At 50.7% G+C, this 53,157-nt stretch carries 55 protein-coding genes and 2 pseudogenes; 20 read left to right on the forward strand and 37 right to left on the reverse strand.

The features are described 5' to 3' along the window. Window positions 1–495, reverse strand: a pseudogene (locus B4N58_RS03315) (UDP-glucose 6-dehydrogenase); the annotation flags it as partial. A gap of 84 nt (window positions 496–579) precedes the next feature. Between B4N58_RS03315 and B4N58_RS03320 the strand changes: the two are divergent. Then, the gene (locus tag B4N58_RS03320; protein ID WP_291745753.1) at window positions 580–1,515 is read left to right on the forward strand and encodes a UDP-glucuronic acid decarboxylase family protein; all 936 of its coding nucleotides are present in this window, start codon (window positions 580–582) and stop codon (window positions 1,513–1,515) included. Here B4N58_RS03320 and B4N58_RS03325 read toward each other — a convergent pair. Genes B4N58_RS03325 through rfbF form a run of 7 tightly spaced genes read right to left on the reverse strand, consistent with a single transcriptional unit; the run spans window position 1,512 to window position 8,433 of the window. Continuing rightward, complete coding sequence (locus B4N58_RS03325; RefSeq protein ID WP_291745755.1) at window positions 1,512–2,687, reverse strand: glycosyltransferase family 2 protein; 1,176 nt, start codon at window positions 2,685–2,687, stop codon at window positions 1,512–1,514. The two genes, B4N58_RS03320 and B4N58_RS03325, sit on opposite strands and share 4 nt — an antisense overlap. 6 nt (window positions 2,688–2,693) lie before the next feature. Then, complete coding sequence (locus tag B4N58_RS03330) at window positions 2,694–3,926, reverse strand: flippase (RefSeq protein WP_291745757.1); 1,233 nt, start codon at window positions 3,924–3,926, stop codon at window positions 2,694–2,696. A 1-nt stretch (window position 3,927) separates the two neighbouring features. After that, window positions 3,928–4,809 (reverse strand): NAD-dependent epimerase/dehydratase family protein, encoded by an 882-nt coding sequence (locus tag B4N58_RS03335; protein WP_291745758.1) that lies wholly within the window; start codon window positions 4,807–4,809, stop codon window positions 3,928–3,930. Between the two features lie 2 nt (window positions 4,810–4,811). Beyond that, window positions 4,812–6,038 carry a class I SAM-dependent methyltransferase gene (locus B4N58_RS03340; RefSeq protein ID WP_291745760.1) on the reverse strand — a complete coding sequence of 409 codons (1,227 nt, stop codon included), beginning with the start codon at window positions 6,036–6,038 and terminating at the stop codon, window positions 4,812–4,814. Continuing rightward, window positions 6,035–6,598: a dTDP-4-dehydrorhamnose 3,5-epimerase family protein gene (locus B4N58_RS03345; RefSeq protein WP_291745763.1), complete on the reverse strand. Its 564-nt coding sequence runs from the start codon at window positions 6,596–6,598 to the stop codon at window positions 6,035–6,037. The genes B4N58_RS03340 and B4N58_RS03345 overlap by 4 nt, the downstream gene beginning before the upstream one ends. Before the next feature lie 6 nt (window positions 6,599–6,604). Further along, on the reverse strand, window positions 6,605–7,660 hold the full coding sequence (rfbG, locus tag B4N58_RS03350) for a CDP-glucose 4,6-dehydratase (RefSeq protein ID WP_291745765.1): 1,056 nt from the start codon (window positions 7,658–7,660) through the stop codon (window positions 6,605–6,607). Further along, window positions 7,657–8,433: a glucose-1-phosphate cytidylyltransferase gene (gene rfbF, locus B4N58_RS03355; protein WP_291745767.1), complete on the reverse strand. Its 777-nt coding sequence runs from the start codon at window positions 8,431–8,433 to the stop codon at window positions 7,657–7,659. Before rfbF ends, rfbG begins: the two co-directional genes overlap by 4 nt. A gap of 160 nt (window positions 8,434–8,593) precedes the next feature. Between rfbF and B4N58_RS03360 the strand changes: the two genes are divergently transcribed. Beyond that, entirely contained in the window at window positions 8,594–9,322 is a 729-nt protein-coding gene (locus tag B4N58_RS03360) for a hypothetical protein (RefSeq protein ID WP_291745769.1), read from the forward strand. Here the strand turns inward: B4N58_RS03360 and B4N58_RS03365 are convergent. Beyond that, window positions 9,287–10,219 carry a glycosyltransferase family 2 protein gene (locus B4N58_RS03365; protein WP_291745772.1) on the reverse strand — a complete coding sequence of 311 codons (933 nt, stop codon included), beginning with the start codon at window positions 10,217–10,219 and terminating at the stop codon, window positions 9,287–9,289. The two genes, B4N58_RS03360 and B4N58_RS03365, sit on opposite strands and share 36 nt — an antisense overlap. Window positions 10,220–10,462: 243 nt before the next feature. On the opposite strand from B4N58_RS03365, the gene B4N58_RS03370 reads away from it, so the two are divergent. Next, complete coding sequence (locus B4N58_RS03370; RefSeq protein WP_291745774.1) at window positions 10,463–12,310, forward strand: polysaccharide biosynthesis protein; 1,848 nt, start codon at window positions 10,463–10,465, stop codon at window positions 12,308–12,310. Between the two features lie 3 nt (window positions 12,311–12,313). On the opposite strand, the gene B4N58_RS03375 is transcribed toward B4N58_RS03370, so the two are convergent. The 8 genes from B4N58_RS03375 to B4N58_RS03410 all read right to left on the reverse strand — a co-directional run bounded on the left by B4N58_RS03375 (window position 12,314) and on the right by B4N58_RS03410 (window position 22,706). Beyond that, window positions 12,314–12,907 carry a sugar transferase gene (locus B4N58_RS03375; RefSeq protein WP_291745775.1) on the reverse strand — a complete coding sequence of 198 codons (594 nt, stop codon included), beginning with the start codon at window positions 12,905–12,907 and terminating at the stop codon, window positions 12,314–12,316. An 8-nt stretch (window positions 12,908–12,915) separates the two neighbouring features. Continuing rightward, window positions 12,916–14,103: a DegT/DnrJ/EryC1/StrS family aminotransferase gene (locus tag B4N58_RS03380; RefSeq protein ID WP_291745777.1), complete on the reverse strand. Its 1,188-nt coding sequence runs from the start codon at window positions 14,101–14,103 to the stop codon at window positions 12,916–12,918. After that, window positions 14,100–14,732 (reverse strand): GNAT family N-acetyltransferase, encoded by a 633-nt coding sequence (locus B4N58_RS03385; RefSeq protein ID WP_291745779.1) that lies wholly within the window; start codon window positions 14,730–14,732, stop codon window positions 14,100–14,102. The genes B4N58_RS03380 and B4N58_RS03385 overlap by 4 nt, the downstream gene beginning before the upstream one ends. Next, window positions 14,729–15,979: a glycosyltransferase family 4 protein gene (locus B4N58_RS03390; RefSeq protein ID WP_291745781.1), complete on the reverse strand. Its 1,251-nt coding sequence runs from the start codon at window positions 15,977–15,979 to the stop codon at window positions 14,729–14,731. Before B4N58_RS03390 ends, B4N58_RS03385 begins: the two co-directional genes overlap by 4 nt. Further along, complete coding sequence (locus tag B4N58_RS03395) at window positions 15,976–17,160, reverse strand: O-antigen ligase family protein (RefSeq protein WP_291745783.1); 1,185 nt, start codon at window positions 17,158–17,160, stop codon at window positions 15,976–15,978. Before B4N58_RS03395 ends, B4N58_RS03390 begins: the two co-directional genes overlap by 4 nt. Further along, complete coding sequence (locus B4N58_RS03400; protein ID WP_291745785.1) at window positions 17,157–18,239, reverse strand: AI-2E family transporter; 1,083 nt, start codon at window positions 18,237–18,239, stop codon at window positions 17,157–17,159. Before B4N58_RS03400 ends, B4N58_RS03395 begins: the two co-directional genes overlap by 4 nt. Before the next feature lie 65 nt (window positions 18,240–18,304). Then, complete coding sequence (locus tag B4N58_RS03405) at window positions 18,305–20,320, reverse strand: S8 family peptidase (protein ID WP_291745787.1); 2,016 nt, start codon at window positions 20,318–20,320, stop codon at window positions 18,305–18,307. A gap of 139 nt (window positions 20,321–20,459) precedes the next feature. After that, window positions 20,460–22,706, reverse strand: coding sequence for a PhoX family protein (locus B4N58_RS03410; RefSeq protein WP_291745789.1), 2,247 nt, complete (start codon window positions 22,704–22,706; stop codon window positions 20,460–20,462). 208 nt (window positions 22,707–22,914) lie between these two features. Here B4N58_RS03410 and B4N58_RS03415 point away from each other — a divergent pair, with 208 nt between their 5' ends. Both B4N58_RS03415 and B4N58_RS03420 read left to right on the forward strand, forming a co-directional pair. Continuing rightward, the gene (locus B4N58_RS03415) at window positions 22,915–23,415 is read left to right on the forward strand and encodes a DUF4864 domain-containing protein (RefSeq protein ID WP_291745791.1); all 501 of its coding nucleotides are present in this window, start codon (window positions 22,915–22,917) and stop codon (window positions 23,413–23,415) included. A gap of 1 nt (window position 23,416) precedes the next feature. Continuing rightward, window positions 23,417–23,773: a HesB/IscA family protein gene (locus B4N58_RS03420; RefSeq protein WP_008247649.1), complete on the forward strand. Its 357-nt coding sequence runs from the start codon at window positions 23,417–23,419 to the stop codon at window positions 23,771–23,773. A gap of 60 nt (window positions 23,774–23,833) precedes the next feature. On the opposite strand, the gene B4N58_RS03425 is transcribed toward B4N58_RS03420, so the two are convergent. Next, a complete protein-coding gene (locus B4N58_RS03425) occupies window positions 23,834–24,133 on the reverse strand; it encodes a hypothetical protein (protein ID WP_171100957.1) in 300 nt (99 codons plus the stop codon). 116 nt (window positions 24,134–24,249) lie between these two features. Between B4N58_RS03425 and B4N58_RS03430 the strand changes: the two genes are divergently transcribed. Then, a complete protein-coding gene (locus B4N58_RS03430; RefSeq protein WP_171100959.1) occupies window positions 24,250–24,465 on the forward strand; it encodes a hypothetical protein in 216 nt (71 codons plus the stop codon). 107 nt (window positions 24,466–24,572) lie between these two features. Here B4N58_RS03430 and B4N58_RS03435 read toward each other — a convergent pair whose 3' ends face one another. From B4N58_RS03435 to B4N58_RS03485, 11 genes are all read right to left on the reverse strand, one after another. Then, a complete protein-coding gene (locus tag B4N58_RS03435) occupies window positions 24,573–24,980 on the reverse strand; it encodes a hypothetical protein (protein ID WP_291745793.1) in 408 nt (135 codons plus the stop codon). A 7-nt stretch (window positions 24,981–24,987) separates the two neighbouring features. Further along, entirely contained in the window at window positions 24,988–25,737 is a 750-nt protein-coding gene (locus B4N58_RS03440; protein WP_291745795.1) for an RHS repeat domain-containing protein, read from the reverse strand. Between the two features lie 171 nt (window positions 25,738–25,908). Then, the gene (locus B4N58_RS03445; protein ID WP_291745797.1) at window positions 25,909–26,184 is read right to left on the reverse strand and encodes a DUF6966 domain-containing protein; all 276 of its coding nucleotides are present in this window, start codon (window positions 26,182–26,184) and stop codon (window positions 25,909–25,911) included. 176 nt (window positions 26,185–26,360) lie between these two features. Further along, window positions 26,361–26,801, reverse strand: coding sequence for a KAP family P-loop NTPase fold protein (locus tag B4N58_RS03450; protein ID WP_291745799.1), 441 nt, complete (start codon window positions 26,799–26,801; stop codon window positions 26,361–26,363). A gap of 263 nt (window positions 26,802–27,064) precedes the next feature. Next, window positions 27,065–28,105, reverse strand: coding sequence for an RHS repeat-associated core domain-containing protein (locus B4N58_RS03455; RefSeq protein WP_291745801.1), 1,041 nt, complete (start codon window positions 28,103–28,105; stop codon window positions 27,065–27,067). A 139-nt stretch (window positions 28,106–28,244) separates the two neighbouring features. Continuing rightward, on the reverse strand, window positions 28,245–28,463 hold the full coding sequence (locus B4N58_RS03460; protein WP_291745803.1) for a hypothetical protein: 219 nt from the start codon (window positions 28,461–28,463) through the stop codon (window positions 28,245–28,247). Window positions 28,464–28,652: 189 nt separating this feature from the next. Beyond that, window positions 28,653–30,800, reverse strand: coding sequence for an RHS repeat domain-containing protein (locus tag B4N58_RS03465; RefSeq protein ID WP_291745805.1), 2,148 nt, complete (start codon window positions 30,798–30,800; stop codon window positions 28,653–28,655). A 123-nt stretch (window positions 30,801–30,923) separates the two neighbouring features. Then, complete coding sequence (locus B4N58_RS03470; protein WP_008247601.1) at window positions 30,924–31,205, reverse strand: helix-turn-helix domain-containing protein; 282 nt, start codon at window positions 31,203–31,205, stop codon at window positions 30,924–30,926. Between the two features lie 23 nt (window positions 31,206–31,228). Beyond that, window positions 31,229–32,629 carry an aldehyde dehydrogenase family protein gene (locus tag B4N58_RS03475; RefSeq protein WP_291745807.1) on the reverse strand — a complete coding sequence of 467 codons (1,401 nt, stop codon included), beginning with the start codon at window positions 32,627–32,629 and terminating at the stop codon, window positions 31,229–31,231. Beyond that, window positions 32,626–34,281, reverse strand: coding sequence for an acetolactate synthase large subunit (locus tag B4N58_RS03480; RefSeq protein WP_291745810.1), 1,656 nt, complete (start codon window positions 34,279–34,281; stop codon window positions 32,626–32,628). The genes B4N58_RS03475 and B4N58_RS03480 overlap by 4 nt, the downstream gene beginning before the upstream one ends. Window positions 34,282–34,379: 98 nt before the next feature. After that, window positions 34,380–35,933 (reverse strand): flavin-containing monooxygenase, encoded by a 1,554-nt coding sequence (locus B4N58_RS03485; protein ID WP_291745812.1) that lies wholly within the window; start codon window positions 35,931–35,933, stop codon window positions 34,380–34,382. A gap of 196 nt (window positions 35,934–36,129) precedes the next feature. Between B4N58_RS03485 and B4N58_RS03490 the strand changes: the two genes are divergently transcribed. The 4 genes from B4N58_RS03490 to B4N58_RS03505 are packed head-to-tail and all read left to right on the forward strand — an operon-like array spanning window position 36,130 to window position 38,258. Next, entirely contained in the window at window positions 36,130–36,423 is a 294-nt protein-coding gene (locus B4N58_RS03490) for a type II toxin-antitoxin system RelE/ParE family toxin (RefSeq protein ID WP_291745856.1), read from the forward strand. Between the two features lie 12 nt (window positions 36,424–36,435). Continuing rightward, window positions 36,436–36,741: an addiction module antidote protein gene (locus tag B4N58_RS03495; RefSeq protein ID WP_040512202.1), complete on the forward strand. Its 306-nt coding sequence runs from the start codon at window positions 36,436–36,438 to the stop codon at window positions 36,739–36,741. 33 nt (window positions 36,742–36,774) lie between these two features. Further along, a complete protein-coding gene (locus tag B4N58_RS03500; protein ID WP_291745815.1) occupies window positions 36,775–37,203 on the forward strand; it encodes a DUF4149 domain-containing protein in 429 nt (142 codons plus the stop codon). Then, window positions 37,194–38,258 carry an AraC family transcriptional regulator gene (locus tag B4N58_RS03505; protein WP_291745817.1) on the forward strand — a complete coding sequence of 355 codons (1,065 nt, stop codon included), beginning with the start codon at window positions 37,194–37,196 and terminating at the stop codon, window positions 38,256–38,258. The genes B4N58_RS03500 and B4N58_RS03505 overlap by 10 nt, the downstream gene beginning before the upstream one ends. On the opposite strand, the gene B4N58_RS03510 is transcribed toward B4N58_RS03505, so the two are convergent. Continuing rightward, complete coding sequence (locus tag B4N58_RS03510; RefSeq protein ID WP_291745819.1) at window positions 38,240–39,094, reverse strand: alpha/beta hydrolase; 855 nt, start codon at window positions 39,092–39,094, stop codon at window positions 38,240–38,242. The genes B4N58_RS03505 and B4N58_RS03510 overlap by 19 nt on opposite strands. A gap of 226 nt (window positions 39,095–39,320) precedes the next feature. Here B4N58_RS03510 and B4N58_RS03515 point away from each other — a divergent pair, with 226 nt between their 5' ends. The 3 genes from B4N58_RS03515 (at window position 39,321) to B4N58_RS03525 (ending at window position 41,493) form a co-directional block, all read left to right on the forward strand. Then, window positions 39,321–40,430 carry a cytochrome D1 domain-containing protein gene (locus B4N58_RS03515; RefSeq protein ID WP_291745821.1) on the forward strand — a complete coding sequence of 370 codons (1,110 nt, stop codon included), beginning with the start codon at window positions 39,321–39,323 and terminating at the stop codon, window positions 40,428–40,430. Window positions 40,431–40,433: 3 nt separating this feature from the next. Beyond that, window positions 40,434–40,901 carry a hypothetical protein gene (locus tag B4N58_RS03520; protein ID WP_291715817.1) on the forward strand — a complete coding sequence of 156 codons (468 nt, stop codon included), beginning with the start codon at window positions 40,434–40,436 and terminating at the stop codon, window positions 40,899–40,901. A 112-nt stretch (window positions 40,902–41,013) separates the two neighbouring features. Further along, window positions 41,014–41,493, forward strand: a complete 480-nt coding sequence (locus B4N58_RS03525; protein ID WP_008247589.1) for a hypothetical protein — start codon at window positions 41,014–41,016, stop codon at window positions 41,491–41,493. Between the two features lie 61 nt (window positions 41,494–41,554). Here the strand turns inward: B4N58_RS03525 and pqqA are convergent, their stop codons facing one another. The 4 genes from pqqA to B4N58_RS03545 form a co-directional block, all read right to left on the reverse strand. Further along, window positions 41,555–41,629 carry a pyrroloquinoline quinone precursor peptide PqqA gene (gene pqqA / locus B4N58_RS03530; RefSeq protein WP_008247588.1) on the reverse strand — a complete coding sequence of 25 codons (75 nt, stop codon included), beginning with the start codon at window positions 41,627–41,629 and terminating at the stop codon, window positions 41,555–41,557. Window positions 41,630–41,717: 88 nt separating this feature from the next. Further along, window positions 41,718–42,374 (reverse strand): response regulator, encoded by a 657-nt coding sequence (locus tag B4N58_RS03535; RefSeq protein ID WP_291745824.1) that lies wholly within the window; start codon window positions 42,372–42,374, stop codon window positions 41,718–41,720. Beyond that, a complete protein-coding gene (locus tag B4N58_RS03540) occupies window positions 42,371–43,714 on the reverse strand; it encodes a sensor histidine kinase (RefSeq protein WP_291745825.1) in 1,344 nt (447 codons plus the stop codon). The genes B4N58_RS03535 and B4N58_RS03540 overlap by 4 nt, the downstream gene beginning before the upstream one ends. A 9-nt stretch (window positions 43,715–43,723) precedes the next feature. Beyond that, window positions 43,724–44,398, reverse strand: a complete 675-nt coding sequence (locus B4N58_RS03545) for a response regulator transcription factor (RefSeq protein WP_291745827.1) — start codon at window positions 44,396–44,398, stop codon at window positions 43,724–43,726. 203 nt (window positions 44,399–44,601) lie between these two features. On the opposite strand from B4N58_RS03545, the gene B4N58_RS03550 reads away from it, so the two are divergent. Both B4N58_RS03550 and B4N58_RS03555 read left to right on the forward strand, forming a co-directional pair. Then, window positions 44,602–44,889, forward strand: a complete 288-nt coding sequence (locus B4N58_RS03550) for a hypothetical protein (protein WP_291745829.1) — start codon at window positions 44,602–44,604, stop codon at window positions 44,887–44,889. A gap of 3 nt (window positions 44,890–44,892) precedes the next feature. Beyond that, window positions 44,893–46,125 (forward strand): PqqD family peptide modification chaperone, encoded by a 1,233-nt coding sequence (locus tag B4N58_RS03555; protein WP_291745831.1) that lies wholly within the window; start codon window positions 44,893–44,895, stop codon window positions 46,123–46,125. Here the strand turns inward: B4N58_RS03555 and B4N58_RS03560 are convergent. Both B4N58_RS03560 and B4N58_RS03565 read right to left on the reverse strand, forming a co-directional pair. Beyond that, complete coding sequence (locus tag B4N58_RS03560) at window positions 46,122–46,400, reverse strand: hypothetical protein (RefSeq protein WP_291745833.1); 279 nt, start codon at window positions 46,398–46,400, stop codon at window positions 46,122–46,124. The two genes, B4N58_RS03555 and B4N58_RS03560, sit on opposite strands and share 4 nt — an antisense overlap. Before the next feature lie 429 nt (window positions 46,401–46,829). Further along, window positions 46,830–47,714, reverse strand: a complete 885-nt coding sequence (locus B4N58_RS03565) for a fatty acid desaturase family protein (RefSeq protein WP_291745835.1) — start codon at window positions 47,712–47,714, stop codon at window positions 46,830–46,832. A gap of 118 nt (window positions 47,715–47,832) precedes the next feature. Here B4N58_RS03565 and B4N58_RS03570 point away from each other — a divergent pair, with 118 nt between their 5' ends. From B4N58_RS03570 to B4N58_RS03590, 5 genes and pseudogenes are all read left to right on the forward strand, one after another. Then, complete coding sequence (locus tag B4N58_RS03570; protein WP_156799474.1) at window positions 47,833–48,840, forward strand: AraC family transcriptional regulator; 1,008 nt, start codon at window positions 47,833–47,835, stop codon at window positions 48,838–48,840. A 257-nt stretch (window positions 48,841–49,097) separates the two neighbouring features. Continuing rightward, window positions 49,098–49,283 (forward strand): hypothetical protein, encoded by a 186-nt coding sequence (locus B4N58_RS03575; RefSeq protein WP_291745838.1) that lies wholly within the window; start codon window positions 49,098–49,100, stop codon window positions 49,281–49,283. Window positions 49,284–49,396: 113 nt separating this feature from the next. Next, window positions 49,397–49,561 (forward strand): hypothetical protein, encoded by a 165-nt coding sequence (locus B4N58_RS03580; protein WP_291745841.1) that lies wholly within the window; start codon window positions 49,397–49,399, stop codon window positions 49,559–49,561. A 267-nt stretch (window positions 49,562–49,828) separates the two neighbouring features. Further along, window positions 49,829–50,047, forward strand: a pseudogene (locus B4N58_RS03585) (transposase); the annotation flags it as partial. Window positions 50,048–50,694: 647 nt separating this feature from the next. Beyond that, window positions 50,695–52,362 (forward strand): anti-phage dCTP deaminase, encoded by a 1,668-nt coding sequence (locus B4N58_RS03590; protein ID WP_291745844.1) that lies wholly within the window; start codon window positions 50,695–50,697, stop codon window positions 52,360–52,362. Between the two features lie 339 nt (window positions 52,363–52,701). Here the strand turns inward: B4N58_RS03590 and B4N58_RS03595 are convergent. After that, a partial coding sequence (locus B4N58_RS03595) for a hypothetical protein (RefSeq protein WP_291745847.1) occupies window positions 52,702–53,157 on the reverse strand: 456 nt, incomplete at its 5' end.

Below are 53,157 nucleotides of genomic sequence, written 5' to 3' on the forward strand. Positions count from 1 at the left end.
CTCGCTTTGCTCACCCACTACTATGCGGCTGGGGTAGAGGTTGTCGTACAGTGCTTTGCCTTCTCGCAAAAACTCCGGGCTGAATATGATTTGGTTGGTGTTCAGCTTCTTGCGCAACTGTTCGGTGTAGCCCACCGGGATGGTGCTTTTGATGACCATAGTTGCGTGGGGGTTAATGGCCAATACGTCCCCCGCCACTGCTTCAATCGATTGGGTATTGAAGTGGTTGGTTTCAGGGTCGTAATCGGTGGGGGTGGCAATAATCACAAAGCTTGCGCCCACATAAGCTTCTTCTTTATTCGTGGTGGCTTTGAAGTTAAGCGGTTTGTTGGCCAGGAAATCTTCTATTTCCGCATCGTGAATGGGCGACTTTTTCTGGTTCAACAAATCAACCTTGGTTTGAACAATGTCCAAGGCCACCACCTCATTGTGCTGGGCCAGCAGCATGGCGTTGCTTAAGCCCACGTAACCCGTACCGGCAATTGCTATTTTCATAAGTAACCGGGCCTTGCGCCCTTCAAATGTTGAATGGCTTTAGAATACCGGATTGCACCAACGGCTAGAGCGGAATACAAGCGAATGAAAAACAGAATATTGGTAACTGGCGGTGCCGGCTTCTTGGGTTCGCACCTATGCGAACGTTTGCTGGCCGAAGGCAACGAAGTAATTTGCGCGGACAATTATTTTACGGGCAGCAAAGAGAATGTGGCGCACCTGTTAAGCAACCCTTATTTTGAGCTGATTCGGCACGATGTAACCTTTCCGCTTTACATTGAAGTAGACCAAATTTACAACCTGGCCTGCCCTGCAAGCCCGGTGCATTACCAGCACGACCCAGTACAAACCACCAAAACCAGTGTGCACGGCGCAATTAATATGCTGGGCCTGGCCAAGCGCGTGAAGGCCAGAATTTTTCAGGCCAGCACAAGCGAGGTTTACGGCGACCCAGAGGTACACCCACAGCCCGAGGAATACTGGGGCCGTGTAAACCCGATTGGCATTCGTAGCTGCTACGACGAGGGTAAGCGCTGTGCCGAAACCCTGTTTTTTGATTACCACCGCCAACACAACCTGGACATTAAAGTAGCCCGAATTTTTAATACGTACGGCCCACGCATGCACCCCAATGATGGCCGCGTGGTAAGCAACTTTATTGTGCAAGCATTGAAAGGCCAAGACATTACGATTTTTGGCGATGGCAGCCAAACCCGTAGCTTTTGCTATGTGGACGATTTGATTGAAGGCTTTATTCGCTTGATGAACACAGAGCCTGGTTTTACAGGGCCCGTGAACCTGGGCAACCCGGGTGAATTCACCATGCTGGAATTAGCTGAGAAAGTAATTGAATTAACGGGTTCAAAGAGCAAGCTGACTTTTATGCCTTTGCCGCAAGACGACCCCAAGCAACGCCAGCCCAACATTGAGTTGGCCAAAGCGAAGTTGGGTTGGGAGCCCAAGGTGAATTTGGAAAATGGTCTGATAAAGACAATTGAGTATTTCAAGAGCATGTTTTAAGTAGGCAAGAACTTCGACGCCAGGCTATGCGCTCTGCGATTGACAAGTGCATGCATGACTAGAGTTGCATCATATATATTGCGAACCCCATGTCGACTGGCATTTTTGATTCCATAGGGATAATTGTTCAATAGAGCAAATATCAAATAAGGGAACCTTCGGAGTTGCATTTGAAACAATGGAAATTTCCTCGGCTTTAACCCTTCATAGCTAACGTTAAAGTTTTTACACATTTGCATCACTGCAGACTCAACCTGAACTCTTGTTTTTGAATTCACTTCTCCGAGTGATATCTCGAGCATTCGCCTGAGTGGGATTTTGACTTTTAATTTGTTTTCAGGAAACAACTCCAGATACTTGTACAGCGCCTCGTAAAGAATACTTTCAAAACCAGGGCAGTAAACGAAGCCTTGAGCCAGTTTCAAATCCACCTTAGACACGTAATCGTCAGCCTCACTGGAATTTACTTTCTCCCGCATTTGGGATGCTCCGTTACTTCGTGCGGAGGAACCTGCAATAACGAGAGGTTGATGTGAATAGGCGTAAGTTGGGACAGAAAATGCAGTAGCAAACGCAGAGTATGCATCTGGCGTTATAGAGTTAAAGTAACGACCGTCGACTGTTCGAGACTTGTTCAAAACACTAAGGTGTACAAATCCACAGTACACGCTGGGCAAATCAAAACAATACTTGTACTTAAAATCAATCGTTTTTTGTATCCAACTTAAGGAGCGTCTTAGTTCAACACCCTTTCGATACATACCAATCCAAGCAGCATCACGAATTGATTCATCTGGAAAATCTGGCCAGATGTATGTGGAAGTCTTTCCTGCAATAACCTTGACATTGAATTTTGAGGAAATCGCTGCCGCCCGCGCCACTGCGTCTGGATACAGACCATCGTCATCACCAATAAAAATCACGAAACCCTCATTCACGTGCCCAAGAGCAAACTCAAAGTTTTCTGACATCGACAATGGACGCGGAGTGCGAACATACCTAAGCTTTGGATTTGATAGTTCAGAAACCACTTGGGAGGTTTCGTCCTGACTACAGTTGTCACTCACCAGCACCTCAAAGTTTTCGTAGGTTTGGTTTAGGCACGTTCGGAGGGTGTGCCTCAAAGTGGCGCAACGGTCCTTGGTCGGCACGATGATCGTGAATTTTTCCATAATCTTCTATTTTTTCAGTAAAACGTATAACGACGAAAAAGACACCCCGAGGATCGCCGCGATTGAGGTAGAAACTGCCCCACCCACGATACCCATGGATGGGATCAATGTCATATTCAAAATAAAATTACAGCACAGCGACAATAGGGAACTTAAATAAATAATCTTTGTTAAACCTTTGACCTGAATTATTTGGGTGACTACAAAGAAAGCAATGTAGGGAACGCCAGACCAAATCAGAATTTGCAAAACCGAGGTAGCTCCGCTGAATTTTTCACCGTACAAAACTTGAATAATAAGATCTGCCAGAAAGGATATTAGGGTTGCGGCTACAATCGCAAACAGAGAGGCCATTAGCAATACTCTCTTTGTAAATTTTCTGTACTGAATGCGTGACGAACTATAAAGACGAATTACCTTTGGATAGATCAATGGTCCAATAATTGAAGGTATGACTAACCACGCCTCGGACACTTTAGATGCAGAGGCATACAGCCCAGCCTGATCAACACCCAAAATTTTTCCCACCATAATTTGGTCCATACGCATGTTTAATAATGAGGTGGCCATACCGAACAATAACGGCAAACCCTCTGTGAACATGTGTCGAACACGAGTCGCAATAACTTGCAATTTTGATAACTGCAAATAATGTCGCCCGACCAATGCAACTGCGAAAATGGATGAGCACACTGCCTCAATTACGCTAACCAAGATCACCGCGATAACAGGCTGAATATGATGGGCAGCAACCATTTTTGCGCCGATAAAAACAAGAAGAAGTAAAAGCTCAAACTTTGCGTAGAGCTGAAGATTTTCATTGACTTCAAAAACGCAACGACTTGTTTCAGATAACCTGAAGAACAAGGTTGACGAGAGGATAGCTACGTAAAGAGCGACGCCCTTTTCAAAGTCGATTACTTGGAACAACAAGATTGCGACTAGCGATGCAAGTAACGCTCCGCACAATTGAATGAAAAACGCGGAACCTAATGTTTGCTCTTGGTTGGATGGGCTGTTTATCAAATCTCGCGTGAGAATGCCCGTCACGCCAGGATTGGTAAAGCAGTAAAGAATAGAAACTATCGCGATTGCCATGGAGTACTTACCCAATTCATTAAGAGGCAGAACTCTAGCCAGGTAAGCCCACAGTAAAAAGCCAAGTAATATCCGAGCTAACTTTTCGGTGGTTAACCAAGATAGATTTTTGAACCAACCGGAATTGACGGCTTGGTTCATCTTAATCTTTACTCAAGAAAGTGGCTAAGCGCTCAATTACAGACATGGCCGGGGACCAACCAGTACTTTTAAGTTGCTGTACGCAGGCACTTATAATCATCGGCTGACCAAATGCACCAGCGCGATTGTCAACAACCAAGTCGGGCGATTTTCCTAAATGGGTTGCGACTAAATCGCCGAACTGTTTGATAGACAGGGTTTCACCAGAAGCCATGTTGAAAACACCCTTTTTTGACCCCAAAGACAGATGAGCCAACGCTGCGGCCATGTCCTCAACATGCAAGAAATCTCTCTGCAAACAACCATTCACTTCTATCGACTTGCCCGCGCGCAGTGCTGACACCAAAGAAGGAAACAAACGGTTCGGATGTTCGCCTGCGCCGCCGAATGGAAAAAACACGCGGGCCCATGCAAGACTCAAACCCTTTGAATCGCAGAGGAGTTGGAGACACTCATGCGTCAGGTTCTTTGCCTTTCCATAAATGGTTGACGGACAGATAGACGTGACATTTTCTTCACATACTGTTTCGTCCCAAGAGTACTCAGCGCAAGTACCCGACACTGTGAGGTGTTGACCACCTGAGGCAGCGAACTGCTCAACGAGATCTATCGTGGAAGTCACCCATTGCGTGTTTTCGACAGAAGTCCAGAATTCACCATGCTTGGCGAACCATGCCAGATGGATTAAATGAGTAGGTTTGAATTGCTGGATTACATCGAACGAACTGGATCTGAGCAAATCACATTCCGCAAACTGGAAGTTCGACGGCATGTGATCAAGCGGCTTCTTTCCAAGTATCAATGTGGGCACGCCACGATTCTGAAGAATTGACACCACATGCTTGCCGATATAGCCGGTTCCACCCGTCAAGAGAACGCGCATATTTACATCACGCTTAATTGAGGTACCGCACACACAAATTTACCACCCCAATCGCGAATGTAAGACAATTGCTCCATAACTTCTGACTTCAGGTTCCATGGAAAGATTACGATGTAATCAGGCTGAGACTTTGAAATTACGCTTTCATCAACAATCGGAATTCGACTACCAGGCATATATTTATTTTGCTTGGCAGGATTTTTGTCCACCACGGCGGAAACAAAATCTGCCTTAACTCCCGCGTAATTCAGTAACGTATTTCCTTTTGCTGCGGCACCGTATCCCATCACTTTTTTCTTATCCTGCTGTGCTTGAATCAAGAAGCCTAAAAACTCATTGCGCACTCGTTGAGCCTGCTTTTGAAAATTCGTGTAGGTTTCTGTCTTAAGCAAACCACTTGAAACTTCTTCGTGTAGCACGTCTTTCACGGTATGAGACTCTGGCTGCGGCCTGGAATCGCTGCGTTGTGCGAAAACCCTGAGGCTGCCGCCATGCGTACTCAAGCGTTCCACGTCAAAAATGCTAAGACCCGCTTTGCCAAAAATTCGCTGAATCGCCGTCAGTGAAAGATACGAAAAATGCTCGTGATAAATCGTATCGAATTGACTGTGTTTAATCAGTTCTAGCAGGTGAGGAAATTCGAATGTAACAACCCCAGCTGGCTTGAGGAGCCTTGTGAATCCCGATACAAAATCATTGATATCGGGCACATGAGCCAGCACGTTATTGGCCACCATCAAGTCAGCCTGAGCACCTTGCCCACTTAGGGTATTCGCAAGATTTTCCCCGAAAAACTCCTGCACTATTCGAATTCCCCGCCCACGAGCCGCCTGCGCAGTGCTAGCAGTTGGCTCGATTCCCGTGCAGGGTATTCCACGCTTCTGCACGAACTGCAACAAATAACCATCATTAGCCGCCACCTCGACGACATGAGATGCTGAATCAAGGGAGAAACGATTCACCATGGTGTCAACATATCTCTCGCTATGAGCCAACCAACTGGTAGAAAACGCACTAAAGTAGGCGTACTCACTATCGAATAATTCGTGTGCTGCTGTGAAATCTTCAGTTTGTACTAGCCAACAGTGTTCGCATACAAGCACTCTTAAGGGAAACCATTTCTCAGGAGAGGACAGGTGCGATTTTGGTAAATAAGCATTAGATGGCGGAGAGCTACCCAAATCGACGAAATTCGTCGATAGCACTGAGCTGCAATGTCTACATTTCATAAACGAACCCCTTCGAAATTTGAATCAATAAGTGCATGATTGGCATCCCTAACGGAACGCTCAACCACAGGTAAAGGCCACTGAATCCCAAAAATTGGATCTAAGGCATTCACGCCGCCTTCGCTCGCTGAGTCATAGGGTGCGGTGTGCAGATACAGCATCTCAGTGTCATCTTGTAAAGTTTGGAAACCATGCGCGCAGCCTTCAGGGACCAATAGTGAAAGACTGCCTCCGGAGGTTAATGTTGCGGTGTAAGTTTGCATATACGTTTTAGATTCGGCACGTAGATCAATGATTACATCGAACACCCCGCCTTTTAAACAGGTAATTATTTTTTTTTCGGCAAACGGTGCATGTTGAAAGTGCATACCACGAATGGTTCCCGCAAGTTGTGTTTTTGTGTGGTTAACCTGACGAATGGGTTGACCCTTTAAGACTGGATGTAACAACTGATCGCAAAAAACTCTCTGGAGAAATCCACGAGAATCTCCGATCGGAGCTCGATGAATTAAGAACAATCCGTCCAGATTTGTTGGTTCAAATCGAAGTTGACTAGACATGGTCAGTTACGGAGTGGCTTTAGATAGATAAAATTGAAATTGCTGCAAAGACTTCGCAATTAAGTCACCACCGACTCTATAGGTATTGTGCCAATCAATCGTGAGCTCTAGCGCCTCTTGAAGGTTGAATCTCGGTTTCCAGCAAAGCTCTTTTTTCGTCATTGAGCTATCGAGTCTCAACATTCCCGCTTCATGAAGATCTGAGGCCTGCACCCGATAAGCCGCATTTTTGTATTTACTGCAAAGGAACTCAACTATCCATTCCACAGTTTGAGCATCAGCCTCATCAGGCCCAAAGTTGAATGGTTTGCTGTACATCTCAGGCGACTTATACAAACTCTCTGCAAGGGTGAGGTAGCCAACCAGCGGTTCAAGAACGTGCTGCCATGGACGTGTTGCATTGGGGGAGCGGATAGTAAGTACTTGATTCTGATCAAGCGCGCGAAGAAAGTCTGGGATTAATCGATCTTCGGACCAGTCGCCACCGCCAATAACGTTGCCGGCACGCGCCGAGGCGAGCCCTATACCGGCCTTTTTGAAAAAAGATTCCCTGAATGACGCGGTCACTAGTTCAGAACAAGCTTTGCTGTTTGAGTACGGGTCATGCCCTCCAAGGCGATCATTTTCACGGTATGGCCAAACCCACTCCATATTTTCATAACATTTGTCTGTTGTGATGTTTACTACCGAGCGGACCTTTTCAGACTGCAGCGCCGCCTGTAAGAGATTGGCGGTACCCATGACATTGACAGAGTATGTTTCAAGCGGATTGCTGTAGGAATATCGAACTAGAGGTTGCGCCGCCAAGTGTAGAACAATGTCGGGTTGAGCTCGATGCAAAGAGGATTTCAATGCCTCATAGTCTCTTATGTCCGCAAGCGTGGAACTGCAAATTTTTTCATCTATGCCTGCTAGTTCATAGAAACTGGGCTTACCTCGGGGAGCCAACGCGTAGCCATGTACCTCTGCCCCCATACTTTGCAATAGAACAGAAAGCCAAGAACCCTTAAAGCCTGTGTGGCCTGTCAATAGAACACGCTTACCTTCCCAAAAAGATCTCATTTGTCCCACATCCTCCATGGAGCCTTACCACTGGACCAGAGGCTCTCCAATAGATTCTTTTCACGAAGCGTATCCATCGGTTGCCAAAAACCCTCATGACGAAAGGCGGTTAGGTTACCCTGCGCGGCGAGCGTTGAAAGCGGCTCGGATTCCCAAGTGGTTTGATCGCCGGATATGAGATCGATGCATTTGGGGGACAGAACAAAGAATCCCCCATTGATTAAACCTCCATCTCCTTTGGGCTTCTCTTTGAAACTGCGAACAAATGGACCTTCAAGATCGAGGGCACCATAACGCCCCGGTGGCTGAACTGCGGTGACCGTTGCCAGCTTCCCTTGATCTCTGTGAAATTGAATTAACTCGAGGATATTGACATCAGACAATCCATCCCCGTAGGTGAAGCAAAAACAATCATCCGTCTCGACATATTTTTTAACACGAAGAAGTCGCCCGCCTGTCATTGAATGTTCGCCAGTATCAACCAGTGTCACTTTCCAAGGTTCTGCTTTCTGGGTGTGAACTTCCATACGGTTATCATCCATATGAAATGTGACGTCACTCATGTGCAAGAAATAATTGGCAAAGTACTCCTTGATCAGGTAGCCCTTGTAGCCACAGCAGATGATAAATTCATTGACCCCAAAGGATGAATAGATCTTCATGATGTGCCAAAGTATTGGCATTCCGCCAATTTCAATCATTGGCTTCGGCTTAAGATGAGTCTCCTCAGAGATTCTTGTACCCAGACCACCTGCAAGAATGACTGCTTTCATTAATTAAACCTATCAAAATTAGGATTTTAATTACCCAATAACGGGCTCAAAGTATCAATGATCGTATTGTAGACTTTTGGGAAATCTCTGCTTAGAACCAGAGGTCGAAAGTTATGCTTACTTGATTTGTTACGAGACAAAACACCGGAAAATGGCGACCATGGCTCACAGTGCATTAATTTACGAACTTAGTCTTGATCAGACGGAAATGAACCAACAAACGATCAAGCTCGCATTGATCCCCTTCTTGATCAAGCAACTGGACCTTGTCTCCCCCGGAGACAGTCGATCACAAGATCAAGCTGTTCTTACGGAATTCCTACCCTCAGCGTTACAAGCATTCAGACCGATCTCAAGGGCTGTTAAATGTTTCAAAAATGACTCTTTTAATTTGATCAACTCTCTTCAATATGCAACTTTTCTATATCTGCTCTCTTCAAAATTAAGTGAGGCGGGTCAAAAATATTTCTACTTGGCAGACAGAATTTTTCTATTGAACAAAGCACTGCACGGTGTTGAGCTCTACCACAAGACGAAGCTTCCACCTGTTTTCTTTATTTCACACGGGATTGGTTCGGTTTTGGGAGACGCTTACTATGCAAATAACCTTGTTTTTTTTCAAAACATCACTGTAGGGCGAGTGGGTGAGAATAGACCAATACTGGGCTCACAGCTAATAGTCTATCCGAACGCTTCGATCACAGGCAAAAGCCGAGTAGGCGACAATTGCGTGATTTCAGCTGGTGTACACCTGCATAACCAAATAGTTCCAGACAATACGATTGTCAAAATAACTGAGGGTCAAATTACCTTTACAGAGAACAAAGGAAACCTGATTACCCAATACTTGGACTTATCTATTCCTGACAAAATTGACGATCTTCTTTAAGCGCGGAAATACTAATCTGAAACGTCGCACGTTTAGTTTAAAGACGGTCCACATTGACGGTACCAGTACATGCTTGGAGACCATTTTATAAAACTCCGGAAACTCGACAACAGAAATTTCTTGTTCCCATCGGATATTAAATCTACCTGCTTTCTGTAAGCGAATATATTCGGGCTCGCGACTGGAAGTGTGGGTAGCTTCCGCATCAAATCCGGTATTAACGACTAGATTATGCTTGGGCATCACACTCAATTTGCCAGTAACGAAATGGGCCAAGGTCCACTGGTGATCCCAAGTGCTGATGAAGTCGGCATAAACCAAATCAAATACGGTTTTCCAGTATCGCCTGTCAGCACCGGTGGGGAAACCCGGATAATTTCCAAGGTTGGCTCGAATTTCTGGCCAGTTTTTCATTGATTCGTCGTAAGCAAGCCAGGCATGACGCCAGGTTGCCCAGCCCCAAACATGCCACGCCTTCGTGAAACATACCTCGTTGGGAAGTTCCAACCATGGCTCGACCAGATTAGAACCGGATACTGAAAGGACCCTGCTCTCTGTACGGAATCGTTCGAGCATGGAATCGCAGTACCAAAAAAAATCAAGATTGGGCACGGTATCGTCTTCCAAAATGATGCCTTGTTCTTCATTCTCAAAAAACCAATCTATTCCAGAAGACACAGCCTTTCGACAGCCAAGATTTTCTGGCAAGAAGCGCGTCTTCAGTTCACAGTCCCAATCGATTCCGCTGAATAATGCACGCACTTGGTCTGTTTTCACCTCGTCCCCATCAACTCCAGGCCGAGGACCATCGGCAGACACATACAGCCGTGGTGGTCGAGCTTGACGAACGGCTTCTAGAACTCGTGCGGCCTTGTCTGCTCGATTAAAGACCAGCATTAGAACTGCATTTGGAGTACGCATCTGACTTAGTTAAAAATTTAGGATGCCAAATTCTAACCGTTTAGCACTTTATAGATATTGGCAATTTGATAATACGCGTAGCAATAGCATCGATTTGGATATGCTTCAAAGTGAATTATGATCTAGTCAGTTCTTTAATTGCCCATTTTCCGACTACAGGCTACTTTGAGATCCGAACTACTTATCGGTTTACCGCGCTGGATAAAACAAATACTGGTCATGTCTGTAGACATGGTCATGGGCATCGCCGCCACCTGGCTGGCTTTCAGCCTGCGCATTGATGGCATGCACGTTCCAAGTGGCAATGAATGGATTCCATACTGGTTTGGCCCTTTGCTGGCTTTGCCCATCTTCATTCATTTTGGCCTGTATCGTGCCATATTCCGCTATACCGACCTGGCTGCCATCAAACAAATTGTTAAGGCTGTCGCCGTGTATGCAGCCATTTACAGCGCGGTGGTATTGGCGTTTTATATTCCGCCCAACCCTCGTTCAATTGGTGTTCTACAGCCCTTTATTTTGAGCGCCTTTATTGTGGGGGTGCGCATGTTTGCGCGGTTCTGGCTGCTTTCAAGCACCGTTGACCCCCGGCTACGTGTGCTGCGCCGCCGTTTGCTGATTGTGGGCGCTGGCGAGGAAGCAGTGCAACTGGCGAACGCACTGAAAGACTCACCTGAATACATTCAGATTGGTTTTGTGAGTGATGACAAGCAGTTGGTTGGGCGTAATATGGCTGGCCACCGTGTGTTTGCACTGAATGACTTGCGCCCGGTAATCGAGAACTACGAGGTTTCTGACCTGGTAATTGCGCTAGAAAGTGGCTCGCAAGGTGCCCGCCGTCAAATTATTGAGGAATGCAAGGGGTTGCCAGTGCACATTCAAACTGCGGGGCTAACTCTGGATAGTGAACATTCTTCCATTCGAGAACTGGACATTGACGACCTGCTGGGCCGCGACCACGTACCCGCGAATGTTGAACTGCTGAATTTGAAAAACCACCGGAAGGTTGTGCTGGTGACCGGTGCGGGAGGCAGCATTGGCTCGGAATTGTGCCGCCAAATTTTGGCGACCCGCCCCACCCGCTTGGTGCTGTTTGAAAACAATGAATTTGCCTTGTATGCCTTGCACCATGAATTGCAGCAGAAGGTTCATTCCTTTTACCGGGAGGTGCAATTGTCCCCGGTACTAGGGGACGTTCGTGATGCTCACCGACTTCGCGAGGTATTCAAGGCCATAAAACCGAATACGGTTTACCATGCAGCCGCATACAAGCATGTGCCCTTGGTTGAGCTGAACCCTTTTGAGGGTATTAGAAACAACTTTCTGGGCACGCGCTTAACCGCTCAGGTGGCCGAAGAAACCGGGGTTGAAGATTTCGTACTGATTAGCACCGACAAAGCGGTGCGCCCCACCAACATTATGGGTGCCAGTAAACGCTTGGCTGAACTGGCCCTGCAAGCCCTGGCTGCAGAGCCCGGCGTAAAAACACGATTCAGCATGGTTCGCTTCGGCAATGTGTTGGGTTCAAGTGGTTCAGTGGTGCCTTTATTTCGCCAACAAATTGCCAAACTTGGGCCGGTTACCATCACTGACCCCGAAGTTACGCGCTTTTTCATGACCATTCCTGAAGCGGCGCAGTTGGTTATACAGGCAGGAGCCATGGCCAAAGGTGGCGATGTGTTTGTGCTGAACATGGGCGAGCCAATTCGAATTATCGACCTGGCCAAACGCATGATTACATTGGCAGGCTACACCGTGAAAACCCCTGAACAACCTGAAGGCGATATTGAAATTAAGGTGACTGGTTTGCGCCCTGGCGAAAAGCTTTACGAAGAGCTGCTGATTGGCAACGACCCGAAACCCACCGAACACCCGCGCATTATGAAAGCAAATGAAAAAAGTGTTAGTGATCAGGAACTAGACCGGGAAGTTGAAGCGCTGCAAAGTATTTTGCAGACCAGGAACGTGCCTGAGCTAAAGAACCTGTTGTTGCGCCTGGTGGACGGTTACCAACCCGAAAGTGAAACGTTCGATGCTTTGGCGAAAACTGACAAACCTGGTGCCTAAAACCTATTTCAAGATGGCAAGAAAGGTGCGAGCAATAATTTGAATGTCTAGCCACAGGCTTTGTTGCTGGACATACTGCACGCAGTAGGCCAGTTTGGCAGGCATCACTTCTTCGATATAAGTTTTTTCCGGGTTGCTGCTTTTTCCCAGTAACTCACTTTCACTGCGATATTCAATACTCGCCAAATCAGTAATGCCTGGCCGCACAGAGAGCACAATGCTTTTGGTAGCCTCGGGGTACAAAGCAACATACTTGGGCACTTCCGGACGTGGCCCCACCAAGCTCATGGTGCCTTGAAGCACATCGATTAGCTGCGGCAATTCGTCAATTTTATAGTGCCTTAGAAAGGCTCCTACCTTGGTTATGCGTGCGTCTTGCCCCACAGTAATTTGCATGGCTGTGCCCGATTGCGCCACAGTCATGGTTCGAAATTTATGGATTCGAAAAGGTTGGCCGCGCAAGCCGATGCGTTCTTGCCGGAAGAATACCGGACCTGGCGAATCACGTTTAATCAGCAACGCGATGACCACAAGCATAGGGCTCAGCAATAGTAAGCCTGTGAATGCAAGTACGATGTCGAACAGGCGCTTTATCACAGGTTTACTTAGGCCAGGATAGATTGAACTGCGTGGATGACACGGTCAATTTCAGATTGCGTCATTTTCGAATACAGGGGAATGGAAACCATGCGCTCGTACGCCTTCTGACTGACCGGGAAGTTGTCTATTTTCAACTTGTACATTTCTCGCCAATAAGGCTGTAAATGAAGTGGTATGTAATGCACACTGCAACCAATGCCCTGCGCATACAACGCTTCAACAAACTGATCGCGCGTTAGTGGGCATTGATCACTTAAACGCAAAATGTACAGGTGCCATGAATGCAAGCTGTTAGCAGCCGCGCCTTGTGGTAATACAACAGGCAAGTTTTCAAAAGCTGCGTTGTATTGATCAACGATGGCTTGCCGTTTGGCCCGAAACAGTTCAGCTTTTTTCAGTTGATGAATACCCATGGCCGAGGCGAGATCTGTGAGGTTGTACTTGAAGCCAGGTGCGACTACCTCGTAATACCAACTGGGTGCCTTGGAGGTGAAGCGATCAAATACATCGCGATTAATACCATGCAGGCGCATGGTTTTGCAGCGCTTGATGATCTCGGGGTTACGCGATACCACCATGCCACCTTCACCAGTGGTAATGGTTTTGTTGGCATAGAAACTGAATACTGCTGCATCAGTTTGCAGGTTGCCCACGGCGACACTATCAACCACACAAGGTAAGGCGTGTGCTGCGTCTTCGACTATCTTCAAACCATGTTCTTGAGCGATCGCAACGATGGCCGACATATTGGCAGCCAGCCCCGCGAAGTGAACTGGCATGATGGCCTTTGTTTTATTGGTAATGGCCGCGCGAACTAAGGCAGGATCGATATTCAAACTACCGGGCAGTACATCGACAAAAACAGGATCGGCACCCAGGTAACGTACCACTTCGGCAGTGGCAGTAAAGGTGTGGGTGGGCACAATGACTTCATCGCCAGGCCCAATACCAATGGCTTCTAGCGCCAGGTGCAAACCCGCAGTCGCTGAGTTAACAGCAATGGCCTGCACAGGCTGATTACCCGAAGCCACACCGCCGCCTGCTGCGTTTAGCATGGTTTCGAAATCAGTTTCAAATTGCCGGGTTTTGGGGCCTGTAGTCAACCAGCCCGAGCGCAGGCAATTGACCACTTCCTGAATTTCTTCCTCGCCAATTTCTGGCAAAGCAAATGGCAAAAATGGTTGAGTGCTCATGCGTTTAACTTGATCAAATATCGGTTGAGTATACGGCCATGCGGTCGCTTGCAGGTACCTGCAAGCTTAAACCCAAGCTTTGTATAAAAGTGATTGGCCTTGGCATTGTCGCTTTGGTCGGTTGTTAAGTACACGGCCGTTGCACCTGCAGTTTGTGCGTGGGCAAGAAATGCGGAAACCAGTTGCTGACCTATTTGCTGCCCCTGCGCTGTGGGCTTTACACCCAGGCTGCTGAGCAAGGCCGCATTGGGTTGATCGGGCAAAGACTCGCCCCTGTAAAACAAAGCTGACCAAAGTTTGACAAACACCAGACCAGGCTTTTTTAACAAGGGCCACAAAGAGGCCATTGCAAATGCCAGCCAGTGCTGCCTGAGCAATTGTGAAAAAAAACCTTGGGGTTGAGTTGTACCCACTACGAAACCGATAACTTCGGAAGGCTTGGCTTGTGGGCAGGCCACCAATGAAATACCCGTGGGGTGATTTAGAAACCCACTGTACAAAAGACGAAGAAATCGAGTGCCCATAAGCGTGAGGAAAAAGCCAGGGAAAGCCTGAATATGTACTTGTACAACTTGGGCGATATCGCTGGTTTGCGCAGGACGAATTTGAATGGACTCAAGCTTTTTCATGGCTTGTGCCCTTGCAGTGTTTGTTGAAAAAACTCGGCATACTGCGCGCACACTTGGGTTCGACTGTAACGCTGCTCCAGAAATTGCCGACCTTTCGCACCAAGATCGGCAGCATTTTGCGGCTTAGCAAGCAGTTGCTGAACCGCTTGCAACAAGGCTTGTGGGTTGCCGGGCTGGGCAACCAAACCACAACTGGCCTGTTGCACTAGGATACCGGTTTCACTGTTGGCGTCGACGCTGGCCACAACGGGTTTTGCAGCGGCCATATAACCAAGCACCTTACTGGGCACTGAAAATGTGCCCTTACCCGGTAATAAGCTAACCATGGAAATGGTTGCGCAGTTTTGTACAGCGGGCAATAACTCCCTAGGTTGAAACGGTAGAAAGTGCACATTCGGCAAACTTTGCGCAAGGATTTGCAAAGTGGGCAATAATGGCCCTTCCCCCACAAGAAGCCAATGAATTGTTGTGCTCGAATCGCTTTCCAGGGCAAGCTTTGCAGCCTGCATAACCACCTGCGCGCCCGACACATGACCAATGGTTCCAGCATACAAAACCACTGGCGCGCCAGCAGGAATATTTGCCATATCTCGAATCAACTGGCCTTTCTCAGGCTGGGGCTTTATTTCATCGATATCGATCCAGTTTGGAATAATTTCGATTGCGCCTTGCGCGCCATGTTGAGCAACATGATTCTTAAAACCCTGACAAATAACGGCCAAACCGTCTGCCCTTCGATAAGCAGTTCGTTCAATCCATTTCAAGGCGTTGATCACTGGTTTGCTTTTGATTAAACCCAAATCAACCAATACATCGGGGTGTAAATCTTGAACATTGAAAATCAGTTTAAACCCGCGCAATTTGGCCAGTAAAGTAAGCGTCGCCCCCAGTGGCAGTGGCTGCAATACAGCAAACACCAAGCCTGGTTTTTTGCACGTAAGCAGGTACAAAAAACTACTGGCAACAAAACTTAAAAAATTGAGTGCTCGGCTGAGAAAGCTGCGTGTTTCGGAGGTGTACAACCACAAGCGGGTAACACGAACCGGGCCTAAGGTTTCACGCAAAATTCGTTGCTTGATGTACGGTGCCTGCACCTTGCCACTGGGGTGATTGGGAAATCCCGTAACTACTTCCACGTCCCAACCTTGAGCGGCCAAATTCTCAGCGAGCTCTTTGAGCATGTAACCCATGGGTGCATGCTCGGGCGGAAACCATTGGCTTAAAAACAGCACTGAACGCGAATTCATGATTCTTCCGTGCGATAAGCCAACGCAGCCAAACCAAGAACAAAGAACACACCTTCGGCGAAATCATAGTGAAACGAATTCAGCAGATTGAGCAACACATAAGCCAACACAAAACCATGCAGCAGCAACAGGTGCTGCGAGTTGTTCCGCAGCAAAACCATGGCTATAAAAACCATATACAGCGCCAAGGCTACAACACCACCTTGTACTGCAAACAACAAGTACTGGTTGTGCGGATTATTGAATGCGAAAGTGAAACCGGAGGCTTGCGCATGAGGTGTAACGGCCGCCTCAAAACCACCCATACCGTAGCCAAACCATGGTGCCTGGACAAATGCCTCAATTGAATGAAGCCAAAAGCTCAGTCTGCGACCGTTGCTGGTTTCTTGCGCAATTGCTTGCCCGTCGATCCACTGCTGAACTTCAGTAAACACTGCATTGACCCGGGTGTTGAAGAAGTCAGAGCCAAAATACATGGCAAGCAGGATGAGCATAACCGCAAACGCTGCGATGATCGACCCCTTCAAACCAATACGTTGATAGGCGATAACGACAGGCAACACGGCCATGGCCACCCAGCCTGATCGCCCTTCAACCATGAAAAAGAAGTTGTACAGGGCCAGGCCCAATGCCAATAAAACCAAAGCCTTGATTGCCAGGTGAGTTTGCGACCATACCGACTGCAGGCGATAGGCCACGTAGCCGGTGGCCAAAGCGATGAAAAAGTTGTGCGTGATGTGTAGCTTGAATAGCAGTGGTGATTCCGAACCCTCAGGCCATGGGAAAAACCCCAGCGCCACAGCATAACTGCCGAGTACGCTGACAAACACGCCAACACAAAATGCATCAAATACGGTGGTGCCGTCTTGTTTGGTCAAGAATACTGCAGCCAGAATTGGCAACAACAATAGGCGAAGATATTTGCTGAGATAGTCGCTGGCCGAATCGAAATTACTGGTGTCGAAGGAAAGCGTAAACACCAGCCATGCCACAAGCGCATACGCCGCCACGGTTATAGGATGCTTGAACAAACCGGGCAGTCGATTGCGAGTTTGTGGATTGACCAACACAAACACCAAAGTAAGCATCAACAGCAAATTCACCGGCGCCGGCTTAATCGGCAAAAAAAACGCCGCCCCTGCCAAAAACCAGGCTGGGTTGATTCGCTGAAGAAAACTCAAACCCACCCCCACCGTTGCCAGTGCATTTTCAGGAATGCGTAAGTAACCGGCGCGGTAATCAGCCCTGGCAAGCCAAACGCCACTTCGCCCAGGATGATGGCGATGAGCATTTCGGGCACGCTGGCGCGCACGTTGCGGCCAATGATGTAGCCGTTCACAAAGTATTCAAGCTTGTGAATGATGAACAGGTAAAGCACCGACCCCAAGGCCACAAACACGCCGTAGCGAATGGTAAGCACCAGAATAAGGGTGTTGGCCATGATGTTGCCGGCCGCGGGAATAAGGCTGGCCACGGCGGTGAACATGAGCAGCAATTCCCGGAAGGGAAGCACGACATCGAATGCCGGCAAAATGCCGTAAATAAAAACTGCCGTGCAGAAGGTGTTCCAAATACTGACGTACACCTGCGCGCCCATGAGCAGGGTGAAACAGCGCACGTACTTTTCCAGGGTTTGCAACCAGGCGTCGGCCAAGGGTTTGGCCGGGCCGCCCGCCGCAGGGGCTGGCACCATGAGCGCCGCTGAAACACCCAGGATGAGGGCGAATACAAACTGCAGGAAAATGAAGAAGCTGGCGCCGCCAAAACTGCGAATGTAGCCCACGAAGTCGCTGTCGTCTTTGCTGATCATGCGGAACAGTTCGCTGGGCTTGCCGGGTATGTGTTCTTTAATGGCTTGGGGCAGGCTTGCTGTAACCGAGTTCAGGTTGCGCAGTGCCTCCTCAACCAGTTGTGGGCCTTGCTGGGTCATGGTGGCCAGCACAAAGCGCACCCCGCTGTTTAGGCCAATGCCCAATAGCACCACGGCTGCGGCCACCACGGCCGTGGTTAAAAAGGTGGGCAACCAGCCAAACAGGCCGCGCATGAAAGCGCCATTGAATTTGTTGATGTGGGGTTGAAGCAGGTGCACAAAACCGCGGCGGGTAAACCGTGTAAGGGCAAAAATGGCGAGGCCGGCAATAAGCCCGACCCCGATTTTGAGGCTCAACATGCTGATCCAGATGGCCAAAATGCCAACTACGGACGCATATTCCCAACGAAGGGTGGTGTTTTCTTGATGCTGCGGTACTGGGCTGGGCATTTGGATTCTTGGCTGATTGTCGGTTGAGGTATGACCAAGTGAATCCCGATTCTATCCCAACTTTTTCAGGCAACCCCGGGCCTTTGCCGCCAAACCCCCAACAGCATCAACATACCCAGCAATCCGGACACCCCCAAGGCTCCCCCACCGCCACCGCCACCCGAACTAGCGGCCACGGGTGCGGGCGTTGAAGTGCCTGTGCCCGACCCACCGGTGCTGCTACCACTACCCCCGCTGGTGCTGCTGGGGGTGAAGGTGCGCTCGTTGACAGCGGAATTGGCCAGACGAACCACGCTGGTGTTGCTGCGGTTGGTGCTGGTGTCGGTGACTGTGAGCGCGAATTCAGCAATATTGCCTGCCATGCCTGACTGCACCTGCAAGGCGCTGGTGCTGGTGCCCGCCAACACAACCGGGTTGCCAAACACCTGCTGCCAGCTGAAGGTGAGGTTGGCGCTGCCACCAGCGCTGTTGGTGGACAAAGCCGCATCCAGCACAAACGGGCCATTGCTGGCCACCACAGCCGATTGCTGAACATTGGCCACTGGCAAGGGGTTGCTCAGTGCCCGGGCAGCCTGAACAGCACCCAACACATTCAGCAAACCTGCGCCACAGCTTGTGGGTGTGCAGTCGAGGCGCCCAAACAAACCCGTTGAATTACTGGCGTTGGCTGGATAAGGCCGGGCGCTATTGCGCAACAAGGTGTCAATTTGACTGGGGGTGAGGCTGGGGCGCACCGCCTTGAGCAATGAAATGGCACCTGCCACCATGGGCGCGGAAAAACTGGTGCCTGCGAACAAAAATGCAGTGCTGCCATTGGCGCTGGGTGTAGACCCGCCCGTGTTGCTGGCGCCCGCATAGAGACCCGAGTTGTTGCCCGGTACATGCAAGGTGAGGAAGTTGCTGCTGCCGCCTTTGGCAGAGTAGTTTGCCAGTTGACCATCTTGCTCGGCGGCCCCGGCTGCAATGGTGCCCGCGCAGTTGGCCGGGTACTGCACGGCCCCGCCAGAGTTGTTGCCCGCGGATACCACCACCGACACATTGCGCGCACGCGCATCGGCAATGGCCAGGGCCACCATGTCGTTAGCAGCGCAACCGCCGCCAAGCAGAGGTGTGTCAGTGGCGAAGCTGAGGTTGATTACATTGGCTGGGTTTGGGTTCACGCCAATGTTGGGGTCCACACGCCCTGAGCCAGTGGCCCAATAAAAGGCGTCCACAATATCCGAACTGGTGGCAATGCCGCACCGGCCAGAAACACGCACCGGCAGTACCTTGGCATTCCAGTCCATACCGGCCAGAAACTGCCCGTTGTTGGACTGCGCCGCCGCAACAGAAGCCACGGTGGTGCCATGCCACGAGCTGGTCGTTGAACCATCGGGGCAATTAAAACCGGGGGGCGGTGCATCGCCAGGATCGGAGGGATCGGGGTCTCGGCCGTTGCCATCGTTGGAACCCGAGTCGAATACTGTGCCATTTTCTCGAGTGCCGGTGGGCGGGGTGACGTTGCTGACAAAGTCGTAACCCGGCAATAAGCGCCCTTTCAATTCGGGGTTTTCAAACAACACGCCAGAATCGAGTACGGCGATCACCACGTTGCTGCTGCCACGGGTTTGTTCCCACACGTCTTGCATGCGCAGCGAGGCATACGCGCCGGTGTGCATGTAGCTGGCTTGGTTCACAGAATAGGCGCCGTCGTTCGGGGCGGGCACTGCCGTGCGTTGCAACTGAATATCAGGGCTGGCAAAACGCACGCCCGGCAAGGCTTGAAGTGCCGCGCGAATGGCCTGGGGTGTTTGCAAGCTGCCCAACACCGGCAGGCTTTGCATTTCAACCAAATAACTGTTGGGCTGCAACAGGGGGCGCACCATGCGTACCGAAACCCCGAGGGTGTTTTGCAAGGTTTGCAACATACCGGCGGGCGCAGTGCCCTGTGATTGATCGCCCATGTTGACAACCCAACGCATGGGGGTGGGCGTGGCTGTGGTGGTGACCGGGGCGGTAAGCGGGTTCGCATGAACATTCGCCAATTGCGCAAAACCAAAAATACACATCAGCGATGTGGAAACCTTTACATACAACTTCACATCTGTCCCCTGATTTTTAGAAGCCCCTTCGGCTATATGTTCTTACCCTTGAAGCTCCAGAACGGATTCACCCCACAGTGCGTGCACACTGCGGGGTGACTTGGTACTACTTAATTACTGCTACCTGCTGATTGGCTAATTACTGGCCAATCACACCGCCATCAATGCGTGTCAGCACAATGGTGGCTGAACGTGGGCGGTTGCCTGCGTCTGGCATTACGCCAGCCGCTGGGTTACCAAAGCCGCCGCCGGTGAGCGGGTAAGGCCAGGAACTTGTAGGCGCAGCATTGGAGCCATCTTCACCTGGGTGCTGAATGTTGATGAACAGGGCTTTGCCGTCACCGCTTTCAGTCAAACCAGTAATTTCAGACTCGATTGGCCCTACCAACAAGCGGCGCAGTGTACCCACGGCACCCACCTTGGTGCGTACCGTACCTGCTCCGCCCGCAGTGTTGTCAACATCCACTTCCGAGCCATCGCCCACTTCACCGGGTACAGCAGCAACCAACATACAGTTGGTGGTGTCTGTGAATGCGCCGTCGTCGGTTTGGATGTACAACACACCGGTTTTCTGGGAGAACCACAGACCATCGGGGCTGGACAGTACGTTTTCTTCGGTCAGGCCTGACAAGTTAACGTTCGGGTTGTTGATGTCGTCGTCTTCAGCGCCGAACAGGTAAATGTCCCATGAGAAACCAACGGCGGCTGGCTCGCTGCCGTCTTCGCGCCAGCGAATCACGTGGCCGTTTACGTTGCCCTGAGAACCCGCATCACCAATACCATCATTGTCAGTGTCATTGTCGAAATAAACACGTGGGTTGGCTGGGTCTGCTACACGACGGCTGGTGTTGTTGGTCAGGGTCATGTAGACCTCGCCATTGCGTGGGTTCACGCCACCCCATTCTGGGCGGTCCATGGGCGTACCACCTGCAATGTCGGCCAACAAACGTGTGTTCCAGAACTGTTCGTTTGAATCGGTCACTGTGTAGGTGATCGCAGCGGTGCTCAAGGAGCCAGAACCACGCACTGCAGTGATTGTTGTACCGTCAGCTACGCTGGCCAGGTCGATCCAGTCGCCAGTGAAGTCAGCATCAAACCTGGCCACGTACAGCTTGCCGTCGTCCAGATACTTGTCGCCAGCTTGCAGACCGCCCATCATGTCGGCGGGATCCCAGTTGGCAGTCGATACAAACTTGTAAATGTACTCGTAACGGGAATCGCAACCCATGTAGAACACAACTGGCTTGCCAGCTTCTACGGGGCCGACCCATGCGCCTTCGTGGGCGAAACGGCCCATGGCAGTGCGCTTCTTGGGTGTGCTGTTGGGGCGGAACGGATCAATTTCAACGTTCCAGCCGTAGGTGTTGGCGGCGTTGCGATAGTCGTCAGCTGCGGTAGCGCCCACAATGCCCACGTTCCAGCGGCTGAATGGCTCGCCCACTTGGCCAACTTCGCTGGCGGTGTTCCAGCCTTCACGGCCATTACCCACCGTGGCACGCACGCCATAACGGCGCATGGATGCCTGCTCATTGGATGAACGGGTGCCTGGGTTGCTGTTACCGAAGTAACCGGCCCAGTTTTCTTCACAGGCCAGGTAGGTGCCCCATGGGGTGTAACCGCTTGCACAGTTGTTGATGGTGCCACGTGTGCGTGTACCGTTTGGCGAGTACTTGGTAACCATGAATGGGTTGCCACGCAACGGGCCGCTGATTTCCATGTCGGTCAATGTATGAACGCGACGGTTGAACAGGCTGTTTTGAACCACGCTGTACTGACCATTGCTGCCACGACGTACTTCCACCACTGACACACCGTGAATGTACATTTCTTTCAATGCTTCGTTTGCATCGCGAACGCCAGCCACGCTGGTGGGGCCGTTGACGTGCAAATACTCGGGGGTGATCGCTTCATGGTTGATCACCAGCAGACCACGGGTACTTTCTTCGGGATCCCAGGCGTTGTTAGATCCCAAACCGAAGAAGTACATGCCGTCGTGGTGATCACCAGAGCGGAACTGGAATTCGGATGGGTTGTTGGCTGCATCGGAGCCATCGTTCATGTAATCGGCTACGCCAGCAGCGATGGGGTCACCCAACTTGTACAAAACCTGGAACTGATAACCCTCGGCAACTTGAACTGAATCAGCCAGGCTAAATGGGGTTGAAGTGAAACCTACTGCGTTGAGCTGGGTGCTACCGCCAGTGGAACTGGCCACTGCACCGTCACCACCACCACAGCCTGCCAGGCCGAGAAAGCCCAAAGCAGCAACGCCCACTGAGCCTTTCAAAATATTGCGGCGTGAGGGGTTTTCCAAGTGCTGGTTGATGATTTGCTGGAATGTGGGGCTGGAAAGAACTTCCATTTCTTTTTTGGTTAGTGATGACATCTCGACCTCCGTTTAAGACTCACGGATTGTCTGGCCGCCGTGTTACAGGGTTGTGAGTATTTTTTTAAAGAAATGTTTCAGCTTGAACAGGCGCTGAACAAAGCTGGGCGCGGGTTTTGGCGTAGTGGCACAAAGTATCTTGTTCAGCAGGAAAGTTCGTGGCAAACTTGAACGCCAAGCGATTGATTCCATTGGAGGTAGTTGGTAAATGCCGAATCAAGTCAATGAAGTTCCCAGGCGTAAACAAACCTTGGACAAAGAAAGCAGCATCAGACAAAAAATTTGGAAGTTGTGGTTGGTTTTTTTTGCAGCGGGCCTGGCTGCGGCATTTACCACCAGCATGGCCCAAGCTGATGAAGCCACAGACCAGCAAGAATCCCGGGCAGTGATTGAAGCCCAACTCGAAGCCTTTCAACAAGGCGATGGCCCCAAGGCCTTTTCTTACGCAACCCCCAATATTCAAACCATGTTTGGCGATGCCGACACCTTTATGCAAATGGTGCGCGACGGCTATGATGTGGTGTACCGCCCCGCTTCAGTCCGCTTTGTGAAGTTTGAAACAGATGGAATGAATGCACTACACGCGGTGCAAATGATTGACCGCCAGAAAACGCTTTGGAACGTATACTACGTGTTGCAGAAGCGCCCGGACGGCACCTGGAGAATTTCCAGCTGTGAGACCGAGAAAGCGGAAACCGACCTGATTTGACATGACCACTGAAGCAGCAACACCCACTTGTAACATTGCCCTGACCGACGCGGCCCAAGAGCGCATTCTGGATTTGCGGGACAACATGCACAAACCGGCGATGATCCGCCTGTATGTGCAGGGTGGTGGTTGTTCCGGCTTTGAATACAAAATCGACCTTGCCAAGGAAACGGACGAGGACGATATTTTGGTGCAAATCAACCCCTATATTCACATTTATGTAGACCAGGTCAGCGCCCCCTACCTGGAAGGCACCACCATCGACTATGAAGCCCACACCTTGGCCTCACGCTTTGTGTTCAACAACCCGCAGGCAAAAAGTACCTGTGGTTGTGGGTCGAGTTTCTCGGTGGAATAAGCAATAATTTGTTTCTGGTTGTCACTGCAATGCATTCGCTTCGCGGTGTATTACGGAAACTCAACGGCATTTGATTTCTTCTTTGAACTCGTCGTATTTGGCCTCTCGCTTCACCTTGCATTCGCCATCGCGATATTCCTCTTTCCACGGTGCATCGGCCACAGGCGAGAAGCCGTCTTCACACTTCACTTCTTTTTTGTACTCATAAGGCTTGGATTCAATTTTGACCAGGCACGGGCCATCCCAATACTCTTGCTTGCTGCGTTCCCAATAACCATAGTCGCCGCCACCCCAAGCCAAGGCAGGTGCGGTGAATGCAAATGCGGTCACGGTTGCGGTTAAGGCGATGAACGGCTTCATGGGTACTACCTCGATGTATTTGCGGGTGAGGTAATAACGGGTGGGTCGAAGGGGGAGTTGACGGGGACTGATTGCGTTATTAGATTTGGACGTTACTTACATCTTGGGATTGACTAATGAAAAAATCACTATCGAATACATGGGGCAGTTGGTTCGAAGGCGAAAAAGTTTCTGAGGACTTTATGGAAGAAAGGGAGCAGGATATTCTCTCAGGGGAGTATTTGGAAAAATACGAATACAATTTTTCTTTGACCGATCTGGTGCAAACAGACACCAAACGGCATTCAATTTCAAATTCAAACTCCTTAGTAATATTGACTAGGAAATTCTGATTCTCCTCGAGACAACCCGTATCAACCTCGTAAACACCGGGGACTTCACTTAATAACTTCAGCGTTTGGGTTTTCAATCTAGAATGCTCAACAAACCCTCCTAATGGCTAACGAAATTCACTAATTGAAGTGACCGCGCCACTACCCGGGTCAAAACTTAATTGCAAATCACCGTCATTACTTGAGGCAAGAAAAATCGCTTCAGATCCTCGAAGAAATATGTCGTAGTAACTTAATTGAACATCACCTTTATTATTCGGTAGATCAGCTATCCGATGGCCATCGGCAGACAATACATATGCTCGATTCTTCTTGATTTCGTAAGGAGCTTCGATCACAAAAATATTTGATTGAAAATTTTTAGCTACTAACCCATCTGAACACTCAAGCGAAAACTCCACTCCATTAAAACTCCAAACAACCTTTTTTGGGAGTCGCTCTCCAACGCTTAGACCCAAGGTGTTAGCCCCCGAAATGTAAGGTGCATAAATCTCTTTTAGTTCAAAATTTTCCATACTGACCTCAATTAATTGGCCTCGGTTCACCAATAGGAATCAACTTTGCTCGATCAGAATAATTCAAAATTTGCACTTGACTTCCGCCACCAGCATAAACAGTACCTTCGAAAGTTTGAGGTCCCACTGTACCTCGTTGTATCTGAACACCCTCCGGAATCAGAAACTTTTGCACAGTCCCCACCTCTGGTTTAAATTCTGGTGTCACAGCCAGCTCGTTTCTCACGTAATTTACATTTGGAATATTATCTGTGGTTGCCCACCCTCCAGGGCGGGTCTGTCCGGGCGACATCGCCATTTCTATCACCATTCCACCCTTTGGTCCTGGCTCTGATATTAGAGGTGCACCAGGCATCCAAGGTTCTGAGTTTTTGGGTGCTGGCAACGCCAGTACTTCGGTTCTCTCTTCCCCCTTCAACCCCCACGGATCCACCCAAGTCATGGGGTTCGGCGCGTACCGATAGGCGTTCATTCCACCCAGCAAACCAATGGGGTCTTGCGTGATGAACTGCCCGCTGTTGGGGTCGTAGTAGCGGTGCCTGTTGTAGTGTAGCCCCGTTTCTTCGTCGTAATACTGCCCTTGAAACCGCAGTGGATTGTCCACTTCGTTCACGTGGGCCAGGGCCAGCGCACCGTAGGTTTTGAAGGTGCTGGACCACACCACTTCTGCGCGGGCGTTGGTGATTTCTCGCGGGGTGCCGATGTGGTCGGTGTGGTAGTGGTACACATGCCCTTGGCGCAGGCCGCGCTCGATCATTTCTCCAATGCGGTTGCCGCGCGCGTCGTAATTAAAGCGCCTATTGCCTTGGCGCTTTAACCTGTTACCCGGGGTTTATTGTGGCCTGCGGGCATTGGGGCTGTAGGTTCTGGCAAAGCACGGATTGCTTAAGCAACTCAAGCAATATTGACACGCATCAATCAGATTTTTTCATTTCAAAGATTCGAATAATGCCCGTCTTAATGTTTCTAACTGGTTATTCTCGACAACCAAAACCTTGGCATTTTTATAAAGAACGAGATCTGAAAATGAGCCCATTCCTCCAAAAATACTTTTGAGTTGGCTTCTAACGTAGTTTCTTTCAGAATCGTTTGCACACTGACTCAAAGCCAACATCAAAGATCGCAAGGATGCTGACCAATTGGTTTCCTCTGACTTCTCGAGCAGAGTTATAAGCTGTTGCAAGATCAATTCTGTACTTTTCATTTTTATCTCAATTACTTTAAAGGCCAACTTTCCAAAACTTCAACTCCATCAATCAACCAAGGCTTCTAAATTACGATTTTCTGGGTACCTCCCACATAGTGCCCACCCTGCGAAGCCACGCGCCCAGCGTGGATGGTAGTGTCCAATAGGATTGATCGAACAAGCCGTCTGGGGTGTCACAAAGAATCTCGTCGAGGCGCTTGAACAAGGCTGCCCGCAACGCCGGTCATTCCACTCAGGTCGATGAGTCCACCAACGCCTCCGGCAAAATCACCCAACAGATCGCCGAGCTTCTTGAACTTCTCGCTCTTAGTGGGCAACATGGCATGCAACTGCCCAAGAAAAGCGCGTGCAAGATTTTCCTGGCCAGAAAACCACCACGGATTGAAAGTCACGATGACAGGCTGTTCAGCTTCTGAGCGCTGTTCCAGGAAATGCCGTACATAACTCAGGACCGTAGACTTTCCAGAGCCCCGCTGGCCATAGAGAGCTAGTACCAAGCCATCATCGCCTGGGTAACGACAAATGCTATTGGCAAGGCTTTCGGCAAACGGGGCGTGACCGAACAGATCGTCCTGCGGGTATGAACTAGGACGGTCGGAGTAGAGCGCTATCATTGATATTCTGATTGCAGTTGGGGCGATTAAAGTTCATTCACTCTCCCAGCAGAAGCTTCAAAAATTCTTGGCATGCTGCAGCCTCCTCTCGCCAGTAGGACATTGTGGTTTTGCCTCCTCTCTCTGAGTAATAAATGTGCCAAGTACCATCTTCAGATACCTCCAAACATAATTTCTCATTTGGAACTCCGCCATCAAGACTGTACCGACTTTTAGAAATCCCAAGATTCTTCAGATGAAGACGTAGACTTTCCAAATTCATGTTAATTGACCCTTTTTATTTTCCCCGCCGCCTCAAGATCTTTCATGCTTTGAGACATTTCATATTGCATACCTCCCCCCTCGTAACCAAACCAAGGTTTAGCCGAACCAGACCTGACTTCAATCGGTTGAGTGACTTCATACACTGAGTAGGGCTTTAAATCGGTTCCTGGCTTTGGTGCCCTAGCCCTATACGGAGTCCCCTCAGGGGAGGTATATGTACCGTAAGGTGAGCCATACCGGTCAATTCTTTCTCCGGGCATCAACACTTTAGGTTCAGGCGTAGATTCAAAACCTCGGTTGGGTGGCCACTCGCGATCAGAATATTCATTAAATCTAGACGACTCTCTTGCACGTCTGCTCTCGTCGACATTTCGTTTAACCCTATCTGATCCTTCCTTGCATAACAACCCCCACGGATCCACCCACGTCATCGGGTTCGGTGCGTACTGGTAGGCGTTCATTCCACCCAGCAAACCAATGGGGTCTTGCGTGGTGAACTGCCCGCATTTGGGGTCGAAGTATCGGTGCCTGTTGTAGTGTAGCCCCGTTTCTTCGTCGTAATACTGACCTTGAAACCGCAGTGGATTGTCCACTTCGTTCACGTGGGCCAGGGCCAGCGCACCGTAGGTTTTGAAGGTGCCGGACCACACCACTTCTGCGCGGGCGTTGGTAATTTCTCGCGGAGTGCCGATGTGGTCGGTGTGGTAGTGGTAAACCTGCCCGTGTTGCACCAAGGCCAGCGGTTTGAAGCCGAAAGGTTCAAACAAATAAGTGCGGCTGGTGCTGCTCACGCCCTCATTGATTTCACCCAGCAGCACATCACCATTCCAGTAAAACGTAGTTGTGCTGATGGTGCTTTGCTGTGCACCGGGTTCGGTGGTTTTACTAATCCGCCTGCCCAGTGCGTCGTAGGTGTAGCGGGTTACAACCCCCGCCACGTTCACTTCAACAAGCTGGTTTTGGGCGTTGCAGCGGTAGCGCCTTCTGGAAACTGTGGGTGCAATCTCAACTGCGTTGGCTCGGCGGTTGACTTGCCCCACTAACCTACCTTGCGGGTTGTGGGCGTATGTAGCTTCTTCTCCGTCGCTGTGCTCGGCTTTCAGCAGGGCCCCCAGCGTGGACGACCTTCACGAAGGTCTGTGGTCTAAACCATCAAGATCAGCAATGGTCTCCCAACGCCTATTCATTGATTTTTTTTATTTGATCCACAATTACCAACTCTTTATCAGAAAAATATCCGTGCGCCTCCATTCCTGCCAATGCTTTCTTGAGAAGTTCGATGACTCCACTTAGCTCGTTACCATCTCCACATTGGTCTATCCTCGTCAGGATATTTCTATATACAACCAACCCTTGATTATCGGATCGCATCTCCGAAAACTCAATCAAGCTAAGCACGAGAGACTCTAATTGCGCTGTATCCACAGTCACCAACCTTTAGGCAATAAATCTGTTCTCACGACCGATGCATTCGGAAGGTTCTTGACATCAATAAGTCCTTGATAAGCACCACCAGGCCTAAACTCACCGGTCACACCGGTTTGAGGCGAAGCAATCCCCTCAGTTATCCATGTTCCCTGTGCGGGTTTAAAAGTAGTTATCCATGGCAACGTTGGTGGCCGTGCCATGAATATCCCATTCAAACCGGTAGTGGTAGGTGGGCTTGCCTTCAATGGGGTCACCCCACTGGCGAACACAGCGGGAGTGTTCGCCCGCCTGCTCCCATTCAAAGTAAATGTTGTAGCCGCTTTTTAGCGTGCGCTGAACCAGCACATTGCGTTTGTTGTAGGCGTACTGTTCTTCAAAGCCTGCGGCATCGGTTACGGCCGCAAGCTGGCCCTGTGGGTTGTAGCGGTATTGCACCAGCACCAGTTGATTCAAACCCGATTGGTTTTGTTCAAGGGCGGTGTCGGTTTCGTCTGCTGAATAAACTTTGGCCAGTTGGGCAATTTGTGCAAGCAAGCCTTGTTCGTTGTAACCCAATACCCAACTGCTTTGGCTGCTGTGCAGGTGGGTGGGCATGCCGTGCGTGTAGTCGATTGCAAGTGCATTGCCAAAAGCGTCTTCAATGCGAATCAGCGAGAAGCGCTGTATTTCGTTTTGCGTGGGTTCGCTGCCCTGCGCCATTTCAAGTTGTTCAAAGTGCCAGGCCAAACCCAGACCGTTGCTGGCTTGCAGGCGGTAGGCTTTTTCTGCAGTGCGGGTCAGGCTTAAAAATTCACTGGTGTTGGTGCAGCTTTGGCCCACATTCAAAGGCTTGAAGTAAACGGTGCGGCCTTCTTCATCGATGTAGTTCAGGCTGCTTTCCAGTGCACCCGCCTGGGCTAGCAGGTGCTGGCTTAAGGGGTGCGCCCAACCCACTCCCAGCCCCACATTGAAGCCCTGCTCGGCCAGGCTACTGCGGTAAGTACGCTGCCAATTCAAGCCCACCAGGCCGGGCATGGAACAATCGAGCAGTTGAAGCAATTCTTCACCATTGACCATGCTGATGGGCTCGCCAGCTGTTTTGGTGTCGGCCACCTTGGGTGTGTTTGCACCCTGTGTATTGCTCGCTGCCGGTTTGCCGGGCTCAGCTGGCTTTGCCGCCGCGGTGGTGGTGCTGTTTTTTGAAGATCGGTTGCTGGGGGGCGCACTATCGACTGCACGCAGTTTGGAGGCCTGCGCCTTTTCAACTGCTTTGGCGTAGTTGGCCAGGTGGCGAATTGCCGCCACTGTGAATGGCCCCACTTTGCTGGCACCGTTTGCAACCCTTGCACCCACTCGCGCTAAGCCCACGGCAAGGCTTCCGCCGAAAGTAGCCAAGGCCAACAACACTTCAATACCAATGGCTACCACCACGGTGGCTGCGTTGCGCAATCGCCGCAGGTGGGGCACGCTTTCGGAATAGCCGTCCAGAAATTCACACAGACCTGTGCGCAACAGGCGATCGGAGCCAATCAGGTTGAACAGGCGCATGCCTTCTTTCAGGGCAGCGATCATTTCTTGCGCGGTGTTGTAGGTCGCCATGCCCGCACCCACCAACATTTGCTGAATTTGCGCAAAGTTGGAATTGATCAGGGTTTCAAGCCCATTGCAGGTGGCTTTTACCGCATTCACAGTGAACTCAACACTGATCTTGATCAAGCTCCACAAACCTTCGATAAAACCCATGGCAGCGGCGCCAGCGCCCTGCCCTACGGCTTTGCCTTCTTCCCACAGTTCATGAATACGGTTTTTCGTTTTGAACTCAAGGTTTTGTGCGTCATGCTCGCGCCAGCGGGCCAGCAAAATAGTGGCCATTTCAACCAGTGCTTTTCCGCGTTCGTATTCAGTGCTGCCAGCGGCGTGGGCCCGCAGTTTCGCTTCGCCTGTCCAGTAAATGCTGTTGGGGTTGAGCAGGTCTTTTTGCGGGTTGGCTGTCAGCGGTATTTTCACCACCAGCAAATCGCCCGTGAATGCTGCTGTACGCTGCCTTTCGCTACGGCCCACGAAAAAACCATCGGCATACAAGTCGCCCTGCACCAGGCCAAAGTGGGTCAGCACTTTGCAATCGACGGTTTCGCCGGTGCGCGTGCGCGGAAACCCATGCAGCATTAGTTCATCGAGTTCAGTGTCATTGATCGACTCGCGGTGCAAGGCCAACCAGGGTGACAGTTCGGTGCGTTTTTCGAAGAACGCCCAATAGTTGCCACGAAAACGCAGCCCCAAACCAGGCTTTACCGATTGACCAAAAACGGGAATTTGAACGAAATCCATGAAAGCAGCGCGGGCGAATAACCGTGCGAAGTTACTTGCCAGCCTGGATTTCGGCGAATTGAATCAGTTTGGGTGATGACTACCGGGTGATGGGGTGAGCACCCGGCCTTCAAAAAGTGAGGTTCAGACTATTTTTGCGTTTCGGAAAAGCTGGTCGACAGTTAGGCGGGCCAGGCTGCTTTCATCGCGGGGATCGGTGGAGGAATACAGGCTGACCTGCAAGGCATCCAGCACAGCGAACAGGCGGTTCACGCTGATCGACCCCGGATTCTTCTCCAGAGAAGACACGGTGCGCTGATCAATACCAAGCCTCTCGCCCAATTGTTTTTGGGTGAGCCCCAATTCTCGCCTGCGCGTGCGGATCAGCACGGTGACGTCACTCAGATTTACTTTTTTCAGTGCCATAGTGTTTTGAATTTACTCGGTAATTACAACTTGATGACCGCCATTTTTTCTTGCGTCATGTCGTGCATGGTATGGCCAATACCGCCAACCCCGTAACCCGACTGCCGACGACCTGCAAATGGCATCCAATCAACACGAAACGCAGTGTGATCATTGACCATGACTGCAGTAGCGTCGATTTCGCGCACACAACGCATGGCCACTTTTAACTTTTGGGTAAACACCGCAGCCTGGAACGCCACCGGCAGGCTGTTGGCCTGCGCAATTGCATCGGTCAGCGATTCGGTACCGTAAACACACACCACGGGGCCAAACACTTCTTGGGTACTGACCTTGGCATCGCGGGGTGGATTTAAAAGCACGGTGGGCGAGTAACTTGTGTCGCCCAACCGCTGGCCACCACACAACACCTGCGCACCGGCTGCTACAGCTTCATTAACCCAGTGCTCAACGCGCTTGACTTCATTCGGGTTGACGAGTGGGCCGCATTCCGTATCGGCCAGAATGGCGTTGCCTACTTTGAGCTTCGAGGCCTTGTCGGCAATGGCTTGCGCCAAGGCAGTGGCCATGTCCTCGGGCACGTAAACCCGCTGCACACTGACACAAACCTGCCCGGAATGATAAAAACCGCCCTTGACCAAGGCCGGGATCATGGCTTCAAAATCGGCACAGTCGTCGACTATAACCGGGGCCACACCGCCATGCTCAAGCGCACAGCGTGTGCCAGGTGCCAATTTGCTTTTTAGCCGCCAGCCCACTGCACCCGAGCCGATGAAGCTGAAAAATGCCACTCGGGGGTCGGTCACCATTTGCTCGGCCACGTCACTTTTACAAGGTGCGAAGCGGCACCATTCTTCAGGCAGGCCTGCCTCGTAGAGCATGTTCACAAAGGCCTGGCAACTTAGGGGGGTGGCACTGGCTGGCTTTACCAGCACCGGGCAACCCGTGGCAATGGCCGGCCCCACCTGGTGCACAATCAAATTCAAAGGGTGGTTAAAGGCGGACACCGCCACCACGGGGCCAATGGGCTCGCGGGTGGTGAATGCCATGCGGCCTGAGCCCGCCGCGGTCAGGTCCATTGGAATTTCCGTGCCAGTAAGGTGGCCCAATTCTTTGATGCACAACTCAACACCGTCGATGGCCCGCGTTACCTCGACCTTGGCGTCCATCAGCGGTTTGCCGCCCTCGTTGGCAATTTGAAAGGCGAGCTCATCGAACCGGCCCTGCATCAACTGCGCGGTTTTTTTCAGAATGGCGATGCGCTGGTGCATGGGCAACCAGTTGGCGCGGGTTTTGTGGAGTTGGCTGGCGGTATTCAACCAACCATCGATGGTGGGCCAGTCGACCAAACCCACTTCGCCAATGGGCTTCAGATCGAAGGGGTTGACGACTTCAAGAGTGGCGCTGTTTACCGAGTTGCTCATATCAAACACACCTTTGCGGCCAATTCGTCGATCAGCACACGTTTGTTTTCAGAATAGTCCACCGGCACGTCTACGATGTGCACACCCCCGGCTTTGAAAGCCCGGTCAAAGGTGGGCACCAGCTCTGCGGCGCTGCAAACGCGGTGACCGGTTGCACCATAGGCTTCGGCGTACTTCACGAAGTCGGGGTTGCCAAACTCAAGCCCCCAATCGGCAAAGCCTGCGTGCTCTTGCTTCCAGCGGATCATGCCGTAAGAACTGTCATTCAAAATGGTAACGACCAGGTTCATCTTCAGGCGCACAGCGGTTTCAATTTCTTGCGAGTTCATCATGAAGCCGCCGTCGCCACAAATGGCCATCACCCGGCGGTCGGGGTACAACATGGCAGCCATCATGGCCGAGGGCAAACCGGCACCCATGGTGGCCAAAGCGTTGTCAAGCAGCACGGTGTTGGGCTCGTAAGCTTTGTAATTGCGGGCGTACCACAGTTTGTAAATGCCGTTGTCCAGCGCAATGATGTCTTTGGCGCCCATGGCGCGGCGGGTTTCGGCAACCAAGCGTTGGGGAATGATTGGGAAGCGGTCGTCGTCTGCACCCTCTTTGATGTGCAGCTCGACTTCGTCCCGAATGCGGTTGAAGTAGGCCAGGTCGCACACCACTTTGCCGCCAATTTTCTGGGTCAGCTTTTGCACAGAGCGGGCCACATCGCCCACCACTTCGCATTGCGGAAAATACACCTGGTCTACTTTGGCCGAACGGTAATTCACGTGAATTACTTTCTTGCCGCCATGGGCCATGAAAAACGGCGGCTTTTCAACGACATCGTGACCCACATTGACAATGAGGTCGGCCCGCTCAATGGCGCAGTGCAGGTAGTCGCCATCAGACAAAGCGGCGGTGCCCAGAAAATGGGGCGAGCCTTCATCCACGACACCCTTGCCCATTTGCGTGCTGAAAAACGGAATGCCTGTGGTTTCAATGAATTCTTGCAAAGCCAGCCTGGCCTGTTTGCGGTTTGCACCGGCACCCAGCAACACCAAGGGCATGCGGGCCGAGCGGATCATTGAAACGGCTTCGTTCAGCACTGTTTCGTCGGCCACGGCATAGTGGCGCTCGCTGCGGGGAATAATCGATGCGGTGGTCGGCTCGGCGGCAATGTCTTCGGGCAACTCGAGTAACACGGCACCGGGGCGTTCTTCTTCGGCGATACGAAATGCTTCGCGAACCAGAGCAGGAATGTTGTTGCCATGAACAATTTGCTTGCTCATTTTACAAATTGGCGCAAACAGATTGACCACATCGATAATTTGAAACTGGCCTTGTTTGGACTTCTTGATGGGCTTTTGCCCGGTGATCATGATGAGCGGAAATGCACCCAGGTGCGCATAAGCAGCGGGGGTGGTGAAGTTGGTTGCACCTGGGCCAAGGGTGGCCATGCACACGCCGGCGCGGCCAGTGAGGCGACCATAGGTAGCAGCCATAAAACCGGCCCCTTGTTCGTGGCGGGTCAGCACCAGCTTGATACTGCTGTTGCGCAGGCTTTCTACCATGTCGAGGTTTTCTTCGCCCGGCACTGCGAATATGTGTTTTACGCCTTCTGCTTCCAGGGCTTGAACAAATAGGTCGGATGCTTTGGTGCCTTGGGTCGACATGGTCGTTCTCCTGAATAGTGAACGACCAGTGTCTTCCTCTTAGATTTCAATATCAATACCTTTATCCATTCTGGGTAGTAACTTGCCTACACACCCAATCAGGCAGCCTTCAGTGCCATCAAGCCCGTACTGATGTGGTCGCTTACCTTGGGCTTTACGGTTTTTCCGTTGGGGCCGGTCAGCACATATTCAGCCGGGTTAAAGCGTGCAATGCGCATGCGGTATTCAGCGTTCAAGCCGGGGTACAAAGTGTTGTTGCGGCCATTGGGGCTTAGGTACCAACTGGCGCAACCGCTTTTCCACACGGTGTGTTCGCTGCGGAAGTCCATGGTGTTCACGAACTTCTGCTCTACTTCGGGCTTCACCGAGATTGCTTTCAGCTTGCGCTTTTGGCGCAGTTTGATCGCTTGAATCACATAGCCAATTTGCGCCTCTGCATAGGCAATCACCGAGGTGTGGCCCGGGCCTGTGAACGGGCCCACCAGGAAATACAGGTTGGGGAAACCGGCCGTTGAAATGCCTTGGTAGGCTTCCGAGCCGTCTTTCCACTTGTCATTCAAGCTTGCGCCACCAATGCCTTTGGCATCGATTGGCGAACCTGTGTGGCGCACTTCGTAGCCGGTGGCGTAAATGATCACATCCAGTTCATGCTCCACACCATCGGCGGTGCGAATGCCTTTTTCGGTGATGCAATCAATGGCATTGGTTTCCAGGTGCACATGCTCTTTTTGCATGGTGGGGTACCAGTCTGAACTGACCAGAACGCGCTTGCACCCGAACTTAAACGTGGGGGTCAGCTTCTTGCGCAGTTCAGGGTCTTTCACCTTGCGAGCCAGGTAGCTGCTGGCCATTTTCTCGGGTTGAGCCTTGAACATGTCGTACTTCAAAATCAAAAATGGCGCGGTCAATTCATTGAACCAGTAAACACCCAAACGGTTCATTTTCATGTTCAGCGGGGTTTTGCGGTTCAGTGCTTTTTCGGCTTCTTCAATGTTGCGGTCGGGGCGCGGCATGATCCAGTTGGCCGTGCGCTGAAACACCACCAGGTTTTTCACCTTGTCAGCAATGGCAGGACCAACCTGAACGGCAGTGGCGCCAGTACCAATCAGGCCGACACGCTTGCCTTCGAGCTCTACGGAATGATCCCACGCCGCTGTGTGCACGGTTTTGCCTTTGAACTTTTCGGCGCCTTTGAATTCTGCAACCTTGGGTGCACTGAACGGGCCCACCGCTGTGACCACATTGCGGGCCTGAATGGTTTTGCCATCGGCTGTGGTGATGTTCCACAAGCCGGCTTGTTCATCGAACACAGAACCAGTAATGCTGGTGTTGAATTGAATGTAGGGATACACGCCGTACTTGGTGGCGCAGTGGCGCAGGTATTTGTAAATTTCGCCCTGTTTGGCGTAGCTGTTGCTCCACTCGGCCCATGGCTCGAAGGAGTAGCTGTACAGGCTGCTTTTGACGTCGCAACCGCAACCTGGGTAAGTGTTATCGCGCCAGGTGCCGCCCACATCGTGGCCCTTGTCGAAAATCTTGAAATTGGTTTCTCCTGCTTTCAGCAATTGAATACCCATGCCCAGGCCGGAAACGCCTGCGCCGACGATTGCTACTTCGAGAATGTTTTGTGCTTCTTTCTTTGAGCTGGCCATGTGGTGTGTCTCGTGTTGTGTTGGTTTTCGATGAAGTGCAGTGTAGGGGCTTGGGTGCAACAGGCGTGAGTGTGAAAAGTGACTACTTTGGAGTCAATTTGGGCCACAAAGACTGAACTGATGAATCTGGCAGGTTACTTGAATGCCTCCATATACTCTATTAAATTTGTAATCGATCGATTACAATTAATTGTTGATGTACAAAATAAAAAGCCTGCCAGAATTCAGCCAATGGCTCGAATCGCTTGATGACAAACTGCTGAAGGGTGCAATTCTTGGCCGACTTCGACGAATAGAGTTAGGCCTGAAAGGCGATGTAAAAACTGTCGGCGAGAGGGTGTATGAACTTCGCATTCACCTTGGAGCAGGTTGGAGAGTGTATTTCACTGAACGCAATGGAGATCTAATTGTGCTGTTGTGCGGTGGAAACAAACGTACCCAGACCAAAGGCATAAAGAGAGCGAAAGATCTTTCCTCAGCAATTAAATAGAGAGTCGAACCAATGAGAACCGAAAAATTGGAACTGAATGAGATTGAAAACTTTTCAATTTCCGAGCATTTGGACAGCCCAGAAACTATTGCAGCCTATTTAACGGACATTCTGGAAAGCAACGACCCTGCGTTGCTTGCCGCTGCTTTGGGCGATATCGCTCGTGCCAAAGGTATGAGCGATGTCGCCAAATGCACGGGAATCACCCGAGAAGCACTTTACAAAGCGCTTAGAAATAATGCGTCCCCACGATTCGAGACTGTGGCCAAAGTATGCTCTGCATTTGGAGTCAAACTCGTGGCACAAGCCATGCACTGACCACACATCAAATTAGCAGCAAAGGAGTACAACATGGAATGGTTTCAAGCACTAACAACCTTGGCCCTGGGTGGTTTGTTCGGCGGTATTCTGGCCTTCTCGGCTTTGTTCGCGCCACTGGTGTTCACCAAGCTGCCCATGGAACAGGCGGGACCGTTCATTCGAGCCGTGTTTCCCTGGTACTACCTGTACGTGATCGTGTTTGGCTTTCTCAGTGCCATTTTTGCAGGGCTTTCCGGTGGCGGCTTTTGGGTGTTGTTTCCATCGGCGTTGGTCGGCTTGGCCAGCGTGTACACACGGCAAATTCTGATGCTCCAAATCAATGAACTTCGCGACCGGGAACTGGCTGGGGACACAGCAGCCGGTGCTGAATTCAATCGCAAGCACCGGCTTAGCGTGATCATCAACAGTGTGCAATTGCTGGTGGCTGCAGCCACCCTGGTTTACTGGGCATGGAACTGAAAGACCTTCCGCAGCTTCGGCTGCTGGAACAAACCACAGTGGCACAAGCCTACCCGCTGTTTTTCGTGAACTATGCAGTGCAACGCGGCTTTGCGGCCGAGCAAATTCTGCAACACAGCGGGCTGACACTGGCCCAGTTACAAGTGCCCAACAGCCGCATCGCCGCTGCCCAGCATGGCATCATCGTGATGAATTTGCTGGCGCTGTTTCAAAGCGAACACATTGCCATCGACATGGGCTTGCAAAGCAGCCTGACCAAAGCGGGCATGATCGGTTTTGGTTTGATGAGTTGTGCAACCCTGCGTGAGGCCATTGAACTGGGTATTCGCTTTTTGCCCACCAAAGTGCCCTTCTACACCATAGACACCAGTGAAGACGAACGCACCCTAACGTGCCACGTGCGCGAAGCCATGCCCCTTGAACCCGTGCGCAAATTCGCAATTGAAAATTTTGTGGTTGAAGTGTGGCGGCTGTTTGAAAGCCTGTTCAACCCGATGGGCAGCGCACGTGAAGCAAGCGGCATTGAGCTTTGGTTTGATTGGCCCGAGCCACCTTACTACGCCAGTTATGCCAGCAGCCTGCCCAAGTGCCGTTTCAATGCTGCGGGCAATCAAATTCGAATACCCGCCAAGTGGCTCGACCTGCCCCTGCCCACAGCCAATGCCAGCACGGCGCAAATGGTGATTCAGCAATGCGAGCAGGAATTGATTGCGCTGGGCCTGGGTGACAACTTAAGCGGTCGCGTGAAGAACCTGCTGATTTGCCGGGAGGGCCGCTACCCGCAGCTTGAAGACATGGCCGAGACACTGCACATGTCGGTGCGCACACTCAAGCGCAAGCTACAAAATGAAGGGTGCAACTTCACTGATTTGCTGGGCGAGGTGATTCAACGTGATGCTTGTCTGCTGCTTGAAACCAGCAAATTGAATGTGGATGAAATTGCACAACGTGTGGGCTACCAAGACCGTGCCAATTTCACCCGGGCATTCAAAAAACTGACTGGCAAAACTCCGAGTGAATACCGGGAGTGGGTGAACTACGTCGTCAAGAAATGACTGACCAAGCCTTGCGCATCGATATCATGCGGCAAGCTGACATGGTCAGTGCCTTTCACGGTGGCCACCAAAGGTTTTACAGCGAAATGCTGCATCAGGCGCAATGACGAATCATGAGGTACCACTTCATCATTTTCAGCCAGCAACACAAAGGTGGGGTTGCGCACATTCGCAGCGCATTCATTCGATTTGAATTTGCTGCGCAACAACAGTGACACTGGCGCCAAAGGCACTTTCTTTTTGGCAATGCTGATCAAGCTGTCGTATGGGGTAAACAAGACCAGCTTATGCACCGGCGTACTGGCAGCCAGTTGCATGGCAACCCCTGTGCCAAGGCTACGCCCGATCACGGAAATCTGATTGCGATCACACCAGGGTTGCTCGGCCACCCATTTGTAAATAACCCGTGCATCGGCCACCAAATTCTTTTCCATTGGCGTACCTTGGGAATTGCCATAGCCGCGGTAATTGAAAAATACCAGGGGTAAATTCTTGAAACCTTGCGCTTCGTTCAACAGCCAGCGAACGTCTTCGCTACGGCCACCAAAGTAAACGGCACAAGGTGCCTTGCTGCCCGCACCGCCCATGCCTGCAGGCATGCGTACCCAACCTTCCAGCTCAACGCCGGGCGCCACGTGCAGACGCAATTCGGTGAACTCGTGCGCATGGTGAGTCAGCACATCGTGGTGCTTTAAAGCCGGGCTGAAAATGTGTTTGGTTTGACTGAAGTAGAGGTAGGTCCAATACGCCGCAAAACCCATGGAGGCAGACAGCGCCACACGTGGCACCAAACGCGACTCGCCTAAACGGGCTTGTTTTTCTTGAACATACTTCATGGCTGCACTTCTTTACAAAATGGTTACTGGTCACACTACACAGTGTATTGAAACCAAACTGTCACAAAGGTTCAAAGTGCTTGCAGAAATGGCGTTAAATCAACGTTTGGAAGGAATTGCCCACATGACCTGTCACAATGACAGGTCATATTTCAGGAAATCTTCCCGGGACAAAACAGGGAAACTTCCGTAGCGTTGAACCGATTAGCAGGAAGAGGACAAGAACATGAAATTCAAAACAAGCGCGATTGCGCTAGGGTTGGCCGTGGCATTGGCGGCCTGCTCCAAAAAAGAAGAAACAGTTGCCCCGGAAGCTGCAGCACCGATTGAACAGGCTGCGCCCCAAGCGGTGGCCTATGTGACCCACCAGGATGGTCCTGTGACCGTTTATTCGCTGGCAGATTATTCCAAAGTGGGCGAGATCAATGTGGGTGAAGGCGGCCGTGGTGTGGGCCTGACCGACGACGGAAAACTGCTGGTTGTGGCCGTCAAGGAAACGAAGGACCTTGCGATCGTTGACACAGCCACCGGGCAAGTGGTGCGCCGGGTGCCCGTGGGCATCAACCCTGAATTTGTCCGCGTATTGGGCAACATGGCCTTTGTGGCTTACGAGCCAGCGTCCAAAGGCGGGCCACCTCCAAAACCAGGATCGGAAGAAGCCAAAGCCATTGAAAAAGAACGCGAGGAAGGTGATGAACTGCCTGCCCAAGTTGCAATCATCGACCTGGTAAAAGGCGAGAAAATCAAGGAAATCACGGCTGGCTTCGAGACCGAAGGCATTGAGTTTTCAGCCGATGGGAAACACATCATCGTGACCAATGAGGCCGATGAAAACGTGTCTGTACACAGCATTGAAACCGGTGAGAAGATCAAGCAGATCGACACCGAAAGCTACGGTATTCGCCCACGCGGCGTGAAGCGTTCACCCGATGGCGAGCAGTTTGTAGTCACCCTGGAATACGGCAACAAAATGTTGATTCTGGACAAAGACTACAATGTGATCAATGAAGCGGCCACGGGCGAGGTACCCTATGGCGTCACTTACACCCGCGATGGTTCCGAGATTGTGGTGGCCCTGGCACGTGGTAAAGCGATTCAAGTGTTCGATGCAAAAACGCTTGAGCTAAAACGTGAAATGCCGGTGGGCGAGCGTTGCTGGCACTTCAGCTTTACACCCGATGACAAGCAGCTGATTGTGGCCTGCGGCCGCAGCAACAACATTTTGGTGTTGGACTATGCCACCGGCAATGTGATCAAAGACATTCCCGAAGGCAACATGCCTTGGGGTGTGATGGTGTCGCCGAAATCGGTGGGATCGCTGGATATACCGGGGTAAGCGATGAAACGCTCGTTGATTGTTGCAGGCTCGATTCTGGTCACTGGTTTACTGTTCAACAGCGCGAGCCATATTGCTTTTGCTGCGGGAGATTTGACCAAACAGGAGCCTGTGTACTTCACTGTAGAGTTGAGCAACCAGGCTGGTGAGAAAAAATTTTCACCATCCACCCTGCAGTTTGAAACGGGCACCCTGACAGTTTTAAACATTCACAACAAAGGCGAAAAGTCCTATTACTTTGGTTCCAATGGCCTTGCAGATTCGGTATACACGCGCAAGGTTGTTGTACTCGGATCTGCCAGTGAAACACCGTTGGCCGAAATTTACGGTCCGGTACGGCGGGTCGAAGTGTATCCGGGGCAGACCGTTCAGTGGTGGTTTGTTCCGATAAGGACAGGCAACTTCAACGACCTGTTTTCCAGACAGTCTGAGGCAGAAGCAGGCATGAAAGGAACCGTCAAGATCAACTAAAGCTACAAAAACTCAATCCTTTGTACTCCTAAACGAATTTTCCGCGTTAATCAATGAAACGGTTGCCACTATGCAACACCTTTATGTGATTAACGTCGTTTAGGAGTCACCTATGAGACGCGTATTTAATGTCATCGACAGGGGCATTGCAAGCAGCCCAACGAATGCCGAGACCGCACCGGGCAATAGTATTGAGGCGGTCCAGGCTGCTTGGGCCCAAGCACTTCGCTGCGACTTTGGCCGCACCCGCGACGCCATGTTGTGCCACTTGGCTGAAACCACACAAGAATTGGCACACCAATACCCAAATGATTCAAAGGTTCTACTTTGGAACGGTATTGTGCTGACAGGTTACGCGAAATCATTGGGAGGCCTGTGTGCGCTGCAGTTTCAAGCCCACGCCAAAGCTTCCCTGGAACGTGCCATTGCACTGGCACCCAATGACGGGGCCGCCTACCTTTACCTTGGCCTTCTGTACGATCACGCCCCCGCTTCACCTTATGGCTTTGGCGATGAAAACATTGCCAGGTCCCTGCTTGAACAGGGTTTGAAACTGACCCTGAGCTCAGCCGAGCAACTGCGCCGCGCATAAAAAAAGGAAAGCCAACTCTGCTTGGCCTTCCTTTCTTGATACTGCAACAACCGAAAAACAATTAACGGTTGGCAATGTACATGGTAATTTCAAAACCGAAACGCATGTCTACGAATTGTGGTGTGGTCCAGCTCATGTCTACTTCTCCATCGTTGTTGAGTACTGGCAAGCAAACTTGCCATTTAAGAAGTGTACTGAGACCTGCTCAGGAATATTGCCCGACTTTACTGCGTGATTGAAGGGCTGGTCAATCCCCAGGCAATCGCAAGTTTGGTCAGTTCAATATCATTACTAACCTGTAATTTCTTTTTGATTTGGTAATGAATGTTGTGAATGGTTTTTGCACTCAAAAAAAGCAACTCGCCAATTTGCTCAGCCGACTGCCCGGCAACCAGCAAACACAGCACTTCGAACTCGCGGCTGCTTAATTCATCAAGCCCGCCCCGGTTGTCGCGCAGACGCGAGAGCGCCATCAAACGTGACAAGTCGGCGCTTATGAAAGTACGGCCAGCCAACACCTCACCGATGGCGCGCAACAGCACTTCGGGCCGGCTGCTTTTGGTGACATAACCTTTTGCGCCAGCGTCCATACACGCACGCGCCAGTTCGATTGAATTGTGCATGGTGAACATCAGAAATTTCACCTCAGGCCAACGCCCCAACACCCGCTGAACAAGGTTCAAGCCCACCGGCTCTGGCATGCTGATGTCGCAAATCACCAGCGCAGGCAAGTCTTTCTGGCAAGCGGCATAGGCCTCCTGCGCGTTTTCAGCCTCACGCACCTGCTTGAAACCACCTTGTGTTTCCAACAAATGCCGATAACCGGCACGCACCACGGCGTGGTCATCCACCAGCAAAATACGGAGATCAGCGTTGTTCATGAAGTACCTTTTTGTTGAAAACGGGCAGACACCACAAACCGGTTTTCTTCAACCTGGGCTTTGAATACACCACCATGCACCCTCACCCTTTCAGCCAGCAAGTTCAAGCCCATGCCGCCCGATGGCACCTGCGTTTCAACCGGTTGGGGCAAGCAATTTTCCACACACAGTTCAAGCACACCGGCCTGCAATGCCAAGCCCACATTCACGGGCGCCCCCGGCGCTGCGTGCCGCCGCACATTGGCCAGGCACTCTTCCACGGTACGGTAAACACACAGGGCGCGGTCTTGGTCCAAACTGTTCAAGGCAGCAGGTTCCAGATTCAGGTTCACCGTCCAGCCGCTGCCCGCATTAATTTCCCAGCGGGTACACAGGTCTTGAATGGCCATGCCAAGATCAGCCCCTTCCAACACAGGCGGGCACTTGTTCACCAACACCGCCCGCATGCGCTCGAACGCGCCCTCAATTTGCAGCTCGATTTCCTCCAGCTTTTCTTGCACCTCCGTATCGCCACCTTTCAGTTGCGCGCGCAGCTGGGCACAATTCACCGCGATCAGGCTCAGGGACTGGCCCAAATCTGCGTGCACCAAATGGGCCAACTCCCGCCGTTCATCTTCCTGCACATTCAGCAGCTTCATCATCAGGTTTCTGCGGGTTTGGGTAAGCCGCCACAAACGCTCGTTCAAGCGGTTTACCCCTTGTGCAATACGGCCAAACTCCCGTGGCTGAACATCGGGAAGTTGCGCAGGCGGCGGGCTGTCCTCGGAGATGGCAATTGAATCAATTTTTTCAACCAAAGTTGCGGCAGGCTGCAGGGCACGGCCAATTACCACGTAAGTCAATGCGGCAAGGCTGGCCACAATCAAGGTGCTCAGCAACAGCAAGTCGCGCAGCGTATTCCAGAATTTGGCCAGCACCAATTGCGGATCGGCAGTGATGGTCAACTCGCCAAACGGTTGACCCCACAGGCCAACGGGGCGCGGCTGCGCTTCAATTTGTACACCCAAAAGGCGCATCAACTGGGCCTCGACAGGATGGCGTACCAGCTGCTCACAACCCTCTTGCCGCACCTGTCCGTTCCAGCCCTCGTAACGTATGCAATAAGGTGACAGCAACAAACCGTACTGGCTACCCACCAGCACAGGCGAGCCCTCGATTTCGGGATTAATTTGCCGCTTGTACATGGAGTACTCCACCATCTCGTGCAAGCGCGTGGCATCGCTGGCCAAGGCATCGTCTACCTCGTTGGCTGTGCGCAGCACCACATAGGCGGAAATCAACACCCAGCACAACAGGCCCAGGGTGATCATCCGCACCAGCAAATAGCGTTTCAGGTTCATTCAAACAGTTTAATCGGGGTTGGGCTGCAAATGGGCCAGTGCAGCCTCCCCGTGGAGGCGGGCCGCCAGCTTTCTCGCAACCGAATAATTGCTTACCGCCTCGCCACGGTTTTGAACACCCAGCCGCCCAAAGGCTTCCTTGATGTGGGCATTCACCGTGTCGGGACTCATGCCCAGTATCTTTGCAATTTCCTTGCCTGTTCTACCAAGGGACACCTGTTCCATCACCTGTGCCTGTTTGATGGTCAAAGGCTTGGGGCTACCGGGCATTTGAATCAGGCTTTGAAACTCGTTCCGTTGTGAAATTGAATTCAGGTTGACTGAATCACGTTTCAGGAAAGCTTGAACCTGAACCATTAATTCTTTGTAATGCTGGCTTTTGGAGAGCAGCAACGCACCCGAATTGGCCACCTGCCTTTCAATTTTCGCATCGCCCAGAGCGGTAAAAAATATGCGAAACGAACTGGAAAAACGTTGTGACACCATATCGATTACCTCAGCAGGTTTGCTGTTGGGCAACACCAGGTCGGAGACCACCAAATCCACATCAGAGGGCTCTATTTGCTGAAGTTGCTCAACAGAGTCAACCACCTTTGTAGTCAAGCCCGGCACAACAGCAGCAATAATTTCCTCAACGACCATGGCCGAGGTCGGATGGTCTTCCAGTATCAATAAATTTTTCAAACCCTTGTCCCTAAAAATATGGTTGGAGCGTGGCGATTTTTAATCAATTTTTATATGAATTGTTACTGCGATTATTAATTGAAATGTTTAGTTATGTAAAGAATGCAAACCGGCTCAAAATCCTGTCAGCAGTTTTCAAACAGCCGCGTTTCAAGTGGGTGGGCGCAATTCTCGAGGCGGCCAAAATTGACAGGGGAAGTAAAATGTCACACACAGACGATGGGAAAGTAAAAGCAAGGCGTGCCGCTTTGGCCAAAGTGGGCCTGGCCGTGGGTGCCTTGTATGCAGCGCCCGCCATGGTGGGCTTGGCCACCGCACAAGCGGGCAGCCGCTCCAGACCAAGCCGAAAGTCGCGACCATCCCGATATGACCGCTACCACACGCGCTATGGCCGGGGCTACCGTTCCTCCCGGCCATCCCGCCCCAGCCGATATTCGCGATATTCCCGCTATTCACGGGTAAGCCGCCCGTGGTTTTATATTCGCTTCTAAGCGATGAGTGCAGTACCTCAACAAAGCCACGCCTGCCTTCTGTTAAGGTTCGAAGGTGTGGCGGGCCTGGTACTCCTGCCCGACGAGCCAGCATTGCTGGATGGCATTTCGCAGCTTGCTCCAAGCTGGAAATACACGTCCACAGTCACAGAAAGCCATGGCGGCTTACCCCCCTGCATCACCAAGGTTGGCAAAAACCAAAACAATCCCTCTACATTCGATATTGAATCCGTTTACCTGGACGAGCCGCTGCTTGGTTTACCCACAGCCAGCGCATTGTGCGCCTTGATGGCCGATGTACTTGAGGCACATATTGAGGAAAGCCAAAACCCGATCGCTTTGCACGCAGGCGCGGTTGCCATGGGGAACCGGCTAATCGCAATTACAGGCCCCAGGCGGGCAGGTAAAAGTACGCTGATTGCAAGGCTTTGTGCCGAGCCCGATCTGCAAATTTTCTGTGACGATGTCTTGCCCATCAACCCACTGGGGGAGGGTGTGGCCTTGGGCGTGGCACCACGTTTGCGCCTACCCCTGCCCGCAAAAGCAAGCAAGCATTTCACGCAGTTTGCGAACCAACACCTGGGGCCGAACGACAGCCGATATGGCTACCTGTGCACTACAAACCTGGCTGGAAACGGAACACACCTGCCGCTCGATGCAATCGTGGTGCTGGACCGGCAAACCGACACCGCGGCCTGCCTGCACACCATGAACGAGGACGATGCTTTGTTCTACGCACTTGAACAAAACATGGGCAACTTTGAATCACCAGCCAAAGCCTTGGAGGCAACACAAGCGCTTCTGGGCAAACTCACTTGTGTTCGACTGGTTTACAGCAACCTGGAAGAGGCTGTGCAACTGCTTCGGAAAGCGTTTGATGGTGAAGAAGGCATTAATCCTGACCTTCCTGTGAAGCCTGCGCAGGACTGGATGCCGCCAACGCCCCAAGCTCACAGGCTTATGGACCCCGATCAGGTATTCAAGCGAGCACCTACCGCAGCCTTGCGCCGCGTGGGTCAGTCTGCTTTTTTATGGCAAGCCGGCGAGCACACCATTTGGCGCCTGAACAGGGTAGGCCAGGCGGTGTGGGCGCTGCTTGAAATACCGGGCAACGCCAGGGAGCTGGCCCACAGTCTGGCTGAAGTATTCGTTCAAACCAAGCTGCGGGACATTGAAATGGATGTGCGAAGGGTATTGGCCCTGATGCATGACCAGGGCTTTGTTACAGCAGACTAACGCGGGGAGCAACCCTCTTCTTTTCCTACTGTAATCCAGTGATGAAGCGCATCTCCGAAACCAGGCGAGCCGTAAGCCTGCAGCAGGTCGGGGGGTGTATTCCAGTAAAACACGGGGTCAAACTGAAAACTACCCGCGCGGCCTTGGTAAAAGCCGAACTCTTTCCAGTGCGTGGCCATGTCCATATTAGCCTGTACCACGTCAGGGTGAGCATCGTAGTAGTAATCCCAGTCAAACCAAACGCACACCACTTGAAAATTCCAGTGAATTGACATTGAAATATTGATTACGCACCACATCGCGCAAGGCCTGCGGCACACTGACCGACTTGTCCACCACCAACGGCAGGGTTTGCTGCGACTTTCCACTGATGAAAAGTAAAGCTGCAAGGAGCCAGACTGGGTCATGTAACAACCCGTCAGGTTGTTACTGCAACTGGTTTCTTTCAGCGAGGCAACACTGCCTTGCACATCGTCCTTGATTCCCGCAATCAGCCTCTTTATATACGCATGAACCGGGTTTGATCTTCTTGTTTTTCTTGTTCCATCTACCGTGCTCCATAAAAGGGAGCCTTGATTATCGGCAGGCCGTTGAACGGGGTATCCACAGAGGAGGAAGGCTTTTGTATAAGTGCAAACTTGACCACCTCAGATTTGAGTTTGGTGCGATTCAGCCCAGCTTAGTTAAGCCCGCCGTTATCGACTTCATTCGCCGACTCTTTGCCTGCTGAATATTCCGACAATCGGCGTACCGTGCGCGCGCAACACGGGTTCGATCTTACGGTGCAACGCATGATAGTGGTAAAAGGGAACCCGAGGGAACAGGTGGTGAATTGAATGTAGATTCTGCCCCAACCAAAACCATTCCAGCGGCTTCATCCAGACAGGCACAATCAAACTGTTGGTGTTTTGATAACGGTTGACATTGTCGTAAGGGTGATGTGGCCGGTAGGCAAACCAGTAGGCTGTAAAAAAGGCGCCGATCAAATAGCCGCCGACCAGCAACCACGCCACTTCAGCCGTTCCAACCAACAATCCAAATGCAACGCGCCACGCCACCGTCAATGCAATCTCCGCCAAATAAATAGCGCGGTCTTTCAAGCTCGTTGTTTTCCAGTAATCGCGAAACAGAAACGTAATTTGAACCCACAAGAAATGAAATCCACTGGCTACAAATGAGAAGAATCCGTGACGCATATTGCTGACCACATAATCTGGGTCTTTGTCGGGCTGATTCGTGTAACGGTGGTGGGTGAAGTGCTCTACCTTGTGGGTTGAGTAGGGCACCATGATCAAGGCAGCCACCAGGTAGCCACACAGGTCGTTAACCCATTTGAGGTGCTCATGCTTGCCGTGAATGTTGCTGTGCACGGCCTCGTGTAGGGGGGTGTACGACATATAAGTCAATGCCGCATAGGCTGGTATGGCAATCCAAAGGCTGAGATTTTCCGCGGCAAACAACCACAACAAGAGGACCATAGCACCCAGTACAAATGCGGTCAGCCCAATCGTTAGCCAAGCGAGTTCGCCCGTATACTCTTTGGAAGCCTCAATCGCTTCCCGGTTCAATTCATTCAGGTTTGCCTGCATCGGTGTCTCATGGATATTGTGTTTTGGTAGCTTGAATGTATCCTTTTGGTCTGGATTCAGACAGCGCATTTCAGGTCTCGATACAAGCATTTCGGGCCAACTTTCTCAGGAGTCAGTTTTGCGGGCAACCCCATTGATGCACCCTGCTGTGATTGCCCAGGTAATGGTCAATTTTGCGGCACGCTTTGGCGTCGATGCGCAAACCTGTTTGCTGGGAACCGGCGTAGAGCTTGATGATTTGACGCGTTCCGACACCTGGTTGCAACGCAGTCAGGAAATGCGCTTGCTCGAGAACATGATCATGAGCCTGCCCGACCGACCAGCCCTTGGTTTTGAACTTGGCCTGCAATACAACGTGTCCACCTTCGGTATTTGGGGCTTTGCCATTCGAACCAGCCCCACGCTGGCTTCGGCAGTGCAAACCGCAATACGTTACTTGCCCTTGAGCACCGCCTACTGCAAGTTTTCAATTATTCACACCAACACATCATTTGGACTTGCCGCAGATCCAGACGACATTGCCCAGCCCCTTCGCCACTTTCTTCTTGAACGCGATATCGGGACAGCCTTCAACTTGCTGCGCGAATTGGGATTAAATGGCGTACCTGTGCAAAGCCTTGAGTTTCAGCATCTTCCCGAACCTCATGCGCAACGTATCGAAGAACTGACCGGTATTCGCCCACACACGGGCTGCAACCACAATGCAATCATGCTGGATTGCCGTCATGCCGAGATGACGCTACCGACCTGTGACCCACATCTGCTGCGCGTTTTTGAAGACCAGTGCGCCCGGCAATTGCGCCAGCGCCAAGTCGAAGGTGTCACTGGCCAGGTTCGTCGAATCCTGCTTGGACCGATGGGGCTTCTGTCTACCCTGGAGGACGTTGCGCGATCGCTGTCAATTTCGCCCCGAAGCCTAAGGCGACGATTGGCGGAAGAAGGTGTAAGTTTCAGTGACCTGCTGGATGCGGAGCGCCAGCAACTCGCGGAACAGCTGCTTTCCACTCAAATGAAACTGGATGAAATGGCGCTTCACCTGGGTTATGGCGACACCGCCAGCTTCACACGGGCGTTTCGTCGCTGGTACAACTGCTCACCTGGCGAATATCGCCGCAATCAATGTTGATGTTCTTAACCAATAAAGTCGAAAACTAGGCCCTAGAATTCATGGGCCTCGCGAGGCATGCGATCAGCGACTCACCCGAATTAAAGTCGAAAACAAGAACTGACTGGTGAGGTAGAAAACTTGAAAAGTGAAATTAAAGTCGAAAACAACGCGGCTGCTGGTGATTACTCAAGTAATTCCCTCCGTTTACCTTGCTAGGCGCCGTTTTGGTATGCTGATTTAATTACTGGCCGAACCGGAGCTGAACAGGAAATTGAGTGGATCTTTGGAGGCGATTTCCAATCGGCTACACCATGATTTTCAGTGAAGTAATGCGCGCATTGAATCAAAAACTGCAAATGGCAGACGCTGCGCAGCGTGAGCAACACAAGGCGCTGCTGAAAGTGGGTGTGCACGGGAACGTCCAAGTGATAGCCAAAGGCGCATCCCCGGATCAAAAATAACGCGGGTGTTTTGTTCAGCGCTGCCACTTGGCTATAACCAGGAACGGTCACCGGAATTGTGAGCACCGTTTGCACAACTTGTACTTGAAGCATGCTACGAGGCCACGCTACGCGTGGGGGTACTGAACGCAAGGGAAACGAGCAACCCTACCGTATTCCTGACCCGGGTTGGTGGCGGTGTGTTTGAAAACCCTACAGCGTGGATCGACCATGCAATTGACCTGGCTGTTGAAAGAACCAACCTGAATGGGCCGCACGCGATGCATGTGCAGCGATGATAAAACGTCAGATACACATCCAATCCGTGTGGACTTTGTCGCTGTACCGGGCAAACCATCAATTCGATTTGTCATGACATTTTGACCAGGCGAAGTACAAAGTCCCGCCCTAACGGGTCAATGAGCAAGAAAAGTCACGACGTAGGCGAGTTATTTGTATATATTCTTTTCGCTCATTGTAATGACCCAGTGAAAATCTGCTCAGGTGATAAGGATGGAGAAATCACTGATGAGCAAAGAAATGAACGACGACGTCAAACGATAGACATCTACATCGCCAACGCTGTGGAGTTCTTGAACAGCGTGATTCGCGCAGCCACCAAACGAAGAAAAGTATTCCCTACAGATGACTCGGCCAGAAAGGTGGTGTATCTTGCCATCGAGCAGGCCAGCCGAAAGTGGACCATGCCGATACAAAACTGGAAAATGGCATTGAACAGATTTGTTCTGGAATTCGGTGAACGCGTTACCGTTCACCACCCCTGATTCCAAATGAACGTACATAGAATTTTTTACGGGCTCTTTACCCACAGATGACGCTGCATTTGTAGTTTTGCAAATTGAGGACGCTTTTACGCAAATCAACAACTTATGATTTTAAGTAACGAACTTCGGGAGAGTAGCCGCCACTACTTTCACATACATTAGAAGTTCTTTCAGCGATATTGGTACGTCGATAACGACGGAGGTACTTAAGAAAACTTGCGGTGAATAACTTCTTTGAGGCTGAAAATGCAAGGTGATGGGTTAACTACAAAAGAAATAAAGCTGTATAGACTCTTTCATTTTATTGGAATGACGATCACTGTAGGAATAGTTTTATTTATTTATCTCTTCAAAGAGTTCGAGATTACAACTATGTTCCTGCTCTTGGCTATGATTCCAATCTTGATCGGATTTACTTTTGGATGTGCCTTATCATGGGATGTAAGAATCATTCCTTGTTTGCAGGACTCAGAGCACGATAAGTCTTGAGGTTTTGACCTGCGCTGGTATAACGAAAAAGTATCAAAAGCTCACTGGGCTACCTTCGCCCGATTGAATGTCGTGAAAGTCTGGGATTTTTAACGTGAAAAATTCCAAGATTTTGTCCGCATCCCCGATTTTAAAAATTAACTTTTTGGAGGATTCATTTGTCGGCCCCAGCAAAAAAAATAAAATCAAATATTGACCCAATTCCTCAAATGAGGTCGGCAAAGTCAGTGGATTCAACCTTCGAGGCAGGGGCAAGTCTTACACCCGAGCTTGTTGTTGCATTGTGCGGACCAATAGGGTCTCCTTTGCATGAAACAGCAACCGAAATAAAAAATGCTTTGAGCGAGTTTGGATATAGAACTGAACAGATTCGATTGAGTGAACTAATTCGTATAAATACAGATTTTGTCGGTGTTCCGATCGATAAAAGCAACAGATACTCTGAAATAGATACTCTTATAAAGGCAGGTGACGAGTTAAGGCGCAGGCTTGGCAATGATGTTCTGGCAAAGATGGCAATTGCAAAAATAGGCGCTGATCGTCTGAAATCATATGGTGAATTTAGTGATCGTGCCAATGAAGGAGAAAAGTTACCCGAGAATCGGATAAAGGCCCACAAGATTTGTCATGTTATTGATTCAGTAAAGAATGCTGATGAACTGAAACTTTTGCGCCTGGTTTATGGGGAAGCGCTCATTGCTGTAGGTGTTTTCTCGCCTGTTGAAATTAGAAAAAAGAATCTCGAACGCGCTGGGGCTCTCACCATTGAGGACATTGCAAAATTAATTGATACTGACTCAGGGGAGGAGTTCAGCCATGGTCAGTCGGTTCGAGAAACCTTTCCTCAGTGTGACTTTTTCCTCCGTGTCGATGGACCAACCTTCGGCCCCACAGAACACAAAGCGGTTGGTCAATTAGTCGAGAAATTGCGACGCTTTTTCAATTTAATATTTCGAACAGCCATAGTTTCGCCAACGTCAGAAGAGAATGCTATGTACGCGGCTGCCTCAGCAGCACGTAACTCGGCGTGCCTGTCCAGGCAGGTTGGCGCTGCAGTCACTTCAAAAGGTGGAGAGTTACTTGCAATTGGCTGGAATGATGTTCCCACCAGCGGTGGTGGGTTATATGGAAAGCCATCGTTATTTCAGATAACCCAAGAAGGCAGCAAAGTGGATGAGCGTTGTTATGCACAATCAGGTACCAAGTGTCATAACGATATAGAAAAACGAACCATTGCCAATAAAATTATCGAGGCGCTCGTCAATGACTCACTATTGAGGCTAGAGGATCATGACAAGGCGGTAAAGGTGATTATGAAGGACTCAAGGGTCAAAGATTTGATTGAGTTTTCAAGAGCTGTTCACGCCGAAATGCATGCAATATTAGGGGCTTCTCGGGTAGCTGGGGATCGCGTTATTTCTGGTAAAGTTTTTGTGACCACCTATCCTTGTCACTCATGTGCCCGTCATCTCGTCGCTGCAGGGATTTCTGAGATCTATTACATCGAACCCTACAGAAAAAGTCTTGCTACACGTCTTCATTCAGATTCTCTAACTGAGGCCATCGATGGAAAAGGCGTGAAGCTTATGCAATTTGATGGTGTAGCCCCACGTAGATTCATTAATTTTTTTGATTCAGGGGCTCGAAAATCGGAAGACGGGGTGTTAAACTTAAGACCACGAGGGGACGCACTGCCCTCTACGCATGTCAGTCTTCGTGCCATTCCAAGACTGGAAGAAGTGGTTGTTGCTGAAATTTCAAGCACACAACTTCGACTTCCTGAGTTGACTCCAAAAGGAGGGGTAGATGACCAAAACAAACCCTAAACAGCTTGAGTTACCCGTGATGGTTGACGTTAACGTAAACCTAACTCAAACAACTACTTCATCTAAGCAACCTGAAGCAAATTCCACTTGTGAAATTGATATTGGATTCCATAGACCTGCATCTACGGATGATAATTCCATATACCTAGCGATCAGAGACAATTACTTCAAAACCCCAGTAAAACAAGCTTAAAAATCATGTGGTTAATTATCATCCAAATTTGACCTGGGAGATTCAAACCAAATATTGCCACTGAATATCCCGCTTTCCCTAGCCACTTTTTATCCTCACATCAGTCTACCCAACCGTGCATAGCCACTGTTATTGATTTTTTTAATTTAACGTTTTTCGAACCGCTCATTTGTCTCTTTCGCTGAATACGCTCCCCGAAGAAAGGTCGCTAAAGCGGCTAATGCGACTAAAAATCCGAGCGAAAATGCATAAGTTACTACCACGTTAGCCAGTTGTGCCGCAGAGTCAAGCAAATCTGCGCGGGCCTTCAATCCATCACACGTACTAACGAGCGCTTGCTCAATTGTCGCGCAATCAACAACGTTAAGTTTCTCAAAACTTACCCCAGCAAGAGTTTGAACCTCCTTCATTAGTTCCAACTGGAGTTTTAACAACTCCATAAAACCTGAAGACAAACCAATCAATCCAACGCTAAAAAAAATTGAACTTGCCAGCATTAAACGTCGAGCGCCAGAGAATGAAAATATCAATGTCACAGCTCGCGTCAACGTTTGATCAATAGTTTGCACGGTTGCTAGAATGCGTATTCTGGTCGAAACTGG

Origin of the sequence: Limnobacter sp. UBA3528, assembly GCF_002377005.1 — a bacterium.
GTDB lineage: Bacteria > Pseudomonadota > Gammaproteobacteria > Burkholderiales > Burkholderiaceae_B > Limnobacter.

Excerpts from the sequence above, each read along its gene's own strand:
- B4N58_RS03320 (WP_291745753.1), top strand. The coding sequence starts at position 580 with ATGAAAAACAGAATATTGGTAACTGGCGGTGCCGGCTTCTTGGGTTCG.
- B4N58_RS03325 (WP_291745755.1), bottom strand. The coding sequence starts at position 2,687 with ATGGAAAAATTCACGATCATCGTGCCGACCAAGGACCGTTGCGCCACT.
- B4N58_RS03330 (WP_291745757.1), bottom strand. The coding sequence starts at position 3,926 with ATGAACCAAGCCGTCAATTCCGGTTGGTTCAAAAATCTATCTTGGTTA.
- B4N58_RS03335 (WP_291745758.1), bottom strand. The coding sequence starts at position 4,809 with ATGCGCGTTCTCTTGACGGGTGGAACCGGCTATATCGGCAAGCATGTG.
- B4N58_RS03340 (WP_291745760.1), bottom strand. The coding sequence starts at position 6,038 with ATGAAATGTAGACATTGCAGCTCAGTGCTATCGACGAATTTCGTCGAT.
- B4N58_RS03345 (WP_291745763.1), bottom strand. The coding sequence starts at position 6,598 with ATGTCTAGTCAACTTCGATTTGAACCAACAAATCTGGACGGATTGTTC.
- rfbG (WP_291745765.1), bottom strand. The coding sequence starts at position 7,660 with ATGAGATCTTTTTGGGAAGGTAAGCGTGTTCTATTGACAGGCCACACA.
- rfbF (WP_291745767.1), bottom strand. The coding sequence starts at position 8,433 with ATGAAAGCAGTCATTCTTGCAGGTGGTCTGGGTACAAGAATCTCTGAG.
- B4N58_RS03360 (WP_291745769.1), top strand. The coding sequence starts at position 8,594 with ATGGCTCACAGTGCATTAATTTACGAACTTAGTCTTGATCAGACGGAA.
- B4N58_RS03365 (WP_291745772.1), bottom strand. The coding sequence starts at position 10,219 with ATGCTGGTCTTTAATCGAGCAGACAAGGCCGCACGAGTTCTAGAAGCC.
- B4N58_RS03370 (WP_291745774.1), top strand. The coding sequence starts at position 10,463 with ATGTCTGTAGACATGGTCATGGGCATCGCCGCCACCTGGCTGGCTTTC.
- B4N58_RS03380 (WP_291745777.1), bottom strand. The coding sequence starts at position 14,103 with ATGAGCACTCAACCATTTTTGCCATTTGCTTTGCCAGAAATTGGCGAG.
- B4N58_RS03385 (WP_291745779.1), bottom strand. The coding sequence starts at position 14,732 with ATGAAAAAGCTTGAGTCCATTCAAATTCGTCCTGCGCAAACCAGCGAT.
- B4N58_RS03390 (WP_291745781.1), bottom strand. The coding sequence starts at position 15,979 with ATGAATTCGCGTTCAGTGCTGTTTTTAAGCCAATGGTTTCCGCCCGAG.
- B4N58_RS03400 (WP_291745785.1), bottom strand. The coding sequence starts at position 18,239 with ATGCCCAGCCCAGTACCGCAGCATCAAGAAAACACCACCCTTCGTTGG.
- B4N58_RS03410 (WP_291745789.1), bottom strand. The coding sequence starts at position 22,706 with ATGTCATCACTAACCAAAAAAGAAATGGAAGTTCTTTCCAGCCCCACA.
- B4N58_RS03415 (WP_291745791.1), top strand. The coding sequence starts at position 22,915 with ATGCCGAATCAAGTCAATGAAGTTCCCAGGCGTAAACAAACCTTGGAC.
- B4N58_RS03420 (WP_008247649.1), top strand. The coding sequence starts at position 23,417 with ATGACCACTGAAGCAGCAACACCCACTTGTAACATTGCCCTGACCGAC.
- B4N58_RS03425 (WP_171100957.1), bottom strand. The coding sequence starts at position 24,133 with ATGAAGCCGTTCATCGCCTTAACCGCAACCGTGACCGCATTTGCATTC.
- B4N58_RS03430 (WP_171100959.1), top strand. The coding sequence starts at position 24,250 with ATGAAAAAATCACTATCGAATACATGGGGCAGTTGGTTCGAAGGCGAA.
- B4N58_RS03435 (WP_291745793.1), bottom strand. The coding sequence starts at position 24,980 with ATGGAAAATTTTGAACTAAAAGAGATTTATGCACCTTACATTTCGGGG.
- B4N58_RS03440 (WP_291745795.1), bottom strand. The coding sequence starts at position 25,737 with ATGATCGAGCGCGGCCTGCGCCAAGGGCATGTGTACCACTACCACACC.
- B4N58_RS03445 (WP_291745797.1), bottom strand. The coding sequence starts at position 26,184 with ATGAAAAGTACAGAATTGATCTTGCAACAGCTTATAACTCTGCTCGAG.
- B4N58_RS03450 (WP_291745799.1), bottom strand. The coding sequence starts at position 26,801 with ATGATAGCGCTCTACTCCGACCGTCCTAGTTCATACCCGCAGGACGAT.
- B4N58_RS03465 (WP_291745805.1), bottom strand. The coding sequence starts at position 30,800 with ATGGATTTCGTTCAAATTCCCGTTTTTGGTCAATCGGTAAAGCCTGGT.
- B4N58_RS03470 (WP_008247601.1), bottom strand. The coding sequence starts at position 31,205 with ATGGCACTGAAAAAAGTAAATCTGAGTGACGTCACCGTGCTGATCCGC.
- B4N58_RS03475 (WP_291745807.1), bottom strand. The coding sequence starts at position 32,629 with ATGAGCAACTCGGTAAACAGCGCCACTCTTGAAGTCGTCAACCCCTTC.
- B4N58_RS03480 (WP_291745810.1), bottom strand. The coding sequence starts at position 34,281 with ATGTCGACCCAAGGCACCAAAGCATCCGACCTATTTGTTCAAGCCCTG.
- B4N58_RS03485 (WP_291745812.1), bottom strand. The coding sequence starts at position 35,933 with ATGGCCAGCTCAAAGAAAGAAGCACAAAACATTCTCGAAGTAGCAATC.
- B4N58_RS03490 (WP_291745856.1), top strand. The coding sequence starts at position 36,130 with ATGTACAAAATAAAAAGCCTGCCAGAATTCAGCCAATGGCTCGAATCG.
- B4N58_RS03495 (WP_040512202.1), top strand. The coding sequence starts at position 36,436 with ATGAGAACCGAAAAATTGGAACTGAATGAGATTGAAAACTTTTCAATT.
- B4N58_RS03500 (WP_291745815.1), top strand. The coding sequence starts at position 36,775 with ATGGAATGGTTTCAAGCACTAACAACCTTGGCCCTGGGTGGTTTGTTC.
- B4N58_RS03505 (WP_291745817.1), top strand. The coding sequence starts at position 37,194 with ATGGAACTGAAAGACCTTCCGCAGCTTCGGCTGCTGGAACAAACCACA.
- B4N58_RS03510 (WP_291745819.1), bottom strand. The coding sequence starts at position 39,094 with ATGAAGTATGTTCAAGAAAAACAAGCCCGTTTAGGCGAGTCGCGTTTG.
- B4N58_RS03515 (WP_291745821.1), top strand. The coding sequence starts at position 39,321 with ATGAAATTCAAAACAAGCGCGATTGCGCTAGGGTTGGCCGTGGCATTG.
- B4N58_RS03520 (WP_291715817.1), top strand. The coding sequence starts at position 40,434 with ATGAAACGCTCGTTGATTGTTGCAGGCTCGATTCTGGTCACTGGTTTA.
- B4N58_RS03525 (WP_008247589.1), top strand. The coding sequence starts at position 41,014 with ATGAGACGCGTATTTAATGTCATCGACAGGGGCATTGCAAGCAGCCCA.
- B4N58_RS03535 (WP_291745824.1), bottom strand. The coding sequence starts at position 42,374 with ATGAACAACGCTGATCTCCGTATTTTGCTGGTGGATGACCACGCCGTG.
- B4N58_RS03540 (WP_291745825.1), bottom strand. The coding sequence starts at position 43,714 with ATGAACCTGAAACGCTATTTGCTGGTGCGGATGATCACCCTGGGCCTG.
- B4N58_RS03550 (WP_291745829.1), top strand. The coding sequence starts at position 44,602 with ATGTCACACACAGACGATGGGAAAGTAAAAGCAAGGCGTGCCGCTTTG.
- B4N58_RS03555 (WP_291745831.1), top strand. The coding sequence starts at position 44,893 with ATGAGTGCAGTACCTCAACAAAGCCACGCCTGCCTTCTGTTAAGGTTC.
- B4N58_RS03560 (WP_291745833.1), bottom strand. The coding sequence starts at position 46,400 with ATGTCAATTCACTGGAATTTTCAAGTGGTGTGCGTTTGGTTTGACTGG.
- B4N58_RS03565 (WP_291745835.1), bottom strand. The coding sequence starts at position 47,714 with ATGCAGGCAAACCTGAATGAATTGAACCGGGAAGCGATTGAGGCTTCC.